The 56,896-nt window shown below is 71.7% G+C and carries 52 protein-coding genes (2 of these 52 running past the window's edge); 30 read left to right on the top strand and 22 right to left on the bottom strand.

The features are described 5' to 3' along the window. The 3 genes from NDW01_RS10255 to NDW01_RS10245 form a co-directional block, all read left to right on the top strand. On the top strand, positions 1–733 hold the 3' end of the coding sequence (locus NDW01_RS10255; protein WP_252819200.1) for an ATP-binding protein. It extends 2,147 nt beyond the left edge of the window; only the last 733 of its 2,880 coding nucleotides appear in the window; the start codon falls outside the window, past its left edge; the stop codon is at positions 731–733. A gap of 76 nt (positions 734–809) precedes the next feature. After that, on the top strand, positions 810–2,636 hold the full coding sequence (locus NDW01_RS10250) for a hypothetical protein (protein ID WP_252819198.1): 1,827 nt from the start codon (positions 810–812) through the stop codon (positions 2,634–2,636). An 11-nt stretch (positions 2,637–2,647) separates the two neighbouring features. After that, entirely contained in the window at positions 2,648–2,992 is a 345-nt protein-coding gene (locus NDW01_RS10245) for a DUF5955 family protein (protein WP_252819196.1), read from the top strand. A 34-nt stretch (positions 2,993–3,026) separates the two neighbouring features. Here the strand turns inward: NDW01_RS10245 and NDW01_RS10240 are convergent, their stop codons facing one another. Next, on the bottom strand, positions 3,027–3,653 hold the full coding sequence (locus tag NDW01_RS10240) for a hypothetical protein (protein WP_252819194.1): 627 nt from the start codon (positions 3,651–3,653) through the stop codon (positions 3,027–3,029). Positions 3,654–4,272: 619 nt separating this feature from the next. On the opposite strand from NDW01_RS10240, the gene NDW01_RS10235 reads away from it, so the two are divergent. After that, the gene (locus tag NDW01_RS10235; protein ID WP_252819193.1) at positions 4,273–4,854 is read left to right on the top strand and encodes a thermonuclease family protein; all 582 of its coding nucleotides are present in this window, start codon (positions 4,273–4,275) and stop codon (positions 4,852–4,854) included. Between the two features lie 227 nt (positions 4,855–5,081). After that, on the top strand, positions 5,082–6,506 hold the full coding sequence (locus NDW01_RS10230) for a purple acid phosphatase family protein (RefSeq protein WP_252819191.1): 1,425 nt from the start codon (positions 5,082–5,084) through the stop codon (positions 6,504–6,506). Between the two features lie 157 nt (positions 6,507–6,663). Here NDW01_RS10230 and NDW01_RS10225 read toward each other — a convergent pair whose 3' ends face one another. The 3 genes from NDW01_RS10225 to NDW01_RS10215 form a co-directional block, all read right to left on the bottom strand. After that, positions 6,664–7,026, bottom strand: a complete 363-nt coding sequence (locus NDW01_RS10225; RefSeq protein WP_252819189.1) for a DsrE family protein — start codon at positions 7,024–7,026, stop codon at positions 6,664–6,666. Positions 7,027–7,036: 10 nt separating this feature from the next. Continuing rightward, positions 7,037–7,675: an E3 ubiquitin ligase family protein gene (locus tag NDW01_RS10220; RefSeq protein WP_252819187.1), complete on the bottom strand. Its 639-nt coding sequence runs from the start codon at positions 7,673–7,675 to the stop codon at positions 7,037–7,039. A 62-nt stretch (positions 7,676–7,737) separates the two neighbouring features. After that, a complete protein-coding gene (locus NDW01_RS10215) occupies positions 7,738–8,463 on the bottom strand; it encodes an E3 ubiquitin ligase family protein (protein ID WP_252819185.1) in 726 nt (241 codons plus the stop codon). Between the two features lie 89 nt (positions 8,464–8,552). On the opposite strand from NDW01_RS10215, the gene NDW01_RS10210 reads away from it, so the two are divergent. The 4 genes from NDW01_RS10210 to NDW01_RS10195 all read left to right on the top strand — a co-directional run bounded on the left by NDW01_RS10210 (position 8,553) and on the right by NDW01_RS10195 (position 11,480). Continuing rightward, entirely contained in the window at positions 8,553–9,038 is a 486-nt protein-coding gene (locus tag NDW01_RS10210) for an FABP family protein (RefSeq protein WP_252782433.1), read from the top strand. Positions 9,039–9,547: 509 nt separating this feature from the next. Continuing rightward, positions 9,548–9,964: a Fur family transcriptional regulator gene (locus tag NDW01_RS10205; RefSeq protein ID WP_252782431.1), complete on the top strand. Its 417-nt coding sequence runs from the start codon at positions 9,548–9,550 to the stop codon at positions 9,962–9,964. A 10-nt stretch (positions 9,965–9,974) separates the two neighbouring features. After that, a complete protein-coding gene (gene ygfZ / locus NDW01_RS10200) occupies positions 9,975–10,937 on the top strand; it encodes a CAF17-like 4Fe-4S cluster assembly/insertion protein YgfZ (protein WP_252819183.1) in 963 nt (320 codons plus the stop codon). Positions 10,938–11,027: 90 nt separating this feature from the next. After that, entirely contained in the window at positions 11,028–11,480 is a 453-nt protein-coding gene (locus NDW01_RS10195) for a hypothetical protein (RefSeq protein ID WP_252819181.1), read from the top strand. A gap of 70 nt (positions 11,481–11,550) precedes the next feature. Here the strand turns inward: NDW01_RS10195 and NDW01_RS10190 are convergent, their stop codons facing one another. From NDW01_RS10190 to dtd, 3 genes are all read right to left on the bottom strand, one after another. After that, positions 11,551–11,907 carry a hypothetical protein gene (locus tag NDW01_RS10190; protein ID WP_252819179.1) on the bottom strand — a complete coding sequence of 119 codons (357 nt, stop codon included), beginning with the start codon at positions 11,905–11,907 and terminating at the stop codon, positions 11,551–11,553. Further along, positions 11,904–12,365, bottom strand: coding sequence for a hypothetical protein (locus tag NDW01_RS10185; protein WP_252819176.1), 462 nt, complete (start codon positions 12,363–12,365; stop codon positions 11,904–11,906). Before NDW01_RS10185 ends, NDW01_RS10190 begins: the two co-directional genes overlap by 4 nt. 122 nt (positions 12,366–12,487) lie before the next feature. Further along, positions 12,488–12,931: a D-aminoacyl-tRNA deacylase gene (gene dtd / locus NDW01_RS10180; protein ID WP_252819174.1), complete on the bottom strand. Its 444-nt coding sequence runs from the start codon at positions 12,929–12,931 to the stop codon at positions 12,488–12,490. Positions 12,932–13,032: 101 nt separating this feature from the next. On the opposite strand from dtd, the gene NDW01_RS10175 reads away from it, so the two are divergent. Both NDW01_RS10175 and NDW01_RS10170 read left to right on the top strand, forming a co-directional pair. Continuing rightward, positions 13,033–13,869 (top strand): BKACE family enzyme, encoded by an 837-nt coding sequence (locus NDW01_RS10175; protein ID WP_252819172.1) that lies wholly within the window; start codon positions 13,033–13,035, stop codon positions 13,867–13,869. Between the two features lie 135 nt (positions 13,870–14,004). Then, positions 14,005–14,925 carry an asparaginase gene (locus NDW01_RS10170; protein ID WP_252782424.1) on the top strand — a complete coding sequence of 307 codons (921 nt, stop codon included), beginning with the start codon at positions 14,005–14,007 and terminating at the stop codon, positions 14,923–14,925. A gap of 69 nt (positions 14,926–14,994) precedes the next feature. On the opposite strand, the gene NDW01_RS10165 is transcribed toward NDW01_RS10170, so the two are convergent. Both NDW01_RS10165 and NDW01_RS10160 read right to left on the bottom strand, forming a co-directional pair. Beyond that, positions 14,995–16,323, bottom strand: a complete 1,329-nt coding sequence (locus tag NDW01_RS10165; protein ID WP_252819170.1) for an RNA-guided endonuclease InsQ/TnpB family protein — start codon at positions 16,321–16,323, stop codon at positions 14,995–14,997. 187 nt (positions 16,324–16,510) lie between these two features. Then, the gene (locus NDW01_RS10160) at positions 16,511–18,184 is read right to left on the bottom strand and encodes a DUF2207 domain-containing protein (RefSeq protein ID WP_252819169.1); all 1,674 of its coding nucleotides are present in this window, start codon (positions 18,182–18,184) and stop codon (positions 16,511–16,513) included. Between the two features lie 341 nt (positions 18,185–18,525). Between NDW01_RS10160 and NDW01_RS10155 the strand changes: the two genes are divergently transcribed. Together NDW01_RS10155 and NDW01_RS10145 are read left to right on the top strand one after the other, a co-directional pair. Next, positions 18,526–19,374 (top strand): neutral zinc metallopeptidase, encoded by an 849-nt coding sequence (locus tag NDW01_RS10155; RefSeq protein WP_252819166.1) that lies wholly within the window; start codon positions 18,526–18,528, stop codon positions 19,372–19,374. 13 nt (positions 19,375–19,387) lie between these two features. Beyond that, positions 19,388–20,512 (top strand): neutral zinc metallopeptidase, encoded by a 1,125-nt coding sequence (locus NDW01_RS10145; RefSeq protein WP_305883766.1) that lies wholly within the window; start codon positions 19,388–19,390, stop codon positions 20,510–20,512. 78 nt (positions 20,513–20,590) lie between these two features. Here NDW01_RS10145 and NDW01_RS10140 read toward each other — a convergent pair whose 3' ends face one another. Further along, entirely contained in the window at positions 20,591–21,247 is a 657-nt protein-coding gene (locus NDW01_RS10140; protein ID WP_252819164.1) for a TetR/AcrR family transcriptional regulator, read from the bottom strand. 93 nt (positions 21,248–21,340) lie between these two features. Here NDW01_RS10140 and NDW01_RS10135 point away from each other — a divergent pair, with 93 nt between their 5' ends. The 5 genes from NDW01_RS10135 (at position 21,341) to NDW01_RS10115 (ending at position 25,346) form a co-directional block, all read left to right on the top strand. After that, on the top strand, positions 21,341–22,576 hold the full coding sequence (locus NDW01_RS10135) for an MFS transporter (RefSeq protein ID WP_252819162.1): 1,236 nt from the start codon (positions 21,341–21,343) through the stop codon (positions 22,574–22,576). Next, complete coding sequence (locus NDW01_RS10130; protein ID WP_252819161.1) at positions 22,569–23,507, top strand: alpha/beta fold hydrolase; 939 nt, start codon at positions 22,569–22,571, stop codon at positions 23,505–23,507. The genes NDW01_RS10135 and NDW01_RS10130 overlap by 8 nt, the downstream gene beginning before the upstream one ends. Before the next feature lie 267 nt (positions 23,508–23,774). Beyond that, positions 23,775–24,161: a helix-turn-helix domain-containing protein gene (locus NDW01_RS10125; protein WP_252782419.1), complete on the top strand. Its 387-nt coding sequence runs from the start codon at positions 23,775–23,777 to the stop codon at positions 24,159–24,161. Between the two features lie 7 nt (positions 24,162–24,168). Next, the gene (locus NDW01_RS10120) at positions 24,169–24,549 is read left to right on the top strand and encodes a hypothetical protein (RefSeq protein ID WP_252819159.1); all 381 of its coding nucleotides are present in this window, start codon (positions 24,169–24,171) and stop codon (positions 24,547–24,549) included. Positions 24,550–25,010: 461 nt separating this feature from the next. Then, positions 25,011–25,346: a DUF2516 family protein gene (locus NDW01_RS10115; protein WP_252819155.1), complete on the top strand. Its 336-nt coding sequence runs from the start codon at positions 25,011–25,013 to the stop codon at positions 25,344–25,346. Between the two features lie 62 nt (positions 25,347–25,408). Here NDW01_RS10115 and NDW01_RS10110 read toward each other — a convergent pair whose 3' ends face one another. Then, on the bottom strand, positions 25,409–26,134 hold the full coding sequence (locus NDW01_RS10110) for an SGNH/GDSL hydrolase family protein (protein ID WP_252819153.1): 726 nt from the start codon (positions 26,132–26,134) through the stop codon (positions 25,409–25,411). A gap of 36 nt (positions 26,135–26,170) precedes the next feature. Here NDW01_RS10110 and NDW01_RS10105 point away from each other — a divergent pair, with 36 nt between their 5' ends. Both NDW01_RS10105 and NDW01_RS10100 read left to right on the top strand, forming a co-directional pair. Next, the gene (locus NDW01_RS10105) at positions 26,171–26,896 is read left to right on the top strand and encodes an alanyl-tRNA editing protein (protein WP_252782415.1); all 726 of its coding nucleotides are present in this window, start codon (positions 26,171–26,173) and stop codon (positions 26,894–26,896) included. Between the two features lie 295 nt (positions 26,897–27,191). Further along, positions 27,192–27,767 carry a hypothetical protein gene (locus tag NDW01_RS10100; RefSeq protein WP_252819151.1) on the top strand — a complete coding sequence of 192 codons (576 nt, stop codon included), beginning with the start codon at positions 27,192–27,194 and terminating at the stop codon, positions 27,765–27,767. A 64-nt stretch (positions 27,768–27,831) separates the two neighbouring features. Here NDW01_RS10100 and NDW01_RS10095 read toward each other — a convergent pair whose 3' ends face one another. Further along, entirely contained in the window at positions 27,832–28,860 is a 1,029-nt protein-coding gene (locus tag NDW01_RS10095) for an ArsR/SmtB family transcription factor (RefSeq protein WP_252819150.1), read from the bottom strand. A gap of 130 nt (positions 28,861–28,990) precedes the next feature. Next, positions 28,991–29,611 (bottom strand): TetR family transcriptional regulator, encoded by a 621-nt coding sequence (locus NDW01_RS10090; RefSeq protein ID WP_252819148.1) that lies wholly within the window; start codon positions 29,609–29,611, stop codon positions 28,991–28,993. A 72-nt stretch (positions 29,612–29,683) separates the two neighbouring features. On the opposite strand from NDW01_RS10090, the gene NDW01_RS10085 reads away from it, so the two are divergent. Continuing rightward, a complete protein-coding gene (locus NDW01_RS10085) occupies positions 29,684–31,942 on the top strand; it encodes an MMPL family transporter (protein ID WP_252819146.1) in 2,259 nt (752 codons plus the stop codon). A 60-nt stretch (positions 31,943–32,002) separates the two neighbouring features. On the opposite strand, the gene NDW01_RS10080 is transcribed toward NDW01_RS10085, so the two are convergent. Beyond that, on the bottom strand, positions 32,003–32,410 hold the full coding sequence (locus NDW01_RS10080) for a hypothetical protein (RefSeq protein WP_252819144.1): 408 nt from the start codon (positions 32,408–32,410) through the stop codon (positions 32,003–32,005). A 103-nt stretch (positions 32,411–32,513) separates the two neighbouring features. Between NDW01_RS10080 and NDW01_RS10075 the strand changes: the two genes are divergently transcribed. The 3 genes from NDW01_RS10075 to NDW01_RS10065 all read left to right on the top strand — a co-directional run bounded on the left by NDW01_RS10075 (position 32,514) and on the right by NDW01_RS10065 (position 35,636). After that, a complete protein-coding gene (locus NDW01_RS10075) occupies positions 32,514–33,323 on the top strand; it encodes a helix-turn-helix domain-containing protein (protein ID WP_252819142.1) in 810 nt (269 codons plus the stop codon). A 332-nt stretch (positions 33,324–33,655) separates the two neighbouring features. Beyond that, a complete protein-coding gene (locus NDW01_RS10070) occupies positions 33,656–34,078 on the top strand; it encodes an ADP-ribosylglycohydrolase family protein (RefSeq protein WP_252819140.1) in 423 nt (140 codons plus the stop codon). A gap of 100 nt (positions 34,079–34,178) precedes the next feature. Next, on the top strand, positions 34,179–35,636 hold the full coding sequence (locus NDW01_RS10065) for an FAD-binding protein (protein ID WP_252819138.1): 1,458 nt from the start codon (positions 34,179–34,181) through the stop codon (positions 35,634–35,636). A gap of 184 nt (positions 35,637–35,820) precedes the next feature. On the opposite strand, the gene NDW01_RS10060 is transcribed toward NDW01_RS10065, so the two are convergent. Further along, positions 35,821–36,249 (bottom strand): cupin domain-containing protein, encoded by a 429-nt coding sequence (locus NDW01_RS10060; RefSeq protein WP_252819136.1) that lies wholly within the window; start codon positions 36,247–36,249, stop codon positions 35,821–35,823. 104 nt (positions 36,250–36,353) lie between these two features. Between NDW01_RS10060 and NDW01_RS10055 the strand changes: the two genes are divergently transcribed. Further along, on the top strand, positions 36,354–36,845 hold the full coding sequence (locus tag NDW01_RS10055; RefSeq protein WP_252819134.1) for a MarR family winged helix-turn-helix transcriptional regulator: 492 nt from the start codon (positions 36,354–36,356) through the stop codon (positions 36,843–36,845). A gap of 122 nt (positions 36,846–36,967) precedes the next feature. Here NDW01_RS10055 and NDW01_RS10050 read toward each other — a convergent pair whose 3' ends face one another. Further along, positions 36,968–37,882: a M56 family metallopeptidase gene (locus NDW01_RS10050; protein WP_252819131.1), complete on the bottom strand. Its 915-nt coding sequence runs from the start codon at positions 37,880–37,882 to the stop codon at positions 36,968–36,970. A gap of 6 nt (positions 37,883–37,888) precedes the next feature. Then, the gene (locus tag NDW01_RS10045) at positions 37,889–38,248 is read right to left on the bottom strand and encodes a BlaI/MecI/CopY family transcriptional regulator (protein ID WP_308211672.1); all 360 of its coding nucleotides are present in this window, start codon (positions 38,246–38,248) and stop codon (positions 37,889–37,891) included. A gap of 322 nt (positions 38,249–38,570) precedes the next feature. On the opposite strand from NDW01_RS10045, the gene alaS reads away from it, so the two are divergent. The 4 genes from alaS (at position 38,571) to NDW01_RS10025 (ending at position 52,497) form a co-directional block, all read left to right on the top strand. Beyond that, positions 38,571–41,114 (top strand): alanine--tRNA ligase, encoded by a 2,544-nt coding sequence (gene alaS, locus NDW01_RS10040; RefSeq protein ID WP_252819124.1) that lies wholly within the window; start codon positions 38,571–38,573, stop codon positions 41,112–41,114. A 543-nt stretch (positions 41,115–41,657) separates the two neighbouring features. Beyond that, positions 41,658–51,290 (top strand): hypothetical protein, encoded by a 9,633-nt coding sequence (locus tag NDW01_RS10035; RefSeq protein ID WP_252819863.1) that lies wholly within the window; start codon positions 41,658–41,660, stop codon positions 51,288–51,290. A 36-nt stretch (positions 51,291–51,326) separates the two neighbouring features. Then, a complete protein-coding gene (locus NDW01_RS10030; protein ID WP_252819121.1) occupies positions 51,327–51,890 on the top strand; it encodes a hypothetical protein in 564 nt (187 codons plus the stop codon). Between the two features lie 4 nt (positions 51,891–51,894). Then, a complete protein-coding gene (locus tag NDW01_RS10025) occupies positions 51,895–52,497 on the top strand; it encodes a hypothetical protein (RefSeq protein ID WP_252819119.1) in 603 nt (200 codons plus the stop codon). 19 nt (positions 52,498–52,516) lie between these two features. Here the strand turns inward: NDW01_RS10025 and NDW01_RS10020 are convergent, their stop codons facing one another. The 5 genes from NDW01_RS10020 to NDW01_RS10000 form a co-directional block, all read right to left on the bottom strand. Continuing rightward, entirely contained in the window at positions 52,517–53,515 is a 999-nt protein-coding gene (locus tag NDW01_RS10020) for a transglycosylase SLT domain-containing protein (RefSeq protein ID WP_252819117.1), read from the bottom strand. Position 53,516: 1 nt separating this feature from the next. Continuing rightward, positions 53,517–53,861 (bottom strand): type VII secretion target, encoded by a 345-nt coding sequence (locus tag NDW01_RS10015; protein ID WP_252819113.1) that lies wholly within the window; start codon positions 53,859–53,861, stop codon positions 53,517–53,519. A gap of 118 nt (positions 53,862–53,979) precedes the next feature. Then, positions 53,980–54,690 (bottom strand): hypothetical protein, encoded by a 711-nt coding sequence (locus NDW01_RS10010; protein ID WP_252819111.1) that lies wholly within the window; start codon positions 54,688–54,690, stop codon positions 53,980–53,982. A 79-nt stretch (positions 54,691–54,769) separates the two neighbouring features. Next, complete coding sequence (locus NDW01_RS10005; RefSeq protein ID WP_252819108.1) at positions 54,770–55,756, bottom strand: class I SAM-dependent methyltransferase; 987 nt, start codon at positions 55,754–55,756, stop codon at positions 54,770–54,772. 253 nt (positions 55,757–56,009) lie between these two features. Further along, positions 56,010–56,774: an SDR family NAD(P)-dependent oxidoreductase gene (locus NDW01_RS10000; RefSeq protein ID WP_252819106.1), complete on the bottom strand. Its 765-nt coding sequence runs from the start codon at positions 56,772–56,774 to the stop codon at positions 56,010–56,012. A 104-nt stretch (positions 56,775–56,878) separates the two neighbouring features. On the opposite strand from NDW01_RS10000, the gene mshA reads away from it, so the two are divergent. Next, on the top strand, positions 56,879–56,896 hold the start of the coding sequence (gene mshA, locus NDW01_RS09995; RefSeq protein WP_406567709.1) for a D-inositol-3-phosphate glycosyltransferase. The gene runs 1,239 nt beyond the window's last position; 18 of the gene's 1,257 nt are visible here — the first part of the coding sequence; its start codon is at positions 56,879–56,881; its stop codon lies beyond the right edge, outside the window.

The raw sequence follows: 56,896 nt of genomic DNA, 5'->3' as shown, positions 1-56,896 counted from the left end.
GCTGCGAGAGGCCGACCTGCTCGCGTCGGACGCCGCGTGGGCGTGGCTCCGGGTGTGGGCGGACGCGCTCGTCCTGGCCCACGTGGCCGACCGCACGGTGCCGGCCGTACCGGCCGACCTCCGCCTCGAATGGGCGGCGCAGCCCGCACGCCTGCGCGAGTGCGCGCTCGCGACCGTCCTCGACCGCGCCGTCGGCCGTCGCTCGGAGGCGCTCCGCACCGCGTACGCGCCGGAGCGGCTCACCGCCACCATCGCGGGCGTCGCCGACCGGCTGCTCGGTGGGGAGACGGGCCTGGCGGGCGTCCGGCCCGGCGCCGAGTGGGTGATCCCGCAGCTGCGCTGGCTGCACGAGATGGACCGGTTGTTCCCGGCCGGGCAGGGCGTGCCGGACAAGTACGCCCCCGCGCCGCCGCTGGACCACGAGCTGCCGGGGCTCCGGGAGCCCGCGGAGCCGCTGTTCGGCCACCGGGTCCGCGCGCTGCGCCGGCACCCCCTCTCGATGGCCCTGGACGCGAACCGGCCGATCGCCCGGACGGCGATCCTCGGCGGCGACGACCACGCCGAGTTCGACCGCGACCTCGCGGTCGTCGCGATCGGCGTCGACGCCGGCGAACGCCTCCGGCACGTCGCGGACACGATGCGGGCGGCCTGGCTGCCCCACGTCCTGTCCTGGCCGGAGCGCCTCATCGCGCGCCTCGCCGACGCGGACGGTCCGCCGCCTTTCTCCGGCTGACTCTCGATGTCACGATCGGGGATCATCTCCCGGCTTCCGCCCGGAACCGGCGGCGAGGGGTGTTTACCATCCCCGCATGGTGGCGGAGTCGGTGCGGATCGAGGGTCATTTCCAGCACGCGCGGCGGGGCGGGATCCCGCGCCGCATGACCGACGCGACCCGGTATCTCTGCGCCGCCGCGTATCTCGACGAGCGCTTCTGCCGGAAGGTCATCGGCGAACTCGTCGACGCCGAGCACCGCGCCGTCGTCCCGTCGTACGGCTTCGACGTCGGACCGGTGATCTCGCACTCCCTCCGCGCGCGTCGGCTGCAGCTCATCCGTGACGTCACGATCTGGGCGCTCCTGATCGGATCCCTGCTGATCAGTCCGCCCGCTCTGCTGACCTACTTCTCGCTGGCCCTGCCGTTCGCCGCCGTCCGGCTCGTACCCTGGCGACGGTTCGACTGGCGCCGACGTTTCAAGATCGCCTGGGCTCTGGCGGCGTCCTACTTCATCTTCTGGCTGCTCACCCAGGGGCTGGTCCTCGCCTGGTTCATCCTCGCCGGGTTGGCCTCGACGAACTCGTCGATGACCGATGGGTCGCCGATCGTGCCGGCGAACGCCGAGGGGCAGGTGGCGCTGTACCTCGCGTGCACCTTCCTGCTGGGGCTCGCGATGCTCGGCATCCCGTTCGGCTGGCAGGTGCTGGTCTTCCGGAACATGCGCACGGATCTCGCGCCCGGAACCCCGACACCGCCGCTGGACGTTCTCACCGAGCGCGTACGGCACCACGCCCAGCGGCTGGTCGACGCCCAGGTCGGGAACGTCACCCTCTACTCCGGCGGCAACCCCTTCCTCGGCTCCGGGGCGCCCGACTCCCCGTGGGCCAGGGCCTGGTCGATCGTGGTGGAACTCGACCGCCCCGCCACGCCGGACGGAACACCGCAGGCCATCGACCCGGTGGCACTGCATGAGCACGTGCGCCGCCGGCTCATGGCGATGAGCGAGGAATGGCCGACCGCTGAGGACGACCGGCCGGACCGGTCCGACCCACGCCTGCGCCTCCCGGCGAACGAACGGATCGCCGGGCTCAACATCGACTACCACGTCGTGGCGCGCGGCGTCTGCACGCAGTACCCGCGGCCCTCCGAGCCCGGCGGAGACCTGCCGGACTACGCCGGTCATCCCCTGATCGACGGATCGGCGAGGGTGCCGTACTCCAAGGCGACGGAGGCGTCCCGGGAGTCGATCATCCGGCATCCCCAGGGCGGCGTCCGCTGTTACCAGCGCGTCACCGTCGGAGCGGAGGGCCAGGCGGTCCGCGACGCCGCCGGGCGGATCATCGCGCCCGCCGAGGACCAGGACATCGTCGTGTCGGTGTTCATCTACCTCGCGGTGGAGGGGCACATGCTCTACGCGCAGTTCGTGGCCGACGTACTGCCACCCATCCGCCGGGAGTATCACCTGATCGACCACTTGGCCTCGTGCACCGATGCGGCGCTCATCGGGCTGGCGGTGCGGCACCGTTGGCTCGCCGCGCTGAGCGATGGTGTCTTCGCGCCGTTCCGGGTGATCCGCACGCTTGCCCAGATGGCTTTCGCCCGGCTCCGGGCCGACCAGCGCCCTGAGCGCTTCACGGCGTACGACTACGGCGCCCGGCTGAGCGTACGGGAACTGGCCGCCGAGGACACGCTCCCGACGTACCTGCAGGTCCTCGACGCGCACAAGTACTCCCGGCTCATCGAGCGGCGGCTGCACGAGGCCGTGCTCGACCATCTGCAGAGCCACGACATCGACGTGTCGGCGTACCGCATGCAGGCCAACCAGATCATCGAGCAGAGCGTGATGATCAATGGCGGTAACTACGGCCCGATCAACACCGGCTCCGGCACGCAGGACAACCGGGGCATGACGACCAACTAGGAGAGGAAGGCATGGGCGACCTCAACATCAGCGGTGGCAACCAGGGGCCGATCAACACCGGCTCCGGCACGCAGGACAACCGCAACATGACCATCGGCGTCGCCGGGTCCCCCGCCGCCGAGGACGCGCTGACGCGCCTGGAACGGCTGCTCGACGAGCACGCGCCGCGGCTCGAGGAGGGCGATGAGGCCCGCGCCGACCTCGATGACGTACGGGATCAGGCCCGAAAGGAGAAGCCGGACGAACGACGCCTCGCCGACACCCTCAAGCGGCTGTCCGAACGCGTCGCGGCGGTCGGCGCGCTGGCCGTCGCGGTGAAGGAGGTCGCCGCCAAACTCGGCGTCCGCCTGCCTTGACGGCGTGCCCTGCGAGCCGGTCCCTGACGGCTCCCTACAACTCGTTCCACTGGTAGGTGGGCAGGCCCTGGCTCTGCGCGATGGGGTTCCACAGCGCGACGACCCGGCGCTTCGCCGGTCCCGCCTCGTCGTTCGCGGCCATGGCGGCGTCGTGGTTCGCGGACTGGGGAAGGTCCTCCCCGTCGCATCCCTGCGTCTGCGCCTCCTGGGCCCAGGCGAGGTAAGCCTTGTCGGCGTCCAGCGAGCTCGTGTAGGCGTCGATCATCGCCTGCTTGAGCTCGGCTCCCCCGGGCAGCCGGTCTGTCGTGACCTGCCGGACTTGCGTGAGTTCACCCTGCCGGTCTTGGACGACCTCCTGGAAGACCGGGATCGCCGCGACGAGGTCGTCGCAGGTGGTAAGGCTGACGGACAGCCTGTCGTGGGCGTCCTTGCCCGCGCTCAGGATGGCGTTGACCGCGTTGGCCTGCCCCGGGGAGTCCGACGGCGACTCACCGGCCTCCGGCGACGACTCGCCGGTCCCCGGGCTGCTCGGTTGCCCGGTCGGGAGTGCCTCGCTGGGCTCCGGGCCCGTACGTCGCGTTGGCGCCGGATGAGAGCCTTTGGGTAGGGCGAGCCCGAGAGCCAGGCCGACGGAGGAGACGGCGACGAGTCCGGCGGTCACCACGGGAACGACCCACCGCCTCCGCCTGCCGTCCGGGGCCTTGCGGTGCCCGTGCCGCCGCCGGGCGGCCGTGTCCCATGCGGTCGGCAGAGCTTCCCACGGCCGGATGCCGTTCTCCTCGCCCCAGGAGGTGTCCGGGAGGGAGCCCGGCTCGCCCCCGTCTTCGGCGAAGCCACCCGGGGGCGACGCCGTACGCTCTCCGGCGAGCCCGGCTTCGATCGGTGGCGTTAATGCGTCGAGCGGCGCCTCGGCCCGCTTCTCCTCTGCCGACCCGGTGCCGACCGGTTCGGTCTCGACCGGCGCGGATTCGACGGTCTCACCGTCCTGCGGTTGGAAAGGACCGCGTTCAGCCGGTCTCTTCAGCTCCGGCGGTGGGGCCTGGCCGTGCGGTGGGATCTCCGGTCCCGGGTGCGGATCGATCGCGGGGAGGGACGCCCCGCAGCGAGTACACGTCGGACGCCCTGAAGGCGTGTGGCTGTCACATGCCGGACACTTCATCCGCTTCTCCCTCCCAGGAGGAGATTCTGCCTAATGACGATCACGTATGGACCGTCGAAGGACACGCCTCGATCACGAAGTCGACCGATGACTGTCGGTGCCGTATCGGATACTCCTGGTCATGAGGAGATGGGCGCTCGTCGGGGCGGGGATCCTCGGGGCGATCTGTGCCGTCGCCCCGGCCGTGGGGTCGGGATCCCCTCGGAACGGCCTGCGGCGGTTGCCGCACACCGCCTCCGCGAGGACCGGAGGCGAGGCGGCCGGGCGGGAGCGCGACGGAACGGGGCCGGGACCGCCGCACGGCGCGCGGACGGCGCGCGTCGTGCGTGTCGTCGACGGGGACACGCTGGTCCTGCGGATCGGCGGCCGGAGCCGGCGGGTTCGGCTCATCGGGGTGGACGCGCCGGAGACCTGGGCCCGTCACGACTGCTTCGGCGTCCAGGCGACCCGCGCCCTCCGCCGGCTGACCCCGGCCGGCGCCGAGGTGCGCGTCGCGGCCGACCGGGCCCCCGACGACCGTTTCGGCCGCCGGCTCCTCCACCTGTGGACGAACAGGGGCGCCCTCGTCGCCGCGAGCCTCGTACGGAACGGCTTCGCCCGCGCGCTGGTCGTTCCGCCCGACACCCGCTACGCCGCCGTGCTCGGCGCCGCGGAGGCGGCGGCGCGCCGTGCGGGCGTGGGGCTGTGGGGAGCCTGCCGCTGATCGCGGGGCGCGCCGTGCGGGCGTGGAGCTGTGCGGAGCCCGCCGCTGATCCGAGGGCACGCCGCGCGGCCACGGGCTTGTGCACAACCTGTGGACAACCCTGGGCCTCCGTCTTCGCTCCCGGCCGGCGATCTTCGGTGGCAGGCGGTGGCCGGGTGTGGCCTGACTCGGGTGTTGTCGCTGTGCCGCTATGGACCTGAGCGCCGTGGCGGCTTAGCGTCCGGCCCATGTTCTGCTGTCGGCCCGGCCGCCGGGACCTGCTGCGCCTGAGCGTGATCCTCTCCGGGTTCTCCCTCATGCCGGTGATCGGTGAGACGCGGGCGCGGGCGTCCGACGTACGGCCGGTCAATCTCGAGCTCGTCACGCTCACCGAGACGAGCGCCGTCTTCACCTGGTACACCGGCGTCTCCGGGACGGACGACGGCCTCGGCCGGATGCGGCCCGCCGCGGCCGACGGCGAGATCCTGATCGGCACGCGGCCGGGACGGCTGACCCGCGTCGTCGGCGAGACCGCCCGTACGCCATACCACTATGTCGAGGTGACCGGGCTGGAGCCCGGCCGGACGTACTACTACCAGGCGCGCTCGGGAGGGCGGTCGGCGTCGCAGACCTCGGTGGCCGGTGCCGCCGGCACCCCTCTGGGCGGCGACACCTTCTCGTTCACGACGCCGCAGCCGCCGCCCGGGCGCTTCCTGTTCTCCATCGCGCTGTGCAACGACCTGCACCTGGGCGAGACCGTCGCCGGGCTGGTCGGCGGGCTGCCGTTCAAGGGGATCTCGCAGGCTCCGGGGCGGCCGCCGTACCCGAAGATCATGGCGGAGGCGATGGTCCGGGACGCGCGGAAGCGCGGCGCGACCTACCTTCTCGCGGCCGGGGACGTGTCCTCCGAGGCGGTGCCCGGCGACCTGGACGAGGCCAAGCGGATCCTCGACGGCTTCGGCACCTACCGCCGCGACTACCTCGTCGCACGCGGCAACCACGACCGCGCCCACGACGGCGACGCGTACGCCGCCTGCCGGGTCGGCGAGTGGCAGGGCCACGACTGCTTCCGCGACGTGTTCTCCGACGGGCCGACGTACTTCAGCCACGAGTTGAGCGGCCTGCGCGTCATCGGGCTCGACACCTACGACAAGGCGGGCAACGGAGGCGACGCGGGCGGTCTGTCCGAGGAGCAGTTCGCCTGGTTCGAGGCCGCGTTGAAGGCGCACAAGGACCAGCCGACGCTCGTGTTCGGCCACCACCCCCTGCTGTCCCTCGACGACCCGCTCGCGGCGGCCGGCGGCACTTCTCTCAACGTCGGGCAGACGGTCGCGGTCATGGCGGCGTACGAGCGGACGCCGGGCGTGTTCCTGCACCACGCCGGGCACACGCACCGCAACAAGCGCACGGTCCTGCCCGGCAGCCGCCACGTGACCCAGCAGGAGGTCGGCGCGACCAAGGAGTATCCCGGCGGGTTCAACCTGCTCCGCGTGCACAGCGGCGGCTACGCGCTGAACTTCTACAAGACCCGTGACGACCTCGCCAGAGAGTGGAGCGAACGCAGCCGGCAGGAGATCGACGGGCTGTGGCCGCAGTTCTCGTTCGGCCCGTCGGCCGCGGACCGTAACAGCGTGACCGCCCGCGACCTGTCCGGCCTGCGCCCGGCCCGCTGACGCGTGCGTGCGGCCTGCGGCCTTGCCGAGCCGTACGGCCCGCGGTCGGCTCGCGGCCCCTTCCGCGTTCGCGAACGGCCGCCGCGCGACCCGCGGCCCGCTGACGCGTGCGCGTACGGCCCGCGGCCGGCGGGCGGCGGGCGGGTGCCGCTCGCGGTCAGTAGACGAGGGCCTGGGCGCCTTCGGTCATGACCTCTTCGACGAACGTCGGCGCGCCCGCGATGCGGATGCCGGGCAGCACCTCGTCGTCGGTGATGTCCCGGCGCGCCGCGCACTGCGTGCAGACCGTGACCCGGCCGGCCGACAGGACGATCCCGAGCAGGTCCTCCAGCGGGGTCGCGTGCGGCAGCTCGAACTCCTTGGCCCGCCCGGGCAGTGCGAACCAGGATGATTCGCCGGTCAGCCAGAGGGAAACGGTGACACCGCTGGCGACGGCGGCCGCGGCCACCGTGAACGCCTGGTTGCAGCGCTCGGGCGCGTCGGCGCCCGCCGTCACCTTGATGACGAGTGATCGTGCCATATCCGGCACACTAGTCGCCCGGGCCGGAAACCGGCACGCGCCGCGAGATGATCAGTGGCAGCAGTGCGCTCTTCCCAAGGACCAGGTCCCCCAATTCGGTACGAGCGGCCCCCACGACCCGGAGCGGCTCACCGGCCACGACGAGGCGTTCCTCGACGAGGAAGCCGATGGTCCGGTCCCGGTGGCGCGGGCGCGGAGGGGCGCCCAGCAGCGTCGCGAGCCGCGCGGCCAGCGGTCCGTACGGCGAGTCCTCGAACTCCGCGAACGACGGCTCGGCCGGCTCCAGCTCGGCGCCGTGCGCGTCGACGCGTACGGCGGCGGTGTCACCGGCGACGTACAGCGGGCCGCTGGTCCGCTCCGCCGCCTTGAGATCACGGACGACCCGGGTCGGCCCGAGGGGGCCCGGCCGCCAGGCCCAGTACCGCTCGGAGACGGTGACGGAGTACCAGACGCAGGGCCGCCCCGACAGCGGCGCCGTGAGCGGGCCGGCCGGGCCGGCCACCGCCTGGCCGGTGACCTCGCGGGGCGCCCCTGGCGCGTTGCCGACGAGGGGTTCGGCGGCGCCAAGGGCCCGTCGTCGGCGCGCCTGGCCGATCTTCTTGGCCATCGCGTCGGCGCCCGCCTCGACTCCGGCCGTGATCAGTGTCATCAGCGCGTACAACCGTCCTCCTCGAACCCGGGACCATCAGACGCGGCGGGGACGCGATCGGTTCACCCGTTGATCAACTTCACCGCGAGCCAGATCAGGCCGCCGGCGATGACCGCCCCGCCGAGGATGTAACCGCTCAGGAAGCGGGCCCGGAGCGCCGACGACAGTGCCTCCTCCGACCGCGTCGAGATGAGGAACGGCCCGGCGGCGGGGTCGCGCATGACGAGCCGCCCGTCCTCCGCCGCCGCGGCGCCGAGAACGTACATCGGCTGGCCGTCCGAGATGATCCACTCCTCGTAGCGGTGACCTTTCACGTTGCTGAAGTTGACCCGCAGGCGCAGGCCGAACAGGTTGACGTCGCGGCCCGCCGGTTCGTAGTGCGACAGGGATCGGGCGACATGGTCGACCGACCGGCCCTCGTGCACCACGGTGATCTCCCCGGTCGCGTCGCGGACGCTGAACGGCGCTCCGTACGTCTCGTCGTGCACGGTCCGCTCGCGCGTCGTCGTCACCGTCTTGCCGTCGCGCTCCTCATGGTGCTCGTAGCGGACGGTCACCTTGGTGCGGTGCCAGACGCACGGTCGCCCGGAGAACGGCGCCGGGACCGGACCCTGTGGCCCGGGCGCGGCGGTGCCCTTGACCTCGCAGGTGACGGGCCGGTCGTACTCGGCGATCTCGGCGCAGGTACGGGTCGGCGTCGCGGCCATCGCGGCGTGCCTGCGCTGCTGGACGTACGCCCAGATGAGGAGCACGACGCCGGGCAGAACAACGATCAAGGGGATCAACACGCCGCTACCTCCGGGGGGTCATTCCGGGCATCATCCTGCGTCGCGAGCGGGTGTCGCCGCCCGCGCGGGGGCCACTACGCTGGCCGAACATGGAACCTGAGCTGCATCCCGACCTCGAGCCGTTGGCGTTCCTCCTCGGAGACTGGGAGGGCGCCGGGGTCGGCGGCTATCCGACGATCGAGAGCTTCCGTTTCGGACAGGAGATCTCCTTCAGCCACATCGGCAAGCCGTACCTGATCTACACGAGCCGCACCTGGCGGTTGGACGATGAAGGCAACCTCGCGGCTCCCCTCGCCCGCGAGACCGGTTACTGGCGCGCGCACCCGGGCGGGAAGGTCGAGCTCGTCCTCGCGCACCCGACCGGCATCGCCGAGATCTACGTCGGCCAGGCGGCGTTCAACCGGGTGGAGCTGGCCACGGACATCGTGGCGCGCACCGAGACGGCGAAGGAGTACACCGCGGGCAAGCGGCTGTACGGGCTGATCGGTGAGGATCTGGGCTACGCGTACGACATGGCGGCGGAGGGACAGGCCCTGCAGTCGCACCTGTCGGCCCAGCTCAAGCGCGTGTCCTGAGAGTCAAGGGGGAGCCGGGCCCGGCCCGGCTCCCGAAGCCGGCCCGTCGCGGGATCCTCGGGAGGCCCTGCCGGGCGACCGCCCGGTGAGCCGGCCCGCCCGGAGAGCCGCCGTCGACGGTCCGGTGAAGCCGCAGCGGGTCGTCCGGAGAAGTCGTAGGGGATCGTCCCGGAGAAAAGGACAACCCCCGGGCTGCTCCTGCTGTCGCAGGGGTCGACAGGACTGGGTCGACCGGCCCGGGGGTCGGGTGTCTGCCTGGTATTCGCCGGCCGCGTCCTCGGCCGGTCGCCTCACCCGCTTCGGGGCGGGGCTGAGGGGGGACAGCGGCTAACGGACAGCCACCTCACGAGTCCTCGTACTATGCATACTTTCGGACCACCTCCTTTCCCGCTTAGCCCGCAGATTAGGTCGCCGCCGAGCCGAAGGCAAGTCGATTTTCCGGACGTTCCGTCCGACCGGTCATCCGCGAGGCCCGGCGGGACGGCGGCCGGGGACATAAACTCGGCGTCGTGGCGGAACCATGGCACGAGGAGCTGAGGGCGCGGGGCTATCGCGTGACCCCGCAGCGCCAGCTCGTGCTGGAGGCGGTCACCGCGTTGCGGCACGGCACCCCCGAGGAGATCTGCACCGAGGTGCAGCGGACCGCGCGCGGCGTCAACATCTCCACGATCTACCGGACCCTGGAGCTGCTCGAGCAGCTCGGGCTGGTCAAGCACACCCACCTGGGGCACAAGCCGCCGACCTACCACCTGGCCACCGAGGCGGACCACGTCCACCTGGTGTGCCGGGGGTGCGGCGAGGTCTACGACGTCACGCCGGCCGTCGCGAAGGGTCTGGTCGACGTCCTGGAGCAGGACTACGGCTTCGAAACCGACGTGCAGCACCTCACGGTCTACGGCCGTTGCCGCGACTGCCGGACGACGTAGTCTTGCGGTCATGGACAGCCCGCTGCTGAGCACGCCCGGAGCCGTACCGGCCGATCCGCCGGACGAGGGGGTCGCCGCGCACTACGGCGAGCCGTTCGCCGAGCAGCGCGCCCTGGAGTCGGGCGCGGCGATCGTCGACCGGAGCAACCGCGGCGTCGTACGGATCGCGGGCGCGGACCGCCTGCGCTTCCTGCACAGCCTCACCAGCCAGCACCTGGAGGCGCTGCCGCCGCACACGCCGACCGAGGCCCTGCTGCTCAGCCCGCACGGCCACGTGGAGCACCACCTCGTCCTGGTCGACGACGGTGAGGCGGTCTGGGTGCACGTCGAGCCGGGTGCGGCGGCTGAGCTCGCGCGCTTCCTGGACTCGATGCGGTTCATGATGCGGGTCGAGGTCACCGACGAGTCCGACGCGTACGCCGTCGTGACGCTGACCGGCGCGGAGCCGCCCGGGGACGCCCTGGTGACGACGGACGGCCTGATCGTGCCCCGCAAGGATCTGGAGCGCGACTGGCAGGCGCGGCCGGCGGGCCTGTGGGCGTACGAGGCGCTGCGCATCGCCGCGCACCGGCCCCGGTTCGGGCTGGACACCGACCACCGGACGATCCCGCACGAGGTCGGCTGGATCGACGTGGCCGTCCACCTCGACAAGGGCTGCTACCGCGGCCAGGAGACGGTCGCCCGCGTCCACAATCTCGGCCGCCCGCCCCGGCGGCTGGTGTTCCTGCACCTCGACGGCAGCGTCGACCGGCTGCCGGCCCACGGCGAGCCGATCGAGGCCGGCGGCCGTACGGTCGGGTTCGTCGGTTCCGCCGCCCGCCACTACGAGCTCGGGCCGATCGCCCTCGGCCTGATCAAGCGGAACGTCCCGGTCGACGAGCCGCTGCTGGCCGGTGGGGTCGCGGCCGCGCAGGAGGTCGTCGTCCCGCCGGACACCGGAGCCAACGCCAAAATCGATCTTCGACGCCGATAAGTCCGTAAATCGCCGAGAACCGGATCATGATGGGCGGCGCACATGGCAGGGTTTTCTCCGTCGGACGAGACATCGACGAGGAAAGATCACATGGGGCGACGGCGGCGGCGGGTGCGCGAACCCGGCTACGTCTGGTGGATCGGAATCGGTGTGCTGCTGGTGGCCGCCGTGCTGCTGACATCGTGGCGGCTGGCGCTCATCGCGCTGCTGTGCTGGTGCCTGTATGAGTTCTCGCTCGTGCCGACGACCTGCCGGGTGATGACCCGGCAGGGGTTCGCCTGCCACGAGCCGATCCGCGGGCGCCTGTTCGCGTGCTCCGCCGCGCACCAGCAGGTGAAGAACGACGCGCTGTGGGGCGCGGCGCGGCTGCCCAACCCGTTCCGGCGGGAGAGCGCCCCCGACCCGAACCGCGACACCGGGATGGTCGTCTACTCCCCGACCGTCCGCGCCAAGCTGGCGGAGAACGACCGGAACGTCCTGGCCTTCGCCGCCGCCGGCACCCTCATCGCCCTGATCGCCGCCCTGGTCGGCTTGAGCTCCTAGGCTTCGCGCGAGACAGCGCGGTGCGGATCGGTCGACGTCCCACGCCACAGTCGCTGCCGCGAATGCCACGTCAGGTATCCGTATCCTTCGGATGTCGTGGTGAAGCGTAGACGAGATAGACGATTCGTTTGTTCTGATCGACGAGGTACCGTACGCGACCGCCCGCGGTGACCTCGTACTCCCATTGCGGGTACTCGGCACCAGCGAGGATCGCCGTGGCCAAGCGGCCGCGCAACCGGTGCTGTCGATCAGGATCACGCGAGGAGAGCGGGTTGCTTCGTAGCGCCTCGTAGCATCGCCGAGTGTTACCTGGAGCCTCGTTACACAGCTCCGCCCAGCCCTTGGCCGCGTCGTTGGTGGCGAAGCGGAGGCGCCACTCGTCGCCGACCGGCGGTGGCGCGACGTCGTCGCCGCGTTTCGGGCTCACGGCTCAGGAACCTCTCCGAAATCTTCCCCGGGCAGGGGCGCCGTGAGCTGAGCGGTCAGTTCTGGATCGGCCAGAATCCGTGCCGTGGCGCGCCATTCCACGATGACACGATGCAGGCTGGCATGTACGTTCAGCTCGGCCGCGTCACGAATGGCATTCACAAGATCGACGACGAATTCGCGCACCTCGGCAGCCGAAAGGTGTCGCACCCAGGGGAACACCTGCGGAAGGGCAAGCAGGACGGCGCGAGCTCCTTCGTCGCTGCTGATCAGCGCGGTGAACAGGCGGGTGGTGACATCCGCGGTCTCTTCCCGCTGCCGGTCGTGGTGTTCGGTGGTGAGGTACAGGTCCTCACCATCGCGTCGTGTGACGTGCACGCGCTGAGCACGCTCGACGGTCTCGGCGACCCGCTTGGAGTTCTTCGACAGCTCGGAGAACGAAACGACAGGAGTTGACACAGCCACAGACTAGTTCGGAATATGTTCCGAAGTCAACCGGTCCCGTTTCTCCTCCCTACGGCACTAGCGGAACCACCACAGCCCCATCGCGTCACGCCCGCGAACCCCATGGAACTTCCTGATCAAACCTCGAGGATGAGGGTGATGGGGCCGTCGTTGAGGAGGGAGACCTTCATGTCGGCGCCGAAGGCGCCGGTCTCGACATGGGCGCCGAGGCGGCGCAGCTCCGCGACGACCTCGTCGACCAGGGGCTCGGCCACGGGGCCGGGGGCCGCCGCGATCCAGGACGGCCGGCGGCCCTTGCGGGTGTCGCCGTACAGGGTGAACTGACTGATCACGAGCAGCGGCGCGCCCAGGTCGGAGCAGGACGCCTCAGGTGCCCCCTCCGCCGCGCCGTCGAACACCCGCAGCCCCCAGAGCTTGGCCGCGAGCCTGCGCGCCTGCTCGGGGGTGTCGTCGTGGGTCACGCCCACGAGGGCCAGGAGACCAGGTCCGTCGATGGCGCCGACGACGCGACCCTCGACGGTCACGTCGGCCCGGCTCACACGCTGAACGACCGCTCGCACGCCCCGCATTCTGCCGTACGCGCCCGACGCCGTCGGCCGGCAGGCGGCTTTGCTAAAGATTTTCTCGCCAAAGCGCCTCTAGTCTTGAAATCATGCTGTCCATGGCCAGAACGCTGATAACAGTTGCGCCGACCGGGGCCGAGACCGACAAGGCCGACGCCCCGGCGCTGCCCGTCACGCTCGACGAGCTCGTGCAGACCGCCAAGGAGTGCGAGGCCGCGGGCGCCGCCGTCATCCACGTGCACATCCGGGACGCCGAGGCCCGGCCCACCCTGGACCTCGCGCGGCTGCGGGACACGGTCGCCGCCCTGCGCGCGAGCACGAACCTCATCGTTCAGCTGTCCACCGGCGGCGCGGTCACCGACCCGTACGAGGACCGGCTCCGGGTCCTGGACGCCGAGCCGGACGCCTGCTCGCTGACCTGCGGCACCGTGAACTTCGGCGACGACGTCTTCATGAACCCGTGGTCGTTCATGGTCGAGCTGTATCGGCGGACGCAGGAGCGGCAGGTCGTGCCGGAGTTCGAGCTGTTCGACCTCGGCCACATCGCGTCGCTGCACCGGCTGCTGGACAAGTACGGCCCGCCGTACGGGGGACACGTGCACTGCGACCTGGTGATGGGCGTGCCGGGCGGGATGCCCGGGGACGCCCGGACGCTGGTCGCCGCCGTCGAGGCGCTGCCCGCCGGGGCCACCTGGGCGGCGACGGGGATCGGCCGGACGACCCTGCCGGTGATGTACGCGGCGCTGGCGGCCGGGGGCCATCTGCGCGTGGGCATGGAGGACACGCTGACGTACGCCAAGGGGCGGCCGGTGACGGCCAACGCCGAGCTCGTGGAGCGGGCGGCGACCCTCGCGCGGATCGCCCAGCGCGACCCGATGCCGGCCGACGAGGCGCGGTCGTTCCTGGGCGTCCGGCCACGCCCCGACCGGCCGTAGGCTCCAGCCGGCCACGCCCCGACCGGCCGTAGGCTCCCGGCCGGCGACTTCGCGACCCCGCTTGCCGCTGCGCGAGCACGCCTGCGTACGCTCCGAAACATCCCCAGTACACCGCCGACCCCCCGAAGAGAGAGCATGCACCCCGTCCTCGTCGAAGTGGAACGTTCCGGTTTCGTGGAGTCCCGGCACCGGGGCTCGGTGGCCGCGCTCGCCGTCGACGGCTTGCCGGCGGTCACCATCGGGTCCCCGGACGACCCGGTCTTCCCCCGCTCGGCCAACAAGCCGATGCAGGCGGTGGCGATGGCCCGCAACGGCCTCGCCCTCGAAGGCGAGCTGCTCGCGCTCTCGTCGGCCAGCCACTCCGGTGAGGACTTCCACGTCGCGGGCGCCCGCGAGATCCTCGCCGGCGCGGGGCTCACCCCGGACGACCTTCAGTGCCCGCCGCAGTGGCCCCTGGACCTGGAGGTCGCCGTCGGGTCCGAGAAGTCGCGGCTGCGGATGAACTGCTCAGGCAAGCACGCCGCCATGCTCGCCACCTGTGTGGTCAACGGCTGGCCGACGGGGTCGTACCTGCACGTCGACCACCCCCTGCAGGTCGCGATCCGGGAGACGGTCGAGGAGCTCACCGGCGAGCGGGTGGCGGCGACCGGCGTGGACGGGTGCGGCGCGCCGCTGTTCGCCGTCTCGCTGACCGGTGTGGCACGGGCGCTGCGCGCGATCGTGACCGCCGAGCCGGGCACGCCGGAGCGGCGCCTGGCGGACGCGATGCGCGCCCACCCGGAGTGGACCTCGGGCACCCGGCGCGACGAGTGCCGGCTCATGGCCGCCGTGCCGGGCCTGCTGGTCAAGTGCGGGGCGGAGGGCGTCGACGCGTTCGCGCTCGCGGACGGGCGCGCGGGCGCCATCAAGATCGACGACGGGTCGATGCGGGCCCGTACGCCGGTGACCGTGGCGACGCTGCGTGCCCTCGGCGTGGAGGTCCCCGACGAGCTGGCCACCGTCCCCCTGCACGGGGGCGACGTCATCGTCGGCGAGATCCGCGCCGTGGGGATCTAGTGCCGTGTCAAGCAACGTTGGTCGTGTTGTGACTGTGTTGGTTGATCCTCGCTGTGGGCGAGCGACTCCCTACCGGGGTGGTGGGGCGGGCCTCGGCCGGCCAGGGGACCCGTTGGCGGTGCCGTGATGGGGGCGTCGTCTGGGGTCACGCCGTGCCGGCCTGGCACCGGGCAGGTGCCGTCCGGCTCGACGGTGCGTGATCACCACCGGAAACGGGTTCCTCTTCGTGGTGATGGGTCCGCCCATCGTGCGATGGGCGATGTTGGCGCCGCCGACCAGGTCGCGGTGCCCGCTGAAACCACAGTTTGTACAACGGAAGCGGCGGCCGGCGGGTTTGGGAACCCGCCGCCCACAGACCGGGCAGGTCGAAGACGATCCGCGCTCATCGACCAGCTCAAGACGGATCCCGGCCTGCTCGGCCTTGTCCTTCAAGCAGCGGATCAGATAGCCGGGCCGCCAGTCCCGCAGCCGCTGGTTGTGCCGCCGCCCGGCCTTGAGCTCCAGCACACCGCGCGGGTCGCCGACCCGCAGCGTCCCGATCCGCCGTGTAACGGCCCACTCGATGACCTGTTTCGCGGCCTCGTGCTGAGCCTGTTTGATCCGGCGCTTGTGCCGGGCCTCTAGCCTCCTTTGACGGGCCCGGTACTTGCGCCACCGCCGCGAACCCGCCTGCCCCGGTTTGGGCGCTCGCTGGGCGACGGCCCGGCGGCGGTATTTGGTGTCTTTGAGGTGCAGGTGGGCTTCGGCGCGCAGCGCCCGCCCCGAGATCAGCAGGCCTTCCCCGTCGGGTCCGGCGACCGCGTACGGGTGGATCACTCCCAGGTCCACGCCCGCCACACGCTCGGGATCCGGCTCGGTCCCGGGCGGGTAGGTGGCGACGGGAACCTCGGCGGTCACCTCGACGAACAACCGGGCGCCCTCGTTGAGCAACGTGACCGACCGGACCTGCCCGGCCGGGTAGGGCACCTCCCGGTCCAAGTGCACCCACAGCGGCGGGCGGCCCCGGGCGACCGCCAGCCGCAGGCGCTGTCTGTCGATGGTGAAGCTGCCGTGGCGGAACCGCACCGGCATCAGGCGGCGTTTGCGGCGGGGGAACCGGGCGGAGGCGTCGCCGTCGGTGCGGCGTTTGGCGGCGGCGAACCAGGCGTCGCTGTAACGGCGCAGGATTCCTTCGGCGCAGGGGGAGTTCAGCTCACCGAACGCCCCGGGCCCGGCCTGGTGCAGCTCCCGGCACAGCTGCTGGAAATTGGTGATGGCAGCCAGCCCACGCTGGCGCCGCCACCGGTTCATGTCCAGGACACAGGCCCGCACGTCCCCGGCCGCGACCAGCAACCCGAAACACCGCCGCCGCTGCCCTAACGTGACGCGCAGACCGACCCGGGCAGTGCGCACCACCACCCGGGGAGCGTCAGGATCGACACGTCGAGGCACGAGGTGATTACAGCAGGTGCCTACGACAAAACCCGGGCCCCAGGAAATGCGGGGGCGACCAGGTCGACGATTCCGGAGAATGGCCGATTAGGCGAACAAGGTTGTTTGACACGGCACTAGGCGGGATCGGCGGTGGGGATCCGGAGGCCGGGGGTCAGGACAGGCTGCGGAACTGCCGGGAGGCGGAGATCGCGCCGGAGGCGGCGAGCGTGAAGCTGCGGATCGACTCGGCGAAGTTCGACAGGTCCCACTCGGCCGGGCCCTCGTACCAGTAGAGGTTGTCGGAGGGCCCGCTGTTGCCCGCGCCGACGTCGGCCACCGTGTGCGCCCAGCTCTGGACGACGTCGAACACCACCGCGTACGGCAGGTAGTGCGAGAAGAGCGCCACCCGGTGACCGGCGGGCGCGTCGGGGACGTCGCCGCGGAACAGGTGCGCGCGGAACCCGAGCGTGTGCGCCAGCACGGTCGCGCCGCGGGTCGTCTTGGCCGGCATGTACTGCCCGCCGACGGCCAGCGCGGCACCGGCGATGATGACGGCCAGGCCGATCAGGGCGAGGTTCGTGTAGACGGCCAGCACGATCGTGCCGATCACGCCCAGGCCGGCCAGGATCATGCCGATGCTCGTCCAGCGGGTGCGCTCGGAGTCCGGTCGCCGGGCGAACCAGCCCTGCCGGACGACGTCCTCGTACAGGGCGCTCCGGACCGCCGCGAGCTGGTCGGCGAAGGTCCCGCCGAGCTCGGACAGCGCCACCACGTCGCGCCCGGTGAACAGGGCGTCGTACAGGATCCGCTCGTACGGCAGCAGGTCGTCCGGCGCGCGCCGCAGGCGGCGCAGCTGCCAGTCGATGCGGCCGTACGTCTCGCGGGGCAGCTCCTCGATCAGGATGTAGCCGCGCACCGCCAGGTCGATGATGGTCGCGGTCACGTCGACGACGTCGGCCTGTTCGTCGATGAGCGTGCCGATCTGGCCGGGCCGCACGCCGTCCGGCGGGGCGAACCCCGCCGAGTCGAGGGGCGCGTGGTCCCCCTCGGCGGCCTTCTTGTTGACGATGCGCGCGTCCCTGCCCCGGGTGACGTAGAGCAGGCCGACCCCGCCGAGCAGGAGGACGAGCAGGCCGAGGAGCGTGCCGCCGGTGAGCCCATTGACGGTGAACGCGGTGGTCACGGTGTGCCGCTGCTCGATGATCGGGCCGCCCTTGGCGGTGCCGGGCGGGTACCCGACCATGACCGTGACGTACTCGCCGGGCTGCAGGTCCGCCTGCCGGAACTCCGCCTGGGTGTGGGTGTGGTTCGTGAAGAACTGGGTGCAGCCGATGGTGCTCGACAGGTCGCCGGCGAAGCAGTTGAGGTTCTGCACGACGGCGCTGGAGTCGACGGTCACGCGGGTCTGCGCGGCCGGGACGTGCCAGCCGCCCGCGGCCACCCAGTTCAGCTGCTCGCCGGTCCGCAGGGTCGTCATCGTGCCCTTGACCGTGTAGGAGAGCTGGGCGGTCCGCCGCCCGGCGCCGCCGCCTCCGGAGACCCGGAGGACCGCGCGGTCGCCCTGGTTCGTCAGCGTGCCGCCCTTGACGTCGCCGACGTCGTACCGGCGGTCCTGGCGGTCGTCGAGGTGCTTGCGGCGGATGAGGGTCCGCGCGGGCGCGGCCCCTTCGTAGGTGACCGTCTCCTTGACCTGGAGGGTCCCGTCCGGCGTGACCGTGATCGCGACGGTGTCCTTGACGACCTGCCCGGACGCCGCCGACGCGGGGGCCGCGCCGGTGAGGAGGCCGGCGGCCATGAGGGGAGCGGCGACGAGGGGGGCGATCAGAAGCCGCGTGCGAACCAGCATGGCCCCGCAGCGTACCGGTGAAGCGGCGGCGTCTGCGTGACCTGCGGCACTGACGGCCTTGTGGAGAAGGCCGGAAACGCTCCCGCGAAAATGATCGGCCTTTTCGGTGATATGCGATGATTCTCGTCGCGGTCGCCCCTCCCGCGCGGAGTCCGGCGTGCCGGTCTCAGGGGGAGGAACGTACAGCAGTGGTAGGTCCCTATCGGCGGCGTCCGCCGGGTGGCCCGGAACCGCAGGGCCCACCGTCCCGGTTGTGGCGCCGGCCGGCACGGGATCTCGGTTACCTGCCACCGCGCCGTCCGCACCGTCGGCGGCGGAGCGCGGCCGGCACGGTCGTCGGCGTGCTCGGCGTGCTCGGCGGCGTCGCGGCCCTGTGCACGGCCGCGATCGTCGGCTACTCGCTGGCCGGCCCGGAGCACCCGGCGCCGGGGACCGGCGCCGGCGACGACCTCACACGGCCCGGCAGCCGGCAGGCCGCGCTCGACGGCCCGCTGTACCGCAGCGGCGCGCTCGACCCGGTCGACTGCGCGCTGCCGCGGATCCGGGAGCACGACGAGGACTCGATGCGGGCGTTCCTCGACCGGCTGACGGACTGCCTGGACGACGCCTGGCGACGGCAGTTCGCCAAGGCGGCCGTGCCGGACTTCACCGCGCCGCAGCGGGTGTTCTGGAGCGATTCGGGCAGCAGTCCCTGCGGGTCCTACCCGGCCCCCGGCGCCGCGGCCTTCTACTGCCCGGCCAACGACACGCTGTACGTCGGCCTCGACGACGTCGTGCAGACGGCGGGCGGCGAACCGGTGTCGCACTACGGCGTGTACGCCCGGGTGATCGCGCATGAGTACGGCCACCACGTCCAGGAGGACGCCGGGATCCTCGAGTACGGCCACGGGCTGATGACGTCCGCCGCGGCCGCCGCCACGAGCCACGAGGTCAGCCGCCGCATCGAGCTGCAGGCGCAGTGCTTCGCCGGCGCGTTCCTGTCGGCGGAGCGCGACAGCATCCCGGTGACCTCCGAGCAGTACGACGCGGTCCTGGACGACGCGCGGGCGCGCGGTGATCACGGCGGGCCCGCCGACCCCCGCGACCACGGCTCCGGAGCGCACTATGCGGGCTGGGTGGCCCGCGGCTACACGCAGCACGTCCTGTCGTCCTGCAACACGTGGACGGCTGCCCCCTCGGACGTTTCGTGACAGGAGGAGAGTGATGGCTGGACCCGGCTCATGGGGACCCCCGCCCCGGGGTCACGGCCAGGGCTACGGAGGCCCCCAGGGCTACGGCACCCCGCAGGGCCACGGCGGCCCTCAGGGCTACGGCGCGCCCCAGGGTTACGGGCGGCCGCCCGGGCACGGACCCGAGTACGGCCCGCCGGGCCCGCCGTCCGGGCCGCCCCGGCCGCCGTACGGTCCCGGATACGGTCGGCCGCCGTACGCCGCGCCCGGTTACGGGTACGCGCCGCCGCCCCGGCGGCGAGGCGGCGGGGGAGTGCGCGCCATCGGCGTGCTCGGCCTGCTCGCGATCGTCGGCGTCGGCGGAGCGATGGCGCTGAAGCTGACCGGCAGGCCGGCGTACACGCCGGTACGGCCGCCGGTCAGCGCGCCGACCGCCCCGTCACAGAGCGCCGCCGACAGCCCGCTGTACAAGGTCGGCCGGTTGCCGTCGGCCGGCTGCCAGGGCCGGCAGATCACCCAGGGCGACCCGGCGTCCTTCCGCGCGTTCCTCGACGGGACCACCGACTGCCTGGACAAGGAGTGGGGGGAGGGCTTCGCCCACGCGGGCCTGAAGTTCACCGCGCCGACCCGGGTCTTCTGGTCCACGCCGGGGTCGAGCCCCTGCGGGACGTACCCGTCGCCGGGCGTCGCCGCGTTCTACTGCCCGAGCAACGCCTCGATCTACATCGGCGTGACGGACGCGCAGAAGGCGGCCGGCGGGATGCCCGTGCGCTACAACGTGGCGTACGCCCGGGAGGTCGCGCACGAGTACGGCCACGCGATCCAGGACCAGACCGGGATCCTCGACTACAGCCAGCGGGCGCGGTCCGAGGCGACGACGACCGAGGGCCGCAACGCCGTGACCAAGCGGAGCGAGCTGCAGGCCCAGTGCCTGTCCGGCGTGTTCATGAGCTCGGTGAAGGGGACCTTCCCCGTGACGCCGGAGCAGTGGGCGGTGGCGCTGCGGGACTCGTACGAGCGCGGTGACGACGGGCGCCCGGCCGACCAGCGGGACCACGGCACGGACGCGCACTACCGCGGCTGGGTGCAGCTCGGCTACAACCACGGCACGACGTCGGCCTGCAACACCTGGGCGGCCTCGCCCACGGCGGTGAACTGACCTTGCCGGTCTCCCGGCTTTGTCGTCACCGGCTCGAGGCCGTCATTCACCGCCTTGTCGTCGAGGTACCGCCGTCGGCTACCGGCGCGGGCGGCTGGTCCCAGATTCGCGGGTGGCCGGTTCGGCTGATGTCGTCCCGCGGTGCTGGTCGCGCGAGCGCAACGCCTGTGAGAGCGCGTCGACGGTCACGCCCACTATGGCCAGGAGCTGCGCCGGGCTCGCTCCGGCTCTGCTCATGACGGCGAGAGACTGGTTCACGGCCGCCACGTGGTCAGCGAAGGCATCGGCGTCCTGGTCGGTCAATCGGCCGGCCTTCAGCGCGGCGCGTAGACGCAGGCGCTGGACGCCCAGCGCCTCCTTCGCGTGCGCCGCGACGGCCGGGCTCAGCACCGGGATCGCCATGGCCGACTGGGCGACCAGGCATCCGTCCGGCAGTTCGGGATCGGCGATGCGATCGAGGGTGACGTCGAAGAACGCGCGAACGGCTGTGAGCGGGTCTGAGGCCGCACACGACAGGGCGGCGTCGTACCTGTCGCCGTAGCGCGCGGCGTAGCGATCCAGGCAGCGCAGGAAGAGGGTGTCCTTGTCGCCGAGCGAGGAGTAGATGGAGCTGCGGTTCAGGCCGGTCGCCCGGGACAGGTCGTCCACTGAGGTGTCGGCGTAGCCGGCGCGCCAAAACTGGATCATCGCGGCGTCGAGTGCCGTGTCCATGTCGAACTGCTTCTTGCCTGCCACGTGGCACTTCCTTGCCGGTGTCGATGTCTCGGGCTGTGCTGCGCACCATTCTATCTTGAACTGATCAGTTCAAGATGTGCTAGCCTCCCGAACATGGTCCTGGCCACGCGTTCCCCACACTTCGCGACAGCGCGACGAGCACACCCCGTACTCCCAGCCGCCGCCGTCGTCCTCATCTACACCGTCGTCATGGCCGGCGGGACGCTGACCATCCCGCTCTACGTCCTGTGGGCGCCGATGTTCGGTTTTGGACCCGTCACCACCACCCTCGTCTTCATCGCCTACGTCATCGGAGTCGTCGGCACGTTGCTCGTGGCCGGTTCACTGTCCGACGCGATCGGTCGCCGTCCCGTCCTCGCGCTGGCGCTCACGCTCACAGCGCTCAGCGCCCTCGGCTTCGCGCTCGCCAACGGCCTCACCATCCTGCTGATCTCACGGGTCCTCAGCGGCACGGCGACCGGCCTCATCACCGCAACGGCGACGTCGTCGATCGCGGAGATCGTGCCCGGCCGCAAGACCGCAGCCGTGCTGGCCACCGCCGCCAACGTCGGCGGCCTGAGCCTGGGCACCATCGCCGCGGGCCTGCTCGCGCAGTTCACCCCGGCGCCGACCCGCACCGTGTTCTGGTGCTACCTGGTCGTCTGTGCCGTGGCGGGCATCGCCTGGCTGACAGTCCCCGAGACTTCACATCGAAGGACGCGCCGGCGGCCGCGCGTTCGCCGACCGGCACTTCCCGCCGGTGCGAGCCGGGTTCACTCGTTTCTCGCCAGCGGTGTGCTCGTCGCCGCGTCCTCCGGCGTGAACGGCTTCTTCTCGTCCCTGGTCCCGGCGTTCCTCCGTGACGACCTGGGCATATCGAACCTGGCCGTCATCGGCGCGGGCGTCGGAGCCCTGTTCATCAGCGCACTGCTGGCTCAGATCATCGCACCGCCGGCCCTCCTGCGACGTAGCACCGGGACAGCCGTGCTGGCCATCGGAATGGTCGTCATCGAGGCGGCGCTCTGGATCCACTCCGCGCCTGTCTTCATCGTCGGCACCGTCTTCGCCGGGGCGGCCGTCGGGATCCTGTTCCGCCATGGCCTGGGCGTCACAGACGCACTGTGCGATCCCGGCAACCGGGCCGAGCTCAGCGCAACGTATTTCCTGTTCGTCTATTCCGGGCTCGTCGTCCCCGTCCTGCTACTGGGCCTCATCGATCAGGCCGTCGGGACCCGGATGTCCAGCACCACGCTGGCCGCTCTCGTCATCTGCACCGCGCTCGTGGGCCTGGCCCTCGGGCGAAACACCGAACCGGCACACCCGACACCGATGGAGGATTCCCGTGACTGACGCTGCGACCACCGCTCGGCATGGCTCCGAAGCCGACCCTGTCCGCGACCTGCCCCTGCACGACCTGGACGGGTTCACCCACCGCTGGGTCGACGCGGACGGCGTCCGCCTTCATGCCGTCGAAGGCGGCCGGGATTCCGGTCCGGCCGTTGTCCTGCTCGCCGGATTCCCGCAGACCTGGTGGGCCTGGCGAAAGGTCATGCCCCGCCTCGCCGGCCGGTTCCGCGTCATTGCGATCGACCTGCCGGGCCAGGGCCACTCCGAGCGCCCGGAGCGCGGCTACGACACCCACACGGTCGCCGCGCACGTCCACGCCGCCGTGAAGGCTCTCGGAGTGCCGACCTACTGGCTGGCCGCCCATGACATCGGCGCCTGGGTCGCCTTCTCCCTCGCACTTCAATTCGAGAGCCAACTGCGCGGAGTCGCCCTGCTCGACGCCGGAATCCCCGGCATCACCCTCCCCGAAGCCATTCCCACCGACCCGGATCGGGCGTGGAAGACCTGGCATTTCGCGTTCCACCTTGTGCCCGACCTGCCCGAGACGCTGCTTGCCGGCCGCGAACGGGACTACGTCGGCTGGTTCCTGAAGGTGAAGGCCCTCGCTCCCGACACGTTCGACGACGCCGAACTCGACCACTACGCAGCGGCCCTCGCCGTCGACGGCGGCCTCCGCGCCTCCCTCGCCTACTACCGAGACGCCGCCGAGTCGGCGCGCAAGAACCACGAGGCGCTCAAGCGGCAGCACCTGACCGTCCCCATCCTCGGAATCTCCAGCAGCCACGGCTCCATCCCGGACATGGCGGCCTCCATCAGCCCATGGGCCGACAACGCCACCGGAGTCAACGTGCCCGACGCTGGACACTTCATCCCCGATGAGCAGCCCGAAGCCGTCGCCGCCGCCATCGCCGATTTCGTCGGCGACGGTGACTGACACCGGTCGAACCTGTCCGACCGCGCACCGCCCCGGTCCGCGCGATGGGTGCCGGCGGCCGCCACGCGGCGCAGGTGGGCGGTCCAAGAACCACCACCTGATCGACGTCCGGCGGGTCATCGGCGGGCCGGGGCCGGTGTCGGCCGGGCCGGCCCAGAGCCCCGGTGACGACCATCGAGGAGCGTCACATCGCGATGTGACTCGTTTCACCGTGAAGTGCTTGCAAGTCTGCTTGCAATAGCAAGCAGGGCGACGCACAGTGGAGACATGGCGACTTCCAAAGTCGGCTCCATTGGGGAGTACATCCGAGAGCAGCGCAAGCGGGCCAAGGTCTCGCTGCGCCAGCTGGCCGAGGCGACGGGCGTTTCCAACCCGTACCTCAGCCAGATCGAGCGTGGGCTGCGCAAGCCGAGCGCGGAGATCCTGCAGCAGATCGCCAAGGGCCTGCGCATCTCTGCCGAAGCCCTGTACGTGCAGGCAGGCATCCTCGACGAGCGAGAGACCGACACGGACGTCCAGGCCGCCATCCGGGCGGACGTGACCCTGTCGGAGCGCCAGAAGCAGGTCTTGCTCGACATCTACGAGTCGTTCCGCCGGGAAGGGGGACCCGGCGGAGAAGCCGCCACCGAAGCGACCCCACCGACTGAAGGGTAATTCAGACATGCCGAACATCACCGAGAAGCTGCGCGACTCGAAGGCGTTCTACGTCGCGGCCGGCGCGGGCGACCTCGCGGTCGAGAAGCTCCGCGAGATGCCGAAGAAGATCGACAAGGACCTGGGCGGCGTCGCCCTGTCCTACGTCACCCAGGTCGGCGGCCGCGCCGCCGAGGTCGTGGACGAGCTGGCCGAGCGCGGCAAGAAGATCGTCGGCCGCGTGGAGCGGCAGAAGTCCACGCAGGAGCTGGAGGAGCGCGCCAAGGCCACCACTCGCCGGGCCCGGACGACCACCGGCACCGCCAAGGACACCGCCACGTCGGCGCGGGAGACCGCGAAGACGGCCGGCAAGGCCGCGACCGACGCCGCCAAGAAGGTCGGCGACTGACCCTCCGCGGCGAGCCGACGAGCGAGCGGAGTGGCCGGTGAGGTACGAGCCGGCCGCGGAGCGAGTGAGGAGGCGAGTGCGGCAGAGGGCACTGCGGCGAGCCGATGAGCGAGCGGAGTGGCCGGTGAGGTACGTGCCGGCCGCGGAGCGAGTGAGGAGGCGAGTGCGGCAGAGGGCACTGCGGCGAGCCGATGAGCGAGCGGAGTGGCCGGTGAGGAACGAGCCGGCCGCAGAGCGAGCACCGAGGCGGGCGCGGCGGTGAGCACCGCGGCGAGCGCGGTAGACGGCGTCGCGGCGCGTCCGAGACGCACCGGAGGCCCGGGCGGACCGATCCGTCCGGGCCTCCGCCCTTTCCGGCCGCGGCATCGGCAGGACCCGGGCCGAGCACATACGCTGAGCCCGTACGTGATGAGAGATGACGCGGCGCTCGTACGACGCCGCCCCGGTGCAGGGGGTCGATCGTGCTTCAACCAGCCCAGAGTTTCGTCGGGATCGTGTTCTGGGTCGTGGCCATCGCCGCCTTCATAGTCGAGATCTGGGCGTTCGCCGACGCCGTGATACGGCCGGCGAGCGCGTACGCGGCGGCCGGCAAGCTGACGAAGCAGCTGTGGCTGATCATCCTCGGCGTCGCGCTGCTGTTCGGCCTGGCCGGTGCGGTCCGCTTCGTCTCGATCATCCAGATGCTGCCGGTGATCGGCTTCATCGCCGCGGCGGTCTACCTCGCCGACGTCCGGCCCGCCGTGCGCCAGTACGGCCGCCGGGGCGGCTCCTCCTCCGGCCCGTACGGCCCCTGGTGAGCGTTCGCCCGTACGGCACCGGGGCGGCGACGCGTCTGCGGTGAGCGCCGGGCGCCGGACCGTCAGGGCTTGGTGAGCTTCAGTCTGCGCAGGTCCGCGACGAGGCACTCGGCGATGTGACGGGCGCCCGCCGTAGTGGGGTGGGTGCCGTCGGGCAGGATGTACTGCGGTGCGTTGCCGGTGCCCTTCTTGCGGTCCCCGGTGATCCACTGTTCCTGCAGCGGGTCGATGAACGGCACCTTCGTCTCCGTGGCGGCCTCCGCCATGGCGTCGCGGATCGCCGTGACCTCCTCGGGCGGTTCACCCCCGCCCCACATCGGCCCGATGAGCAGGAGACGCGTGCCGCTCCAGCGCTGCCGGACGGTGTCCAGCAGCCGCCGGGCCGCCTCGCCGACGTCCTGCGCCGGATGCCGCCGGTCGTTGTGACCGCCGGAGACGATCACCAGGTCCGGGGTCGGCCGCCAGGAGAGCTGGTCGGTGAACAACTGCGCGAAGTCCTTGCCGATCTGCCCCTTCGCGATGAAGCCGGTCTGCCGGTAGCCGCCGAGGATGACCTGCCAGCCCAGGAGCCGGGCGGTCTCCGCGGCGTACGTCTGCTCCGGCTGCTGCCCGATCTTGCCGGTCGTGTAGCTGTCGCCGAGGAACATGACGACGGGGGCGCGCGTCGCCTGCCGTTTCGTCGCGCGGGCCGAGCTGTCGGCCCGGGCCCGCCGCTCCGTACCGCCGCAGCCCGTCAGCGCGAGCAGGACGACGGCGGCGGCGAGGCAACGAAGGGCGCGTCGTCTCATCCCGCTCCTTGGGTTAGGCACTCTAGGCTGCACTGCATGACGACACACCGGACGCGGCGGCTTGAGCTGACCGACCAGACGCTGCGCGAATGGGAAGCGGTCGTGCTCGACTCGGGACCCGGGGGGATCGTCCTCGACCGATCGGCATTTTATCCGGGTGGAGGCGGACAACCGCCGGATCACGGGGTTCTGCTGTGGCAGGGCGTGCAGACGCGGATCGTCGGTGCCCGCAAGGGCGACGAGCTCTACCTGCTCCCCGACGAGAACGACCCGCTGCCGCCGGTCGGCACGGCCGTGCGCGGCGCGATCGAGGACGAGCGCCGTACGAGCCTCATGCGCACCCACTCCGGCCTGCACGTCCTGTGCGGCGTCGTCTTCCGCGACTACGGCTGTCTCGTCACGGGCGGCAACATGGAGCCCGGCGTCGCCCGGATGGACTTCAACCTTCCCGAGGTCCCGCCCGGTTTCAAGGAGGCCGTCGAGGCCGCCTGCAACGCCGAGATCACCGCGGACCGGCGCATCGACGTCCGGACCCTGCCGCGCGCGGAGGCGTTCGCGATCCCCGACATCATCCGGACGGCGACGAACCTGGTGCCGCCGGAGGTGGAGGAGGTCCGCATCGTCGACATCGTCGGGCTCGACACGCAGGCCGACGGCGGCACCCACGTGGCCTCCACCCGGCAGATCGGCCGGCTCCAGGTCGCCAAGATCGAGAACAAGGGCCGCGGCTTCCGCCGCGTCCGCATCAAGATCGCCGACTGAGCCGCATCGACCTCACCGCCGCGTCGACCTCACCGACGGGGCCGCATCGAGGCCGCCGACCGAACCGTTCTCCGCGACGCGGTCGGCCGGCCGACCGGGCGATACCGGACCACGCCTTCGACCGCGGCGTTTTCAAGCGTGCTCTAATCCCTTGCCGCTGATCGTCCGAACTTGTCAGAGTCTGTGACGCACCGAATTCCGTACTGCGACCGGATTTCATCTCGGCCCGAAAACTGCTCTCCAGGCCGGATGAATCCGGTGGCGGTCCGGGCGGAGGGATTCTGAGGAGGAATCAATGCGTAAGCAGATTCTCGGGTTGCTGGGCGCTGCCTCGATCGCCTCGACGGCGTTCGTCGCCGCCGCCCCGGTGGCGGGTGCCGCGGCGCCGGCGGCATCCGCAGGCCAGGTGTCCGCGCAGGCCGGCAGGATCGGCGGCAAGATCTCCCGGAACGAGGTCATCCAGCGGGCGGCCTACTGGTACAAGCACCGCGCCGGCATCAGGTACAACTGGCAGGGCTCGTACCGCGACCCCGACGGCCAGCACCGGTACCGCACCGACTGCTCCGGCTACGTCTCGATGGCCCTCCACCTCAAGACCAGCGCGAGCACGGTCACGCTGCCCGGCTACGGCGTCAAGATCGGCCGTAAGAGCATGAAGAAGGGCGACTTCACCGGCATCCTGGGCGCGGGCACCGGCGGGGCCGCCGGTCACGTCCGCATCTTCGAGAAGTGGGCGAACAAGGCCCACACCGCGTACTGGGCGTACGACTTCGGCTCCACGCCGGTCAAGCACAAGGTCTACTACTTCTCGACGGACAAGCCCCGGAACGGCCACGGCTGGTCCGCCTACCGCTACAAGAAGGTCTACTGAGTCTTCCGCTCCACTCTCGGTGGCCCCGGCGGTTCGACCGCCGGGGCCACCGAGAGTGGAGCGGTCACATCGCCTGGCGGTCCGGCCCTTCGGCCACGGCCGGCGGCGGCTGCTCGATCGGCGTCCGCGCGGCCGACGTCAGCAGGCTCAGGCCCAGGTCGGTGATCTCATGGCAGACGGAGTAGCCGTCGCGCCGTGTGGTGATCAGGCCGGCCTCGCGGAGCACCTTCGTGTGGTGGCTCACCGACGCCGGTGAGATGCCGGCGGCCCGGGCGATGTCCGTGGTGCTGCAGCCGGTCATGGCCGTCCTGAGCACCGTCGTACGCGTCCGGCCGAGCAACCCTTCCAGCGCCTCGGCCCTTCCCGGCTCCTCGGTCTGCGGCCGCCCGAGCCAGGTGCGCCGGCCGACGGGGAAGACCAGCAGGGGCGGCAGCTCGGGGTCCCGCAGCGTGATCGGGTGGTGCCGGCAGAAGTAGGACGGCACGAGCACCAGGCCGCGTCCGCCCAGCTCGACGTCCTGGTCGACATACCGGTCGACGTGCAGGACGGGGAACTCCCAGCGCGCGTACGGGTGGAGCGTGCCCAGCAGGCGTTCCACGCCGTGGTCGGCGAGTATCTGCACGAGCTGCGTGCGCTCGGCCTCGATATCGCGGGAGATCTGCTTCCAGTACGGCGCCAGCGCGATCGTGAAGAACTTCTCGACGTCCTGCGCGACCCGGCGCACGGCGTCCCGGGCGGCGAGAGACCGCGCGATTAATGGGGCGCCGCCCTGACGCGCCGATTCGGTGAAGTCGCGCGCGAGCTCGTCCGGGGTGGTGGCGAGGATCCTGTCGACTCCCGCGCCGAGGTCGGCGACGCCGCGGGTGGGAGTGAGGAAATCGGCCGAGTAGCCGCGCGGGGGAGCGATCTCCAGGAGTGGCCGGAGCGAGGCCTGGATGCGGGGGCGGGTGTGCCGCCGCCAGCCGTCCAGGGCGACTTCCTCGTTGCGTTCCTGAAGTGCGTGCAGGCCCAGGAGAACCTCCCAGAGCACGTCCGCCGATGGGGCGACGGTGGTACGGGCGAGATCCTCGGACTCGAAATGGATCCGCAGCATTACGGCCCTCCGGTCGGAAACGGGTCCCTGCGCGATCGGCACTCCACGTAGATCTAAGAAGGCGGAGATCGAAGAAATCAATAGTCGACCGCCGCGAGATCCCCGGAATGCCGGCCGGCTCGGGACGCCGTCAGGTCGCCGGGCGGGTGAGGACGGGGACGGAGCCGAGGCCGTGTTCGACGATGGCGAGGGCGCGGTCGACGGCCTCGCGGGTCGCCTCCGGGGCGTATCCGTGGGCGCGGCAGTGGGTGATGACGGCCTTCATGCCGCCCACGAGCGCACCGGAGATCACGACCGCGTCGACCTCGTCGATGCCGGGGCAGAGCTCGGTCAGCCGCTCGACGACGTACTGCTCGGTGTCGTTCATCCGCTTCAGGGCGCGTGCCTGGAGTGACGGACGATCGAGGATGAGCTGGACCTGGATCGCGCCGTACTCGCCGTGCTCGTTGGCGATCGCCTCGATCATCTCCAGCACGATGCGGCGCATGGACTGCAGCGGGGTCTCCTCCGGGGGCCGGCGGTCGAGGCCCTCGCGCACCTCGGTGAGGCGCTCGTCGATCTCGGCGAAGACGACGTCCTCCTTGGACGGGAAGTAGCTGAAGAACGTGCGCGGGGACACGTCGGCGGCCCCGGCGATGTCCGCGATCGTCGTCTCCTCGTAGCCGCGCTCGGCGAACAGACGCAGGGCGGCCTCCGCGATCGCCCGGCGCGTCTGGCGCTTCTTCCGCTCCCGCAGCCCCATGTGATCCATCTCACCAGAATATACACTCAGTGCGAACTTGCACGCGTTGCAATTTTGCGTGGGCCGTGCTGTTCTGTGACTATGTCGGGGATTCTGGAGAGGCTTGGGCGGTTCTGCGCCCGCCGCGCGCGGTGGGTGATGCTCGTCTGGCTCGTCCTCGCGGTCGGCATCGGGATCCTCGGCGTGGTCAGGGGCGGCACCTTCGTCCAGCAGGACCGGCTCCCCGGCACCGAGACCCAGCGCTCCATCGACCTGCTCCGCAAGAACTTCCCCGACCTGACCGGGCCGACGGCCACGATCGTGTTCCACCCGCAGCAGGGTGCCTCCCTGTCCGACTGGCGCGTCGCCGTGCAGGTCGGCAAGGCCATCCAGCAGGTGGGCGCGCTGCCGCGCGTCGCGATGGCGGAGAACCCCTACGGGAACACCGGCGGCGCCAAGGGCGCGAACGCCGTCGTCGCGGTCGCCCACTTCAAGGGCACCGCCCGCGACCTGTCCATCGACGACCTCCATGCCCTGGAAGAGGCGACCGAACCGGCCCGGCAGGCCGGCGTCGACGTCGAGTTCGGCGGCATCGTGACGACCATCCTCAACCAGCCCAAGGCCGGCCCCAAGGAGGGTGTCGGCGTCGTGCTCGCCCTCGGGGTGCTGCTCTTCGCCTTCGGCTCGTTCCTCGCGGCCGGCGTGCCGATCGTCGTGTCCGTGTGCGCGATGGTCGTGGCGTACTCGCTCATCCACTTCGGCGCGTCGATCTGGCAGGTGCACCCGACGGCCCCCATGGTCGCGGCCATGCTCGGCCTCGGCGCGGGGATCGACTACGCCCTCTTCGTGGTCACGCGCCACCGGCAGCAGCTCGCCGAGGGCATGAGCGTTCAGGAGTCGGTGGGGAAGGCCCTGGCCACCTCGGGGCACGCGGTCGTGTTCGCGGGCGGCACGGTGGTGTTCGCGATCTGCGGGCTCTGGTTCTCCGGGATCACGTTCATCGGCATCATCGGTCTCGCCACGGCCATCGCCGTGGCCTTCATGGTGGCCGCCGCGCTCACCCTCCTGCCCGCCGTGCTCGGCGCCCTCGGCACGAACATCGATCGCTACAGGCTGCCCCGGATCCGGCCGGACCGCTCGACGGAGCGCTGGGAGCGCTGGGGCCGCCACGTCGACCGGCACGCCTGGCCGTACGCGATCGGGGCGACGCTCGTCCTGCTCTTCCTCGCCCTCCCGGTGCTCACCCTGCGCTTCGGCATCATGGCCGACAGCACCCTCCCGCACTCCAACAGCGCGCGCCGGGCGTACGACGTGACGGCCGAGCAATTCGGCCCCGGCTGGTACAGCCCGTTCGTGGTCGTCGCCACGGTGCCCGCCCCGGCCGATCCGCCGCAGGCGAAGGAGAACACCAAGCAGGCCAAGGGGTGGACCGCCCTGCGGAAGGAGCCGGGCGGCCGGCTCGCGGTCAGCCCGAACGACCGGCCCACCCCCAACCCGGAGGCCCGCCGCCTGGGCGACGACCTGCGGCGCAGCGTCCAGAAGATCCCCGGCGTCGCGTCCGCCGAAGCGCCGCTGGTCGTCGGCGACAGCGCGACCGTCAAGATCGTGCCCACCTCGCCGCCCCAGGCCGCCGCGACCGCCGACCTCGTGAGCCGGCTGCGGAGGTCGGTGATCCCGCCGGTCGTCGCCCGGCACCCCGGGGCCCGCGCCTACCTCGGCGGGGAGTCACCGGCGATCATCGACGTCGCGACGATCGTCAAGCAGCGCATGCCGTACGTCGTCATCGCCGTCGTGACGGTCGCGCTCGTGCTGCTCGTCATCGCGTTCCGCTCGATCATCGTGCCGATCAAGGCCGCGGCCATGAACATGCTCTCGATCGGCGCGGCGTACGGCGTGGTGGTCGCGGTCTTCCAGTGGGGCTGGGGCATCAAGCTGCTGGGCCTCGACGGGTCGGTGCCGATCGTGTCGTTCGTGCCGCTCTTCATGTTCGCGCTGCTGTTCGGGCTGTCCATGGACTACGAGGTGTTCCTGCTGTCGCGGATCCGGGAGGAGTACCTCCGTACCAACGACCCGCACGGCAGCGTCGTCACCGGCATCGCCTCCACGGCCCGGCTGATCACCTCGGCGGCGCTCATCATGATCTGCGTCTTCCTGTCGTTCCTGCCGCAGCCGGACACGACGGTCAAGATGATGGGCCTCGGCCTGGCCGCCGCCGTCGCCGTGGACGCCACCATCGTCCGCCTGGTCCTCGTCCCCGCGCTGATGAGCCTCCTGGGCCACGCCAACTGGTGGTTCCCCGGCCGCCGCAGGCCCGCCGCACCGCCGGTCCCCACCGAGCACCGCACCCTCGAACACGTCTGAGCGCGGTACCCGCCAGGGAATCACGTCGCGGCCCCGACCCGGTCTGCTGTAGACGTCGCGTCACGCGTTGCTCGGCGGTCCGACTTCTGGGATGTCCACCTCGCCCGGAAGCAACGTGACACCTGGAGCGGTGATCAGGACATGGACCGTCTTGTCCGTGTCGGTGTAGGTGACCCAGCGCGCCACAGCGTACGTGTCGACGATCCCGAGGCCCCAGCCGTTGGTCGGCGCGGGATTCACCTGGAGCGGGCGCGGGTCGGGGTCGGTGACGTGGTCCCGGATGACCTCGGCGGCGAACCGCCTGGCCTTCGCCACCGACGTACGGCTGACGCTGAGCGCGATCCACGACGGCCGGACGACCGCCGGAGCCGAGGCCAGGGCACCGAGCGGATCAGCGGCCGGCGCCGCATGACGGCCGATCTGTGGGCTGCCCGCAGCCTGAGGTATGTCGAAGGTCATCATCGTCACCGATCGCTCCCTTGGCGCCACTTTCTGTGATCGCCTGACGGCATGCGCCTTGGGTGGCTACTTTGACCAGGAGAGATCACGAAATTCAACGAGGAGTGTCACAATGCGCTACCGTGCCGGGTTCGATCCGGACAAGAATCTGTGGGATTTAATCGCCTTCGACCTCCGGAGGCAGCGCCAGGAGCGCGACATATCCCTCAACGTCGTCGGCGACATCATCGGGCGGGATCGATCACTGGTCGCCTATGTTGAAAACGGCACAACGAAGCTCCAGGAGAAGCACGCCGTCAAGATCGACGACGCCTGGCGCACCGGCGGCCTCTACGGCCGCCTCGTCAGATTCGCCAAGCGCGGACACGATGTGTCCTGGTACTCAACCCATCTGGAACTGGAGGCCGACGCCGACGAACTTCGTAGCTGGGATCTCGGCTGGATGCCTGGCCTCTTCCAGACCGAAAGCTACGCCCGCGCCATGTTCGACGCAGCGGGGGCCGAGGGGGCGGAAGCTGGGGCCAAGGCTCGCGTAGAGCGACAACAGTGCCTTCATCGCACCCCGCCACCCCGCGTGTGGGCGATCATCGACGAGCGCGTGATCACGCAACCGGTCGGCTCCACCGCAATCATGCGGGATCAACTCGCCCACCTGATCAAGCTGCCCGAACGCGCGCACATCAGTGTGCGGGTGGTGCCGCAGTCCGTCGGCGCTCATGCCGGCCGCGACGGGTCCTTCAAAATCATGACCGCCGGTGGTGCGGATGTGGTTTACACGTATGCGCCCGGAGGCGGACGGCTCATACAGGACGCAACCGAGACAAATCGCTACCGCGTATGGTTCGATCTCATAGGCGATGTCGCGTTGCCGAAAGACGCTTCGTTCAACCTGATCGTACAAGCGTTGGAGCGATTCTCATGATTATCTGGCGGAAGTCGAGTCGCAGCGAAAGCACCACCACACAGTCTGATTGCGTCGAGGTCGCGCGACTCGGCTCGGTGGATGACAGGCGCAGCCTCGCCGGGTAAGCCCGATGAGTACCTGGCAGAAGTCCGGTCGTAACGAGAGCACCACCACCCAGTGCGACTGTGCCGAGGTGGCTCGGATGCCGCCCCCGGGGGTGGACGGAAAGCCCGAGCCGCTGCCAGAGATCGCCCCTGATCAAATCCGCGTCGGGGGCGGTGGCGCGGTTGATCTCCTTCCCGTCGGTGGGCGAGGCTTGTGCGCCGGTACCGATGAGGGTGAGGGACGGCGTGAAGCGGGCGGCGACCGGGGCTTTGCTGGGGTTGGCGATCGGGGATGCCATGGGCTTCCCGACGGAGTTCAACGACATGGCGCAGATCGCCGCGAAGTACGGCCACTGGCGGACCATGCCCTTGCCCGTGTCCTCCGGGCGGGCGTACGTCACCGACGACACGCAGATGACCTTGGCGCTGGGCGAGGGACTGGGCGAAGCCCGCGCGGCCGGTGAGCTGACGGCCGAACGGTTGGAGCCGCCGGTCCGCGCCCGCTTCGTCGAATGGTCGCGCTCACCGGAGAACAACCGCGCGCCGGGGATGACCTGCCTTCAAGCGTGCGAGGCACTGAGCCGTGACGGTGTCTGGCAGGGGGGCCATCCTCCCCCGGCGATGCTCACCTGCCCCGCAGCTCGCCCGTCGAGGTCCGAAGCGCCGTAGTAACCCTTTTGTGGCTGTCATCCGGTCTCGTGCGGGTGGCGTCGCCGGGTGCCGGCGGCGATTATCGACGCGACGTGACCGCGCTGCGAAAGGATCGCGTATGACGTGGCATCCGTGGAGACAGGCGTCCCTCACGGCGGGGGCGGCCGTGGTCGGCTTAGACCCGTCCACGCGCACGTGGGTCACCGACGCCGCCCAATCTCAGGGGATGGTCGACCTGCCGCCGCTGAAGGGCAAGGTGGTGACCGATCCCGCCTCGCGCGGCCGGGCGGCCGACGACTTCGGACACCTGGTCCATCGGACCCCCGGAGCCGTGCTGGAGCCCGGCGCCGTGTCGGACATCATGCTGATGATGAAGTACTGCCGCACCCACGGCCTGCAGGTGGCTGCGCGCGGCCAGGGGCACGCCACCTTCGGTCAGGGCCAGGTCGCGGGCGGTCTGATCATCGACATGACCCCGCTCAACGCGGTTGAGGTGCGGGAGGACACGGCCGTCGTGGAGGCCGGCGCGCTCTGGAGCAGCTTGGCGCAGGCGACCCTGGCACACGGCCTGACCCCTCCGGTCTTCACCGACTACCTGGAGCTCTCGGTCGGCGGCACGCTCGCGGTGGGCGGTCTCGGCGGCCAGACCCACCACCACGGAGCCCAGGTGGACAGCGTCGTGGAGCTGGAGGTCGTCACGGGGGACGCCGGCCTGAGGAAGTGTTCCGCACAGCTGCGCCCCGACCTCTTCCGCGCGGCGCTGGCCGGAAGAGGACAGTGCGGCATCATCACCAAGGCCACCCTGCGCCTGCTGCCCGCCCCCGCGACGGTCCGCCACTACCTGCTCTCCTACCCGAGCGTCGCCGCGCTGACCGCCGACCAGCGGCGCGTGGTCAACGACGGCCGCTTCGCCTACGTGGAGGGAGAGCTCGGGCTGCCGACCGGCTCCGCCGGCTGGAGCCACCAGCTTGAAGCGGTCGCCTTCTTCAACGGCACTACCCCGCCCGACGACGCCAGGCTTCTCGCCGGTCTGCGCGACCAGCCCGGCGACCGGCAGATCCAGGACATGTCCTACTTCGACTTCCTCAACCGGCTCGCCGCTGGCGTCGCCTATCTGGAGTCCACAGGTGAGTGGTACCGCCCGCACCCCTGGTGGAACGTGTTCCTGCCCGCGAGCCGCACCGACGCCTTCGTGGAGGCCGCCATCAAGGACCTGAGCGAGACCCAGGTCGGCGCCAGCGGCGTGGTCCTGCTCTATCCCTTCCCCCGCGCCCGCCTGCACCTGCCCTTGCTGCGCCTGCCCGACGAGGAGACGGTCTTCCTCTTCACGCTGCTCAGAACCGCCTCACCCGGAGCCGAGAACCCGCAGGACATGGTGGAGACCAACCGTTCCCTCTACCTGCGCGCCCAAGCCGTCGGGGGTTACCAGTACCCGGTCGGCTCCATACCCACCACGCATGAGGATTGGCGAGCCCACTACGGCCCCGCATGGGCCGCCTTCAAGGCGGCCCGTGAACGCTACGACCCCGACGGAATCCTCACTCCGGGCCAGGGCGTCTTCCCTCCGGGATCGTGAAGTCCGCAGCCGGATCACCCGTGCCGCGTTTCGCCGACAGGCGAAGGGCGCGGTGTTGCAGGACCTTCGCGTTGCCGATGGCTCGCCGGCGGCCGGCGATGTGACCGCCGACGTGATCTGGCTGCCGGCCCAGGCTGGGACGAGTGCCTGGCCGTACTCGATCGGCTGGAGGCGGCGCTGGCCGTCACGGACGCCGAGGCGGATCCGTGCGCGACGGGAAGTCCTCGGCGCTGAGGAGAACCGCCCCGCGAACTCGATGTTTCACCGGCCGTGATCTCCGGGGCTGTCGGTCAGGCGATCCAGGGGGTGTGATCTTGTTGCCGGTGTCGCCGGGGGTCCAGGCGCGGGCGTCGGCGGGGGCCGTGACGATGGCGGTGTAGCCCTGGGGGCCGGCGGTGAGCCGGCGGGTGGTGTGGGCGGGCAGGACGGCCGTGTCACCGGGGCCCGCAGTGGAGGTTTCGCCATCGAGCTCGATGGTCGCCTCCCCTTCAAGGAAGGTCCAGATCTGTTCGACGTCGAAGATGTGGACGGGGCCCTTCACGTCGGGCTTGACCTCGGTGCGCCAGATGGAGGATCGCGTACCGCCCAGGGTCGGTGAGGCGAGGGTGGTCATGACGGCGTTCGGGGTCTCAGATCGGCGGCTTTCGGTATGACGGACGAGCGCCACGGTTCACTTCCCTAGAATAGACAAGAGCGTTGTCTATATGGTTAATGAGGTTGTCCATCTTGTCAAGCGATCTCCAGGGCTTCGAACTGCCGCTGCGGCTGCTGCTGGCGTTTCGGGTGCTCATCGACGAGCTGCACGAGGAGCTCGCCAGACAGGGCCATCCGCAGATGCGGCCCATGCACGGGTTCGTCTTCCAGGCCATCATGCGAGCCGGCGGCCCGTACGGGACCACGGCCGCCGACCTGGGCCGGGCGCTGGGCGTCTCCAAGCAGGCGGCGGGCAAGACCATCGACATGCTGGAGGGTCTCGGCTACCTGCGGCCCGGGCACGATCCCAGCGATGCGCGCCGTAAGACGTACACGCTGACCCCGCACGCCTACGACGCGCTCGAGCGGTCGGAGCGAATCTTCGAGCACCTGCGCGACCAGTGGGCCGGTGTGATCGGCGAGGATCGGCTGCGGGCCATGGTGGAGGACCTGCGCAAGGTCACGCCACCCGACGTGTTCCGCCTCGACACCCCGCAGTGGTTCAACGCCCCGTAACGAGCCCTGTGAACGGCACCGGTTCCGCTCCCCGACCGGGCGGGACCGAGCGGGCCGCGCTGCCCCGGCCGGATCGGCGGCGCGGTCCTGATGAACTGCGCCGGATCGCGGAATGGCCGGCGTCAGGCGGGGATGGCGTACAGGACCAGGGGGAGGACGGCGACCAGGGTGGCGGCGGCGAGCATCGCGCCGCGGAGCGGGCGCGGCAGCGGCGCGGGGGACAGCAGCCGCCGGACGCGGACCAGGATCGGGCTGCTCTCCTCGGCGGCCACCCCGGCGACGCCGAGGGTGCCGGCCGGCGTCGGGGCCGGTCGGGCGGCGGCGAAGCGCAGCAGCGCGGTGGCCAGCTCCTTGGCGGGGCGGTGGCGGCGGGCGCGGTCGTCGGCGGCCATCTCGACGAGCAGCTCGACCGCGTCGAGGGTGCGGCTGATGATGCCGGCCTGCGGGAAGACCCGGCGCAGCGAGGTGAAGGGCAGCAGCACCAGGTCGTGGCGTTCGCGGACGTGGGCGCGTTCGTGGTCGAGCACGGCCGCCAGCTCGGGCGGGCCGAGGAGCTCCAGCGTGCCGGCGCTGACCACGACCTTGGGCGAACGGACGCCGGGGACGCAGTACGCGGCGGCCGCCGGGTGGTCGAGGACGAGCGTGCCGGGGATCTCCGGGTCGCCGTGCGCCACCAGCGCGAGCAGGGCGCGGTGCCGCCGCCGGGCGCGGACGACGCCGGCGATCGCGACCAGCAGCATGACGATCAGCATCAGCATGAAGGTGAGGCCGGCGGCGACCGAGGCGACGCGGATCGACGACAGGGCGTGCGGGTCGGCGAAGAAGCGGATGACGCCGCCGATGACGCCCTGACCATACGGCGCCACGCCGAACCCGAGCAGCGTGCCGATGGAGGCGAGGCCCCAGGCCAGGCCGAGGGCCTGCCAGAGAAGGATCGCGGTACGAGGCGTCCGCCACGTCCAACGGGCGCGCGTCAGCCGGTGCGCGCCGAACGCGCTGCCGGCTGCCACCAGGGCGAGCAGGGCCGTGCCGGTCATCCCGGGTTATGTCCCTTCAACCTCGTCGAGTACGCGGCGCAGCAGGTCGGCCTCGTCACCGGAGACGGAGCGCGCGAAGTGTGCCAGCGCGGCGTCGCGGTCGCCCGTCATATTGAGCGCCCCCAGCATGATCTCGGCGACGTACGCCTCTTTCGTCGCTACCGGACGGTAGCGCCAGGCGCGGCCTTCCCTCTCGCGAACCAGAAAACCTTTTTTGGCCAGCCTGTCCAGAACGGTCATGACCGTGGTGTGCGCGAGGTCGCGATCGTCCGCGAGGGCGCGGCCCACCTCACGGGCGGTCGCGCCGTTCTCCCGGTCCCACAGGACCTCCATGACCGTGCGTTCCAGCTCTCCAAGACCCTTCACGGGATGCATCCTATCTCGCGTAGTACTACAACTCGTAGTACTACTGTACGTAGCGTGTTCCTGGCGACGCGAGACGGTCCCTCACCTGGGTAAACGTTCCAGGGCGCGGCGGCCTTCCCGGCGGCCCCGCCCTGCCGGGATCGCGCTCTCGGGCGGAAATTCGATTGTGCGGCCGGGAACCGCGCGGGTACGGTCCCGGGCCATGGAGCTTCACGAGGTGGGGCGGCGAGCTAGTCGCGCCGAGCCGGGGGACGGGTAGTCCCGGCCCGGCCCGGCTCGGCGTGTGCGTGCCACCGTTCCGCCGACCTCGTGAGGCTCGTCCATGCGTTCCACGCAGATTCGTTCCGTCTTCCTCGACTTCTTCACCGCGCGCGGGCATCGCCGTGTGCCCTCCAGTCCCCTGGTCTCGCCCGACCCCGAGCTCCTGCTCACCAACGCGGGGATGAACCAGTTCAAGCCGTACTACCTCGGCCAGGTCATCCCGGACTTCCGCCGCGCGACCACGCTGCAGAAATGCGCGCGCACCGGCGACCTGGACAACGTCGGCCGTACCGCCCGGCACGTGACGTTCTTCGAGATGCTCGGCAACTTCTCCTTCGGCGACTACTTCAAGGAGGAGACGACCGCGTGGGCGTGGGAGCTGATCACCGAGGGGTTCGGCCTGCCGCGTGACCGGCTCTGGGTCACGGTGTACGAGGAGGACGACGAGGCCGAGCGCCTGTGGCGCCGGCTCGGCGTGCCCGGCGAGCGGATTCAGCGCCTCGGCAAGGTGGACAACTACTGGTCGATGGGCATGGCCGGACCGTGCGGGCCGAGCTCGGAGATCCACTACGACCGCGGCCCGGCGTACGGCCCCGGCGGCGGTCCCGCGACCGGCGGCGAGCGCTACCTGGAGCTGTGGAACCTCGTCTTCATGCAGGACGTCCGCGACGAGGACTTCCGCATCGTGGGGGAGCTTCCGGCCAAGAGCATCGACACGGGTCTCGGCGTGGATCGCCTCGCGATCGTGCTCCAGGACGTGCCCGACATCTTCCACACCGACCTGATGCTCCCGGTGCTGGAGAGCGTACGGGAGCTGGCGGGCGGCGGCGACGAGACCGCACTGAAGATCGTCGCGGATCACGCGCGGACGGCGGCGTTCCTCATCGCGGACGGCGTCCTGCCGTCGGGCGACGGGCGCGGGTACGTGCTGCGGCGGCTCCTGCGCCGGGCGATCCGGCACGCGCGCCTCCTCGGCGTCGACGACGTGGTGCTGCCCGTCCTCACCGGCGCGGTGGTGGACCTGCACGGCGCGACCTGGCCGGAGCTGGAGACGGCGCGCCCGCTGATCGAGAAGGTCGTGACCGCCGAGGAGGAGGGGTTCGCGCGGACGCTGCGCCAGGGGTCGCGGATCCTCGACTCCGCGATCCGGGAGCGGCGGCTGTCGCCGAAGGTCGCGTTCGACCTGCACGATACGTACGGCTTCCCGTTCGACCTCACGGTCGACGCGGCGCGGGCGGCGGGTCTCACCGTCGACGAGAACGCCTTCTCCTCGCTCCTGGAGGAGCGACGGCGGCGCAGCCGGTCCGGCCGTACGGAACCGGGCCGGGAACCGCGGCCGGGAACCGGCACGACCGCGTTCGTGGGCTACGACGCGACGCACGCGGAGGTACGGCTGCGCGCGATCCTGCGCGACGGCGCGGAGGTTCCGGCGGCGGCCGAGGGGGACGAGGTCGAGGTGCTCCTCGACCGGACGCCGTTCTACGCCGAGGCGGGCGGCCAGGTCGGCGACCGGGGCGTCATCCGTACGGCGTCCGGGGCGGTCCTCACGGTCACGGACACGCGGCCCGGTCACGTCCACGTCGCGCGGGTCGAGTCCGGTGAGGTCCTCCCGGAGGAGGCGGAGGCGGTCGTGGACGCCGAGCGGCGGGCGGCGGTCGCGCGGTCCCACACCGCGACGCACGTGCTGCACGCGATGCTGCGCCGGACCCTGGGCGCGCACGCCGCGCAGCGCGGGTCGCTGGTCGACGCGGGACGGCTGCGGTTCGACTTCGCGCACTTCGAACCGCTCTCGCCCGAGCGGCTGCGCGCGGTCCAGGCGCTGGTCAACGAGCACCTGCTCGCCGACCCGGAGGTTCGTGTGTGGCACGCGGACCGGGCGCGGGCGGAGGCGGCCGGGGCGATGGCGCTGTTCGGCGAGACGTACGGCGAGCGGGTGCGCGTCGTCGACATCGGCGACTTCTCCCGTGAGCTGTGCGGCGGCACCCACGTCGGCCACGGCTCACAGGCGGGCCCGATCCATCTGCTCGGGGAGTCCTCGATCGGCTCGGGCGTCCGCCGGATCGAGGCGCTGACCGGCGCGGACGCGCTGCGGCACCAGGACGGCGAGCGGGCGCTGCTCACCGAGCTCGCCGACCTGCTGCGGGCCCGCCCGGACGAGGCGCCGGAACGCCTGCGGCGGCGGCTGGCCGAGCTGGCGGAGGCGCGCCGGGTGCTGGAGCGGCACCGGCGGGAGGAGCTGACCGCGGAGGCCGTACGCCTGGCCGGGCACGCCAAGCGCGTCGGCCAGGGCTGGCTGGTCGTCCAGCGGGTCGACGGCGTCGGGGCGGACGAGCTGCGTCCGCTGGCGGCGGAGGTGCTGCGGCGCCGGGGCGGCGTCGTCGTGCTCGGCGCGGAGATCGGCGGCCGGGCGCTGATGGTGGCGGCGGTCGGCCCGGACCTCGGCGAGCCGGCGCGTACGGTCCTGGCGGCCGCGGCCACCGCGATCGGCGGCGGCGCGGGCGGCAAGGGCACCGTCGCCAACGCGGGCGGCCGGCGGGTCCGGAACCTGGACGAGGCGCTGCGTCTGGCGGCGGCGTCGGCGCGCGACCTGCTCCGCGGCGGCTGACCAGGGACGCGATCAGGAAACGGGCACCGGGCGGCGTCGTCGGGCGGCGTCCGGTGCCCGTTTCCTGGATCGATAAAGAGAACGTTAGGTATTGCCATGTCAAATGACCGGTGGTTTACTCGCTGGAAACTTGTGTTAACACGCTATTCATCTGCGCGCAGTGTCGGCGTCCTGTGAGGTAACGGTTGTCTGGCTACAGACATCACCGCCCGGACGGACGGGCGACCCGGTGACCGCACGGCACCGCCTGCCCGCGAACCTCATCGGCGGCCTCCATTCCCCGCACCGCGTGGTGCCCGGGCATTCGCGTACGCCCACCGCCGCCCTTCCCTTACCGGCCATCGGTGCGGAGCGCGCCGCATCCGAATCCGAGCCGCGGCGCGTGTCGGGCCGTTTCATTCGCGCCCGCCGCTGATACCCGCGTTGCCGCGTAGTAGCCGATGGGGGACCGACATGAAGGAAGACGTTCGAGCATCACGAGAATCGCCGGCGGTGAACCGTCGGCACCGGCTCGTCCTGTTCGTACACGGCGAGGGGTGAGCCGTGGTCGCCGACAGGTTGGTCGCCTACTCCCAGACGTGGGTCTCGGCGGGCCGTGCGATTCTCTCGGTCGCCGACTCGCTGGCGAACGCGGCGGATTCGCTGGTCTACCGGGTGAGTGCGGCCGGCGAGTGCTACGGCCAGGACGACATCGGGCTGGCCTTCTTCAACGGGGGATCGGGCAGGCCGGGTTTCCGCGAATCCCGGCAAGGAACGCTCGACGAGATCGCCGGAATGGTGAACCAACTGCGTTCGGCGGGCCGGCGCATGATCGCTTCCGGTGCGACGTACCAGCAGGCCGAACGCCCGAGGGGTGAGCAGGTCCCCGTCCCGGCGATCGAGCACTACACGTTGCCTCCGGCGAGCGATGCGCTCCCGGAGTCGGACCCGCCCCCCACGGGGGGCAAGGAGATTTTCTACCTCCTCGAATCGCTGGGGCTGGGCGTCCAGTACCCCGATGGGAACATGGCCGCGCTGGCACAGCTGCGCGAGGCGTTCCTCCACGCGGCCGCGGAGGCCGAGAAGGTGGCCTCTGAGGTCTCGCGTCACGTGCAGGCGGTGAAGTCGCCGAACGAAGGCGTGGCGAAGGAACTGTTCAGCCTGAAGACGGACCTGCTGAAGGGAGAGAACGGCAAGGGCGGGCTGCAGGGGCTGGTCTCGGACCTGCGCGGTCTCGGCAGGTCGGTCGATCTGCTGATCCGGCAGAAGAAGGGCGCGCGGCTGCAGTTCGACCGCATGATCGTCTTCCTGATCGTGACCTGGATCATCGCGAAGGCGTGGTCCGGGCCGACGCTCGGTGGTTCGATCGCCGGCGCGCTGGCCACCACCAAGGCCGCCGGCATCGCCCTGCAGGGTCTGGTGCGCGCGGTGGTCGACGCCGTCGTGGCCGGTGTCTGGTACGGCGGCGGAATGGACGTCGTCCGGCAGACGTCCTTCATGGAGACGGGCGCGCAGGACCACTTCGACACCGGCGAGCTGTTCAAGGCGATCGGCACGGGCGCCGTCGCCGGTGGGGTGATGGGCGCCGCCGGCGGCTGGGTCGGGCTGCGGGGCAACAACATCACCACGGCGTTGTCGAACGCGATGGAGGCTCCCGGCCTGAAGGGCTGGGGCAGCCGATTCCTGTTCTCGGGCACCGCCGCCACGGCGGGGAACGTCGCGGCGCAGGCGGCGTTCGACGACGGGCACGTGAACCTCAAGGAAGCGGCGACGTTCGGCTTCGGGATGGCCGGCATCGGCGCCTTCAGCGACATCATGAAGCGCGGGCCCCGCGATGACGGGCCTCCGCCTCCCGGCGGGGATGGCCCTTGGTCAGGATCCGGCTCCGGTGCGGATGGGGTTCCGCCCGGCTCCGGCGGGAATGGTGGGCCGCCTCCTCCGCCGAACGGTCTGCCCTTCGAGGAGGGGGGCGGTCCGCGGGCCTCCTACAGCAACGACGGGCGGGTGACTCCGCCGTTCTCCCGGGACGGCATACCCAATCCCCGCGACGACTACAACTTCACCTCCGACAGCGGGGTCGGTTACGACATCCCGGGCCAGGTCATCGCGCGCGACGGAGTGCCGGTGTCCGGGGACCCCGGCCCGGCCACCGGCCACACGGGCGGCACGGGCGAAGCGCAGGCCGGTGGCGCCCATCCGGCCGCACCCGGGTCCGGCATCGAGCTGGCCGGCACCGGTTCGCATCCGGTCCAGACGCCCCGGCCGGACCTTCCGGCGCTGCCGGGTTCCGACGGGCCGGCCACTGTCGCGGGCCCGAACCACGGCACCCCGCCCACGGCCCCCGGCACGAGCGTCGTGGGGATCCTGAACCCCGAGCCCCCGTCGCTCCCGGCGCAGGCCGTACCACCGGGGACGGAGGGCCCCGGAGGACAGATCGTCCCGGCCGCTCCCCCCGCGCCGACCGGTGGAACAGAGGGCGGTGGGGCGCCCGGCGCTCTCCCCGCCCCCGCGGGCCGGCCCCAGGGCACGCCTCCCGCGACGACCGGCGGAGAACAGCAGGGCGCGCCTCCGGCGACGACGGGCGGGCAGTCCCAGGGCACGCCTCCGGCGACGACGGGTGGGCAGAACCCGAGCGCGCCTCCCGCGACGACGGGCGGGCAGAGCCAGGGCGCGCCTCCGGCGACGACGGGCGGGCAGAGCCAGGGCGCGCCTCCCGCGACGACCGGAGGACAGTCCCCGGGGACGCCTCCGGCGACGACCGGTGGGCGAGATCACGGTGCGCCTCCCGCGACGACCGGAGGACAGAGCCAGAGCGCCCCTCCCGCGACGACCGGAGGACAGCACCACGGGGCGCCGGTGGCGACCGGGGACCAGGGCCAGGGTGCCCCGCCCGCGACCAACGGCACCACCGTCACCCCGGTTCCGGCCGGAGAGGCACCGCTCCCGGCACCGGCGACACCGGCCGGGCCCGAGGGCTCCGGCGGAGCCGTTCCGCCGAAGACCACCGCCGCGCCCGCCGGGGTGGAGAACGGCGGAGACCCGGCCCTGCCCCCGCGCGGGGGAACGCCCGCCGACACGCCCGCCGACCTGGCACGCGACGCGGTGACCGACGGACGCCGGATCGCCGCTCCGGACGGTCTGCCGCTGCAGGACGGCGGGCTGCGGGTGACCGGACCGGATGGGCGCGCCGTCGACGTCCCGGCAAAGGTGCTCTCCAACGCCGAGGAGCGGCTGACCGGACGGGCCGCCGACGGCGTCGGCCCGGGGCGGCTGCGCGCCGAGGCCACGGCCTGGCTGGGCGGCGAGGTCGCCCGGCTCGGTGGCCGGCCGCGGGTGGACGGCGCCTTGGAGGCCCTCCAGCGCATGGCCGACCTCCACCCGGAGTTCGCCGACGACGTCGCCGCCGTGCGCCGGGAGGTGCTGTCGGGAGACTCCGCGCGCGCCGCGTCGGTCCTGGGCCGCTCGGTGGAGCCGGACACCCTGCTGCGGCCGTCGGCGCACGAGCCGACGGCACGGTCGATCACCCGGCAGGTCGAGGCGCTCGGCACCGACCCGTCGAAGAGCGCCGACCCGTCGAAGAGCGCCGACCCGTCGAAGAGCGCCGACCCGTCGAAGAGCGGCGCGTCGGCGAACGGCGCCCCGGCCTCGCGCGGCCCCCGGCCGGATGGAACGGTCCCGGACGGGTCACGGCCGTCCGGCGCGACGCACCCCGCCGGGCCCGCCCTCCCCGACCGTCCCGCCCACATGCAGGAACTCAGCGTGCAGGAGGTGCACCGGGCGCTGGACGACCTGCTGCCGTCGGACTTCGGCCCGGAGGTGCGCGGGTGGCGCGTGGCCGACGACGGCAGGACGGTCGTCGTCGAGACCGAGCACTGGGGCGACCAGCGGTTCACCGTCGAGGTCCGGGAGCTGCCGCACGCGGTGACGCGGGATCCGCTCTCGCAGCTCGCGGACTTCGGCGAGCACGGGTTCGCCGTGCCCCCGACGATGATGTCGAAGGAGGCCGCCGTGGCGGCCGGCCTGCCTCCGCACGTCGTCGCGGAGGAGGGGCGAAAGCTGCCGCAGATCTGGCAGCACGCGGTGCACGACCGGCTGCAGTCCCTGGCGGCACGGGACGTCCGGTCCGGCCAGGGCGTGATCCGCCGGTTCATGGACGACGTACGGTCCGCGTTCAGCGGCCCCGACCGTACGGCCGAGTACTTCACCCGCCACCGGTACCTGGCGCGCGAGTGGCTGGAGGCCACGGACCCGGTCGTACGGGAGCGGTTGACCCGGGAGATCGACGACCTCGCGGCGGAGATGCGGGACCGGGGGCGGACGCCCCCGCAGCCGCCCTGGGTCAGCGGGCGGGACGGCGTTCTCCCGGCGGAGGCCCGTACGGCGGAGGCCGGAGCGCCCGCGCGCGCCGCCGGCGACCCTGCCACCCTGGCGCCGGGGGGAGACGGCGGGAGCGTCGCGACGGTCACGCCGGTCTCCGAGGTCAGGGCGAGGACCCACGAGATCACCGCCGCCCTGCACCGGGACTTCGAGGCGCTGCTGGAACGGGTGGACTTCCACCGCGCGAAGGCGCAGGAGGCCGGTGAGGGGGCCGACGCCTCCTTCCGGGAGGCCATGAAGGAGGCGGGCGAGCGCGACAGCGGTGCGCTCGAACGCAGCCGCAAGGCCGCCGCGGCGAGCGAGAAGGCGCGGACGCTGCAGGAGTACCACCGGGAGATGGCCGCGGCGTACGACAAGGCGCTGGACAGGGCCGCCGAGGCGCACGACCGGTACGAGGCGCTGCAGCGCTCCCTGGAGCGCCTCGAGACGGGGGAGCATCCTCCGGCGTCCGCGACGGGGGTGTCGCACGACGACGTCGTCGCGCTGGCCCACGACGCGCAGGAGCGCTTCACCGCCTACCAGGAGGCGCATGACGCGGCGCTGCCCTCGGAACACGTCCTGTCCAACGGCGCCATCACCGGCCGCTTCCCGCTGCTGCACGCGACCACGGAGCGCTGGAACGAGATGCTGGCGCACCAGGGGAGCACCGACCGGGTGACCCCCTCCGAGGTGGAGGACCAGCTGGGGGCGAAACTCCGCCACGTGCTGTCCCCGCAGGGCGCCGAACTACGCGTTCGCGGGCACAGGCTCTGGGTGAAGTGGGAGGCCCGTGATCTCGTCGAGGTCCTCGACGATCCCGTGGACGCCTCCCAGAACGTCAGCGGTTCGCTTCCCCAGACCGGCGTCACCGCCGGGGCGGCCCTCGCACGAAGCCTCAGCACCCCGTTCGGCCTCGACGGGTCGGGTCTGGCGAAGGTCATGCCCGATCACTCGGCGGTCAAGGGGGTCCTGGAGCACGTCGCGCCCAGTGTCGGGGTGACCGTCGGCAGGAACCTGTCCGAGAAGGGCAGTGTCCTCGTCGACGCGCGGTACGGCGACGTCGCCGACGATCGCGGGCCGAAGCGGCGGTTCGCCGCCAAGCAGGTCGTCGTCCACGTGGAGTCGCGCGACACCGGCACGGCCCCCGGCACGTCGGTCGAGCGCGTCACCCAGGGCGTCGGCGACGACGCGGCCGAACTCCACCTGTACCTCCCGCACTCCCAGACCCTGCCGCCCCCGGAGCACACGTTCCAGCTGCCGCCGGAGGAGCGGGGCCGGACGCCGTTCCCCGAGCACGTGACCCTCTGGTCGCACGGGCCGGAGGAGCTGCTCAAGACGACCGTGGACGGGCTGCGGGCCGAGGGGCACCCGCTCAGCGAGAGCGCCCAGAGAGATCTCCAGACGGCCATCACCCAGAAGCTCCCCGGCCACTCGTACAAGGCCGCCAACCGGGAGTCCGGGGTGCCGGACATCATCTTCGAGAACGGCCGGCCGAAGCTGGAGGTCCAGCTGACCAAGAAGATGGTGCTGGACAGCGCCGTGCCGCTGACCAAGGCCAGCAAGGACGTGTGGCAGGAGCGCCTGCGCATCGGCGTGGTCGGCGTGAACGGATCGGAGTCCTTCAACCGTTCGATCGACGTCTCGGGCTCGCTCGGCCTCAAGATCCCGGGGATCGACTCCTTCGACGCCGTACCGGGGCCGAAGGACTACGGCCTCGGCGTGGGGCCCAAGGTGTCCGGCGGCTACAACCGCGCGCGCTCGGACGGGATCAACATGGGCGGCAACGCCTACTTCGTGATCGTGAACCGCGCCACCGGCCATGAGGTGGTGATGCACTTCAAGGAGGTGGTGTACGAGGCCCGGGTCACGGTGATCGGCGAGAACAGGACGCTGCGGTTCACGCACACCGGTGAGGAGGTCGTCCAGGCTCCCGAGAACGAACTCCTCCGGCACGGGGCACCGGTCGACGCGGCGGCGGTCGAGCACGACGCCTCGGGCGAGGTGATGAGGAGACCCGACGGCTCGGTGGCGTCGCGCGACGACGGCGACCCCGGAGTGCCGCAGGGCTACAAGGCCGAGCTCCCCGCCCACCTGGGAACGGGCAGGGGCCAGGTGCGCGGAGCCGGGGACGCACTGGTGGAGAACGTCCGGATGGGCCCCGACGCCGAAGGCGACGCACGCGTCCACGACGCGATCATCAAGGAGCTGCAGAAGGACGGCTTCCTGCCGGAGCTCGACGCCGAGGGCCGGCAGATCTGGGACCCGGACGGCGACATGGTCGAGCAGATCGGCCAGGCCCTCACCCTGGAACAGGTACGGGACGCCCTGGACCCGCGGTTCGTGGCGACGCACTACAACGCCGCCGGCCAGAGGGCGCTGGACATCCCGCTCACGCACGTCCGGAGCGGGCACGCGCCGGAGACGCGCACGCTGACCCTCTGGAAGGACCAGGACTTCGCCAACGCCAGGGTCATCGAGACGACCAACGACCGGGGCGAGGCCTACCTGGGCATCGGGTCGGACACGGCCGGCCGGTCGCGCGCCGCCTCGTCGGCGTGGGAGTACGGCGGCGGAGCGTCCCTGGGACACGACCCCGGCCAGGGGCACGCCGGCTTCGCCCCGAAGGCCGGCGTGAACCACTCCCGGAACAACGGCCACAGCATCGGCGCGTCCGAGGGCAACACCGGCAACGCGGTGGAGCTGCACGAGCCCACGGGCCGGCAGACGCGATGGCATATCCCGGACAAGAGCGGGGTCGACCTCGACGGGAAGAACATCATCACCCAGGACGGCAGCGCGGAGGTGGTCATCTCCACGGACCTGCTGCCGCGCGACACGCAGGACCGGCCCGCCGCCGATCCGGCCGCGACCGGTGCGGACGCCGAACGCCCGCTCCCGCCGGCGGTGCGCGAGAAGGTCCAGGTGCAGGCGCTCGACCTGCGCGGCGCGGTGAAGGACGTCGCCGCGGCGGCCGGTCTCGAGCCCGGCACCACCGGCTACAACCAGCTCTCCGCCCTGCTGCATCCCGACAACGTGCGCTCGCATCCGGAGTGGTTCGCCGGGGCGCCGTACACGGTCGAGCTGATCGTGGACCCGCACGGGCCGGTGCCGGAAGCGATCTCGGTCACGCTCAGGATGCGGGACGTGACCTCGGTGGGGGAGATCGTCGTCGCCCCGGACGTCGACGGCGTCATCCGGATGAACCTCTCCAGCGCGGGCAGCTCCCGGTCGGAGTCGCACAGCCACAGCACCAGCGGGTCGTTCAACGGCACCGAGCACCAGGCGGGCGGCTCGACGGCCGGCGGAGAGGTCGACGGGTCCAAGGGGAGGAACACCTCGACGTCCACGTCGACTCTCCAGATCGGCGCCCACGAGGACCTGAAGATCGGCCTCGACAACAAGTACGTCCATCGCGCCAGCGCCGACCTCGAGGCCGTCGTCCAGCGCGGGAACCACAAGCCCGTCACGGTGCCCCTGCCGGATCGCCCGATGCTCCTGTCGATCGGCGAGGTCAACAGCCTGGAGCTGTACGCCGCGGGCACGCTGGAGCACCCGCCGGCGCTGACGGCCGACGCCGTCGAACGGGTCCTCAACGGCACCATGCACCTCGACCGGGACCTGGCCGGCCCGCTCCTCCAGCGCTACACCAAGGACCTGGCGGACGCGGCCGAGGCCGGAGCCCACGTGCCGCTGGCCGAGCACCACACCCCCGACGTGCTGAAGGCGAAGCTCGAGTCGGCGACGGGCCTTGGCCCCAGCCTGACCAAGGCCCCCGCCGAGCACCTGCTGCGCGAGCAGATCACCCGGGCCGTCGACCTGGTGAACGAGCCCCGGCGGATCACGATCCCCGACCCCTGGGAACACTCGGCCATGGTCGAGGAGATGCACCTCAAGACCCCGAGCGGGGAAGAGGTCAAGCTCTACGACGCGATGAGGCGCCTCGTGGAGGAGGTGGCCCCGGACGCGCTGAACACCGACCACGCGCTGAAGCACGCGCTCTACCGGACCTTCGCCGGCAAGCGCCCGTACGGCCATTTCCGGGACGCGATCGACTTCCTGGGCCACGTCGAGCGCGTCCCCGTCCAGATCAACACCTCGCACGGCGTGCAGCTGCTCCACCTGCGGATGAAGGCGGTGACGGGCCAGGACCACGAGGTGCTCGCCGTACGCCCGGATCAGGGGCACATCGGGCAGAAGTACGACTACCTGGAGACCGGCACCTCCGAGACCGACGGCAAGTCCCTCGGCGGCGGCGTGTCGGGCTCGGACACGGACACGACGGGCAGCGCGTCCACGGGCCGCAGCACGTCCGTCACCCAGTCGAGCGGCGAGCAGCAGACCAAGGTCAACCGGGTCGCCAAGTTCGGCCTGACCAAGTTCCGGCAGTCCCTCAGGGTCGACCTCGAGGTCGAGCGGGCGCCGCTGCAGTCCGGCCGGCTCGTCGACGAGGACAAGGCGCCCAAGGCCCTCACCCGCGCCACCGCCACCCTGGAGGGAACGGTCGTCCGGTGGGTGCCCACGGAGCAGGCCTTCCCCGTCGAGGAGCGACCCGCCGCTCAGCCGTCCGCCGCTCAGCCGTCCACCCCGGACCGGTCGTCCGTTCCCGATCGACCGTCCGCCCCCGACCACTCCTCCGTTCCGGGCGGGCCGGCCGACCACCGGCCGTTCATCCTCGAGGGCGCCAAGGTCTACGCGCACGAGATCGACGGCGAGGGGCCGCACGCCTTCATGCTCGACGCGTTCAGCGAGCTGCTCCCCGCGGGGGCACGCCCGGAGATCGAGTTCCAGCTGGCGCACCAGTGGCGCGCGACCTGGCGCGAGGCCAACTTCGAGCAGCTGACCGGCGCAGGACGCTCGCTCACCGTGCACTACGGGGGCCAGGAGGCGACCGCGCGGATCAGGTTCACGCTCGTCGATCCGTCCATCGACGTGGGCGGGTTGACGGACGTGGAGTACGGCAAGGTGTGGCGAGACCAGCACATGTCCGGATACTCCATCTCCAAGGGGCGGCTCTTCCCCGTCACCCGGGGGTTCTCCGGAAACGTGCCCGTGGGCCCGCTCGGGGGAAGCGAGTCGGTCGCCACCGGCGCGCAGGCGTCCGAGAGCGTCGGAACGAGCAGCGGGCTCAGGATCGAGACCACGGCCATGGTCAAGGGCGAGGGGACCGAGGCGCGCGCGCACTACATCGCCGAGATCACCGTGACCCACGGCAAGAAGGAGATCAGCGGAACGGCCCACGGCACCGTGAACCTGACGCTGCCGGACTACGAGTACCAGGCCGCACGGGACCGGCAGGAGGCCCCCCGGCCGGAGGCGCCCGCCTGGCCGATGCCATCCGACGGCGCGCCCGGCGGAGCGGCCGGCGGCGCGGACCGGCACTGGGACCTGGTCACCGCCGATCCGCGGCGGCCGTCGGCCCCGCTCCGGCAGGCGCTGATGAAGGCCATGCTCAACCAGACGGACGTACGGGTGGAGGTGGAGGTGCCCGGCCAGGAGGCACACCGCTACCTGGCGACCAAGGACGGGATGCTGCACTCCGAGGACGAGTGGACCGACGGCGGCTTCGCCGAGGCGTTCGCCACGCTGGACCGGTGGTACTCCGAGCGGGCGGACGAGCACGGCGTGGACCTGCGCCGGCTGTTCAACGAGTGGGACGGGGAGGGGACCTTCGGCGACCACGTGCGCGCCGAGCTGCTGGGCCGGGGCGTCGCCGTTCCCGACCGGGACGTTCCCCGCAGGCAGGCGATCCGGCCCGACGCCGACGCGCGACCCGGGTCCTGGCAGGGCGAGGCGACCGGCGAGGGCGCCGTGGCGTCCGGGCCCGGGGGAGGCGGCGTCTAGGGTTTCGTTGGAACAGGCGGGAGAGGAGGGAGCGCGATGCCGTTTCCCGTGGCGCGGACGAGGGATGAGGCACACCTCTACCTCGACCTTCACCCGTGCGAGGTCTGCGGATCGGTGGAGACGACCTGGAGGCACGGGATCGTCCTGGCCGAAGGGACGCCGGTCGGCCGGTACGCGGGCACGTGCGCCGGGTGCGGGAACGCGCGCGAGCACCTCTTCGGCCTGCCGGAGCACGAGGTCGTGCCCGTGGGCTACCCGACGTTCGGAGGGCCGGAGCCGTCGCGCCTGCTGGACGCCGGCGAATGGCTGTGGGTGGCCGACCTCACCTCACGCAACGCCCCCGCCGACGATCCCGCCGAGGAACGCCGCGCACTGGCGATCGCGGTGGCCGCGGTCGATGAGATCGTCAAGTTCCTGGGCCCCGGCGACGAGGCGGTGCCGGAGCGGGCCTTCTGGTCCCGACGCGGACGGCGGGAGCGCGACGCCGAGCCCGCCCGGTTCACCCGGGACCGGCTGCGGGCCCTCCGGGAGGACTACCGCGACCGGCTGAGCGGGCACCGGGCGGGCGATGCGCCCGAGCGACGCGAAGAAGGAGACTGAGGCCGTGCCCATTGCCAGGACGCTTCGTGAGGCCGAGCTGTACGCCGACCTCCTGCTGTCCGCGACCGCGTCCGGCGACGAACCGGCGGCGTCCGGCGGCGAGCCGGCGGGCGGTTCCCGCCCGCGGACGACGCTGACCGAGGGGCCGGACGCCTGGACGCTGCGGATCGAGAGGGAGGGGGCCGGTCAGGGCGACCCGGTCGAGGTCGTGATCCCGTACGCGAGCGAGGCGACGGCACGGGACGAGGACCTGATGTTCGGTGACGGGCCCTCCGAGCTGATCGACGCCGGGCAGTGGGTGCAGGTCGCCGCCGCGTACGCGCGCCGGGCGATGCTGGAGAGCCTCGACTCCGCCCGGGACACCTCCGATGACGACCTCTACCGGAACGTGGTGCAGGGCTGGGAGGTGGCCCGTGCGGCGCTGCGCGAGGCCGCCAGGTTCCTTCCCCCGGACGCCGACGAGGTGCCCGAGACGGCGTTCTGGTCGGAGCTCGGAACCCTTACCCGCCAGGAGGCCCCGGAGCGGTTCACGAGGGCGCGGCTGGAGGAGGAGCTCGCCTTCTACGAGCGGAGTCTCCGGGACTTCCGCAGTCTGCGCGACGCGTGACGTCCGGCCCGCCGGGGGGTCAGTAGCCGACGTATCCGCCGGTGTGGTGGATGAGGTTCCGGATGCCGGGGACGTTGGCCAGCGAACCGTACCGGTGCAGCGCGTAGTTCACGCCGGCGACGATGTTGTCGACGGGGTTCCAGACGTTGGGCGCCGCACCGCCCGCCTGGCGCATCGCGTACGAGTTGAAGGTGCCGTCGATGGTCTGCATGAGGCCCTTGGAGGGGTGACCGGCGGCGGCGTTGGAGTCCCAGAGGTTGATCGCGTGCGGGTTGCCGCCGGACTCGTACTGGATGATCGTCGCGATGTAGCTCGCGTCGTTCGGGCCGAGGTTGATGCCGTGCTGGTGCAGGACCGCGATCGCCTGCCGGATCCACTCCGCGACGTTCCCGCTGGGCTTCTGGAGCGGCGGACCGCCGCTCGGCCCGTAGTCACCGTTCCACCCGCTCGGCCCGTGGCCCCCGGTCGGGCCCGCGCCGCCGGTCGGCGACCCGCCCTTCGGGGGGAACAGGCCGTTCAGCGCGTTGTTCACACCCTTGTCGGCCTGGTCCGCCCGGTAGAGCGCCGCCGAGATCTTCGTCTGCAGGGTCGCCGCGGCGTTCTTGGTCTTGGTGATCGTGTCCTTGTCTTTGGTCTTCGGGTCGATGAGGGGCCCGGGGATGGTGATGTGCCCGTCGCCGTCGACCTCGAAGTGCCACGTGTCCTGGGCCTCGCGGACGGCTTCGAGCAGATCCTGCTGGGCCTGCTCGAAGTCCTGGCCGGCCTGGACGAGCACGGTCTCGATGGTCTTCAGGCGACCGGCGGAGTCGGTCAGCCGCGACTTGGCGTCGGTCACCTTGCCGCGGGCCAGCTCGGCGACCATGCCGTCCCAGTGCCCCGGCTGGATGTGCGGATTGACCCGGTCGTCGACGTACCCGGCGTGGACCAGTGCGGCGTCGGCCCAGTCCTTCCACGCCGCCGCGCTCTGGTGGAACATCGCCGGGTTGGCATCCCTGAGCTGCTGGTACGAGATCGTCACGTCAGACCTCTCGCGCCGACTCGGTCACCTGCCTGGCCCGGCCCACCGCGCCCCAGGCGGCATGCTCGGCGCCCGTGTAAGTCGTCCCGGTGTTCAGGAAACGGTGCGTCAGTTCGTCGGCCTCGGCCGCATGGCCCTCGAAATGCGCGGAATGCGCCTCGTGGAGCCGCGCGAGCGTCCCGACGCACGAGAAACCCTGGTGACCGGACGTGACCGCCAGGCACCCCGCAGAGGTCTCGGTGACCGTCCTGCGCAGGCCACGGGCGATCTGATAGGTCCCCTCCGCGGCCGCGGACAGTTTCTCCTGCTGAACCTGCCAGTTGAGAGCGTTGTCGCTCCTCGTCATGCGTTCCCCTCGCAATGGCCGACGCGGCATGACGGATGTCGCACCCGAGAAAAGGCGACTTTACATTACCGGGCATATCACGGCTTCGGCCAGAGATGGGAATGGCCTGCTCGATAGGTCACGCGCGGCGGGGACCCATGACGCGCGGCGCGCGCATCCGGAGGGTCGGCAGGTGCTCCCGCACCAGGAGCCCGCTCGCGGCCAGCACCCACAGCGCGGCGAGGATGCCGGGGACGTACGTCTCCAGCCATCCGCCGGGCACCAGGACACCGCCGGTGATCCCCAGGGTGAAGACGGCCAGCAGCCGGATCACCGCGACGACCCCGGCGAACAGCGCCATCCACCGCGGAAGGAGGTGCGTGCGGGCGTTGGCCACGGTGATCGCCGCGAACGTCAGCGCGGTGGCGACGCCCGCGACCGTCCCCACGACCGTCATCGTGGCGTACGGAGCGGGCGCGAACAGCAGCAGCGTCCGGTACTCCGTCATGGCGTACGTCATGCCGGCGAACACCGAGATGGCCATGAACGCCAGCGTGGAGACGAGGATGAACCCGGCGAGGACGACAGTGGGAGCGTCGCCGGCCTCGTCCGCGCGCCGGAACGCCGTCGACAGCGCCGCGCCGAACCACAGGAACAGCGCGATCCCGATGGCGAAGAGCACCGTGCCCCACATGATGTGCGCCCGATGGGTCGCCAGGTACATGGTGACCGTGCCGACCGGGCTGGTGAGCTGCGGCATGGGTCCCATCACGATCCGGCCGACGACCGCGAAGATCACCGCGCCGATGCCGGCCAGCCCGCCCCACCGCATCTCGTGGCGTTCGCCCATGGAAATCATCTCCTCGGTGAAGTCGACCAGTACTCCAACGGTCGTTCGCCCGAAAAGTCGTTTCTATGGCTATATGTCGTTATTCGCGCAAAGAGGGGATCAAGGAGATCTGGTCCGGGGCGACGGCCGACCACGGGAGGGTGACCTCCCCGAGCCGCCAGCGCGCCCGCCCGCCGTACGGCGGCGCGGTGAGCACCGGGTGGTCGCGCGCCAGGAGCTGCACCGCGGTGACCCAGCGCTGGCGCGGCCCGAACACCGACTGCGGCGCGGCGGCCGCCCACGCGCGGTCGAAGGCGGCCAGCAGCTCGTGCACCCGTTCGCCGGGCACGTTGCGGTGGATCAGCGTCTTGGGCAGGCGCTCCGCCAGATCCGACGGCCGCGACAACGTCGGAAGGTGGGCCGCCAGCGTGACCGTCCGCGGCTCGGCCCCACCCGGCCGCGGGTCACGACGCCCCCGCACCGCCCCCGCGCCTCGTACCGCGTCCGCGCCCTGGACCCTCCCCGTGTCCCGTAGGGCCCCCGCGCCTTTTCCGCCGCCGGTGCTCCGCCCCGCGCCGGCGGTCGGCGTCCCGTCCGCGCCGCGGGCGCCGAGGGTCACCCAGGAGGCGCGGCGGCCGGTCTCCGCGCAGGTGCCCTCGACCAGAACGCCGTCGGGAGCCAGCCCCGCGCACAGCCGCTCCCACGCCGCCCACGCCTCGCCCTCCCCGTACTGCCGCAGCACGTTGAACGCCCGGACCAGCGTGGGCGGGCGGTCGACGGGCAGTTCGAAGCCGCCGAGGCGGAAGGACAGACCCTCGCGTTCGCGCGGCTTCGCGGTGGCGACCCGGGCCGGATCGATCTCGATGCCGACCACCTCGACCCGGGGATGCACCACGCGCAGCCGCCCGAACAGCTCGGCCGTCGTGACCGGCGAGGCCCCGAATCCCAGGTCCACGACGAGGGGCCGCTCGGCCCGCCGGAGCAGCGGGCCGTGCACCGAGACGATCCAGCGGTCGGCGCGGCGGAGCCGGTTGGGCGCGGTCGTGCCGCGGGTGATGACCCCTTCGGGCCGTGGGGGACGGGACACGCACCCAGTGTGCGGCCACCGAAGGACCGCCGGGGACGGGCCGGCCGCCGAGCACATGGCCGGCAAGGACCGCTCGGGACGGGGTGGCCGGCGAGCACATGGCCGGCAAGGACCGCTCGGGACGGGGCGGGCGCCGATGACGCCGTCGGAGAGGACCGCTCGGGACGGGGCGGGCGCCGATGACGCCGTCGGAGAGGACCGCCGGGGACGGGGCGGGCGCCGCAGGCGTGGCCGCCCGCGGACCGTCCTGATCTCAGACCCGGTGCACCTTGTGTGCGGCGGCCTGGGCGCGCGGCTTGACGTCGATCCGGTCGATGTTGACGTGCGACGGGCGGGTGACGGCCCAGGCGATGCAGTCGGCGACGTCCTCGGCGACCAGCGGCTCGGCCACGCCGTCGTACGTCTTCGCGGCCTTCTCCTCGTCGCCCTTGAACCGGACGAGGGAGAACTCCTCCGTCCGGACCATGCCCGGCGCGACCTCGGTGACGCGGACCGGCTGGTCGTACAGCTCGAGACGGAGCGTGTCGTTGACGGCGGCGGCCCCGTGCTTGGCCGCGGTGTACCCGGCGCCGCCCTCGTAGACGGCGTGCCCGGCCAGCGAGGTGACGTTGACGATGTGGCCGTCGCCGCTGTCGATCAGCTTGGGCAGCAGCGCCTTGGTGACGCGCATCAACCCGAGGACGTTCGTCTCGAACATCCACTGCCAGTCGGCCGGGTCCGTGGTCGCGACCGGGTCCAGGCCGGCGGCCCCGCCCGCGTTGTTGACCAGGACGTGGCACTGCCGCAGGGACGCCGCGAGCGCGTCGACCGACTCCTGTGACGTCACGTCGAGGGCGACGACCGCGACGGCGTTCCGCCGGCCGGCCGGGTCGGCGCTCTCGATCTCCGCCTTCAGCTTCTCCAGGCGGTCGACGCGGCGCGCGGCGAGCACCACGTCGAACCCCTCCGCCGCGAGCCGCCGCGCGGTCGCCGCGCCGATTCCACTGCTTGCACCCGTGATCACTGCTGTCTTCCGCACGGATGCAATCTTCTCAGGCGCATGGCCTGCGCGGTCACGGGGAGACCCGGGCGGGGGGAATGCGGTTGTGTGGTCGGTAAGTTGCTCTATCGGAGGTGGTGTCCGTGTCGGGTCTCGCCCGC

It is taken from the genome of Actinoallomurus soli (assembly GCF_024055715.1).
GTDB classification, from domain to species: Bacteria; Actinomycetota; Actinomycetes; order Streptosporangiales; family Streptosporangiaceae; genus Actinoallomurus; species Actinoallomurus soli.
The sequence above is the reverse complement of the archived record's forward strand: the minus strand, read 5'-3'. Positions and strand labels throughout refer to the sequence as shown.

Excerpts from the sequence above, each read along its gene's own strand:
- NDW01_RS10250 (WP_252819198.1), top strand. The coding sequence starts at position 810 with ATGGTGGCGGAGTCGGTGCGGATCGAGGGTCATTTCCAGCACGCGCGG.
- NDW01_RS10245 (WP_252819196.1), top strand. The coding sequence starts at position 2,648 with ATGGGCGACCTCAACATCAGCGGTGGCAACCAGGGGCCGATCAACACC.
- NDW01_RS10235 (WP_252819193.1), top strand. The coding sequence starts at position 4,273 with ATGAGGAGATGGGCGCTCGTCGGGGCGGGGATCCTCGGGGCGATCTGT.
- NDW01_RS10230 (WP_252819191.1), top strand. The coding sequence starts at position 5,082 with ATGTTCTGCTGTCGGCCCGGCCGCCGGGACCTGCTGCGCCTGAGCGTG.
- NDW01_RS10225 (WP_252819189.1), bottom strand. The coding sequence starts at position 7,026 with ATGGCACGATCACTCGTCATCAAGGTGACGGCGGGCGCCGACGCGCCC.
- NDW01_RS10220 (WP_252819187.1), bottom strand. The coding sequence starts at position 7,675 with ATGACACTGATCACGGCCGGAGTCGAGGCGGGCGCCGACGCGATGGCC.
- NDW01_RS10210 (WP_252782433.1), top strand. The coding sequence starts at position 8,553 with ATGGAACCTGAGCTGCATCCCGACCTCGAGCCGTTGGCGTTCCTCCTC.
- ygfZ (WP_252819183.1), top strand. The coding sequence starts at position 9,975 with ATGGACAGCCCGCTGCTGAGCACGCCCGGAGCCGTACCGGCCGATCCG.
- NDW01_RS10195 (WP_252819181.1), top strand. The coding sequence starts at position 11,028 with ATGGGGCGACGGCGGCGGCGGGTGCGCGAACCCGGCTACGTCTGGTGG.
- NDW01_RS10175 (WP_252819172.1), top strand. The coding sequence starts at position 13,033 with ATGGCCAGAACGCTGATAACAGTTGCGCCGACCGGGGCCGAGACCGAC.
- NDW01_RS10170 (WP_252782424.1), top strand. The coding sequence starts at position 14,005 with ATGCACCCCGTCCTCGTCGAAGTGGAACGTTCCGGTTTCGTGGAGTCC.
- NDW01_RS10160 (WP_252819169.1), bottom strand. The coding sequence starts at position 18,184 with ATGCTGGTTCGCACGCGGCTTCTGATCGCCCCCCTCGTCGCCGCTCCC.
- NDW01_RS10145 (WP_305883766.1), top strand. The coding sequence starts at position 19,388 with ATGGCTGGACCCGGCTCATGGGGACCCCCGCCCCGGGGTCACGGCCAG.
- NDW01_RS10135 (WP_252819162.1), top strand. The coding sequence starts at position 21,341 with ATGGTCCTGGCCACGCGTTCCCCACACTTCGCGACAGCGCGACGAGCA.
- NDW01_RS10125 (WP_252782419.1), top strand. The coding sequence starts at position 23,775 with ATGGCGACTTCCAAAGTCGGCTCCATTGGGGAGTACATCCGAGAGCAG.
- NDW01_RS10120 (WP_252819159.1), top strand. The coding sequence starts at position 24,169 with ATGCCGAACATCACCGAGAAGCTGCGCGACTCGAAGGCGTTCTACGTC.
- NDW01_RS10110 (WP_252819153.1), bottom strand. The coding sequence starts at position 26,134 with ATGAGACGACGCGCCCTTCGTTGCCTCGCCGCCGCCGTCGTCCTGCTC.
- NDW01_RS10105 (WP_252782415.1), top strand. The coding sequence starts at position 26,171 with ATGACGACACACCGGACGCGGCGGCTTGAGCTGACCGACCAGACGCTG.
- NDW01_RS10100 (WP_252819151.1), top strand. The coding sequence starts at position 27,192 with ATGCGTAAGCAGATTCTCGGGTTGCTGGGCGCTGCCTCGATCGCCTCG.
- NDW01_RS10095 (WP_252819150.1), bottom strand. The coding sequence starts at position 28,860 with ATGCTGCGGATCCATTTCGAGTCCGAGGATCTCGCCCGTACCACCGTC.
- NDW01_RS10090 (WP_252819148.1), bottom strand. The coding sequence starts at position 29,611 with ATGGATCACATGGGGCTGCGGGAGCGGAAGAAGCGCCAGACGCGCCGG.
- NDW01_RS10085 (WP_252819146.1), top strand. The coding sequence starts at position 29,684 with ATGTCGGGGATTCTGGAGAGGCTTGGGCGGTTCTGCGCCCGCCGCGCG.
- NDW01_RS10075 (WP_252819142.1), top strand. The coding sequence starts at position 32,514 with ATGCGCTACCGTGCCGGGTTCGATCCGGACAAGAATCTGTGGGATTTA.
- NDW01_RS10065 (WP_252819138.1), top strand. The coding sequence starts at position 34,179 with ATGACGTGGCATCCGTGGAGACAGGCGTCCCTCACGGCGGGGGCGGCC.
- NDW01_RS10060 (WP_252819136.1), bottom strand. The coding sequence starts at position 36,249 with ATGACCACCCTCGCCTCACCGACCCTGGGCGGTACGCGATCCTCCATC.
- NDW01_RS10050 (WP_252819131.1), bottom strand. The coding sequence starts at position 37,882 with ATGACCGGCACGGCCCTGCTCGCCCTGGTGGCAGCCGGCAGCGCGTTC.
- alaS (WP_252819124.1), top strand. The coding sequence starts at position 38,571 with ATGCGTTCCACGCAGATTCGTTCCGTCTTCCTCGACTTCTTCACCGCG.
- NDW01_RS10030 (WP_252819121.1), top strand. The coding sequence starts at position 51,327 with ATGCCGTTTCCCGTGGCGCGGACGAGGGATGAGGCACACCTCTACCTC.
- NDW01_RS10015 (WP_252819113.1), bottom strand. The coding sequence starts at position 53,861 with ATGACGAGGAGCGACAACGCTCTCAACTGGCAGGTTCAGCAGGAGAAA.
- NDW01_RS10010 (WP_252819111.1), bottom strand. The coding sequence starts at position 54,690 with ATGGGCGAACGCCACGAGATGCGGTGGGGCGGGCTGGCCGGCATCGGC.